The following is a 57,671-nucleotide window of genomic DNA, read 5'->3' as shown; positions in this document are numbered from 1 at the left end:
ACCTATTTTCCACTAGTTCACCCTTCACCACGAAATCAAATCTGGATGGCCAAAAATCCTTGGTTTGAGACAGAAGTGGTGCCAGACTTGAAAAAAAGAATTAAAACCATTTTATAGTCAATGAAAATCAAAGAGCAAACTAGGAAGCTAGCCGCAGGCTGCTCAAAGTACAGCTTTGAGGTTATGGATAGAACTGACGAAGTCAGCTCAAAGCACTGCTTTGAGGTTGCAGATAAAACTGACGAAGTCAGTTACATATACGCACGGTAAGGCGACGCTGACGTGGTTTGAAGAGATTTTCGAAGAGTATTAGGAGAAAAAGAATGAAAGAAATTTCCTTTGACGCATTTTACCAGCTTTACCAAAACGACCAACTTTCTCTAGTGGATGTGAGAGAAGTAGATGAGTTTGAAGATCTTCATTTAGAAGGTGCCCACAACCTACCGCTTAGTCAATTGGCTGATAGCTATGTTCAGTTGGACAAGGACCAGTTGCATTATGTCATTTGTAAAGCTGGGGTTAGATCAGCGCATGCTTGTCAATTTCTAGCTGAACAAGGTTATGAGGTTATCAATGTTCAGGGTGGCATGTTGGCCTTTGAAGAACTGTAAACGTAAGAATTTTCTCCTACTTGGTTTTGTCTAGGTAGGAGAGTTTTATTTTTAGATAATTCATACTTTTTAGAATCTTAAAAACATTTAACATTTTACTTCGTGATGCTTTTTTCAGACTCCTAATCATGGTATACTAAGTCAGTATTTTATAAATATGAAGGAGATTTTCATGGCTAAAAAAGGTGCCCTAACAGGTTTGCTCCTGTTTGGAATATTTTTTGGTGCGGGGAACTTGATTTTTCCGCCTTCTCTAGGTGCTCTATCTGGAGAACATTTTCTTCCTGCCATTGCAGGTTTTGTCTTTTCAGGTGTCGGTATCGCCGTCTTGACTCTTATTATTGGAACGCTCAATCCTAAAGGATATATTTACGAGATTTCAACAAAGATAGCGCCTTGGTTTGCGACTCTTTACCTCTCAGTTCTTTACTTGTCAATCGGCCCATTCTTTGCCATCCCACGTACAGCTACAACAGCTTACGAGGTAGGGATTAGCCCCCTTCTGTCGGATGCGAATAAAGGTCTAGGTTTGATTGTCTTCACTCTTCTTTACTTTGCGGCAGCCTATTTAATTTCGCTTAATCCATCAAAAATTTTGGACCGTATCGGCCGTGTTTTAACACCAGTTTTTGCGATTTTGATTGTTATCTTGGTTGTTCTAGGAGCTATCAAATATGGTGGAACAAGTCCTCAAGCTGCGTCAGCTGCTTATCAAGCTTCTGCCTTTGGTACAGGTTTCCTTGAAGGTTACAATACCTTGGATGCTCTTGCTTCTGTTGCCTTTAGTGTAATCGCAGTTCAAACCTTGAAACAACTTGGATTTTCAAGTAAGAAAGAATACATTTCGACTATTTGGGTTGTTGGTATCGTTGTTGCCCTTGCCTTCAGCGCTCTTTACATCGGTTTAGGTTTCCTTGGAAATCATTTCCCAGTACCAGCTGAAGCGATGAAGGGTGGAACGCCAGGTGTTTACATCTTGTCACAAGCCACTCAAGAAATTTTTGGCTCAACAGCTCAACTCTTCCTTGCAGCTATGGTTACCGTAACCTGCTTCACAACAACTGTTGGTTTGATTGTGTCAACAGCTGAGTTCTTTAACGGACGTTTCCCACAAATCAGCTACAAGGTTTATGCAACAGTCTTTACCTTGATTGGATTTGCCATTGCAAATCTTGGTTTGAGTGCAATTATCAAGTACTCCATTCCAGTACTGGTTATCTTGTACCCAATCACGATTGCTATCGTTATGATTGTCATTGTCAACAAATTTGTTGCCCTTTCAAAACCAGGTATGCAGTTGACAATTGCTGTGGTTACAGCTATTGCCATTGCAAGCGTACTAGGAAGCTCATTTAAGGTTGAGTTTCTTGCAAACCTTGTTAACGCTCTTCCTTTTGCTAAGGCATCTCTTCCATGGTTGGTGCCAGCTATTGTCGGAATCTTGCTCTCATTAGTTTTACCAAACAAGCAAGAAAGCGATGTTTTTGAAATGGATTAATCACTGAAATCACTTTTGTAGCTAAGTCTACAGGAGTGATTTTCTTTTTTTATCCGATGATAAATGTGTTATAATAGGTAGCAAAAGAGGTGAAGAAATGAATCAAACAGTAGAATATATCAAAGAACTGACAGCCATTGCGTCGCCAACGGGTTTTACTCGTGAGATTTCGGACTATTTAGTCAAAACTTTAGAAGGTTTTGGTTACCAGTCGATTCGCACAGCAAAGGGCGGTGTCAATGTAACCATTAAAGGTCAAAATGATGAGCAACAACGCTATGTGACTGCCCATGTGGATACGCTTGGTGCCATTGTCCGTGCTGTCAAACCAGACGGTCGTCTCAAAATGGATCGTATTGGTGGTTTTCCTTGGAACATGATTGAAGGAGAAAACTGTACCGTTCACGTAGCTAGCACAGGTCAAAAGATATCAGGAACCATCCTTATCCACCAAACTTCTTGCCATGTCTACAAGGATGCAGGAACTGCAGAACGCACGCAGGACAATATGGAAGTGCGTTTGGACGCCAAAGTAACAAATGGAAAAGCAACTCGTGCCTTGGGGATCGAGGTCGGTGATTTTATCAGCTTTGACCCACGAACTGTCGTGACAGAGACAGGTTTTATCAAGTCTCGTCATTTGGACGATAAGGTCAGTGCAGCGATTTTGCTTAACCTGCTTCGTATCTATAAGGAAGAGAAGATTGAATTGCCTGTAACAACCCATTTTGCTTTTTCAGTCTTCGAAGAAGTGGGACACGGTGCAAACTCTAATATCCCTGCTCAGGTAGTAGAATATCTGGCTGTGGATATGGGAGCCATGGGCGATGACCAGCAGACAGACGAATACACAGTGTCTATCTGTGTCAAGGATGCTTCAGGGCCTTATCACTATGACTTCCGTCAACATTTGGTCGCTTTGGCGAAAGCACAAGATATTCCATTTAAGCTGGATATCTATCCATTTTATGGTTCGGACGCTTCAGCAGCCATGTCTGCAGGGGCAGAGGTTAAACATGCCCTTCTTGGTGCTGGTATCGAGTCTAGCCATTCTTATGAGCGTACCCATATTGACTCGGTGGTTGCAACGGAGCGTATGGTTGATGCCTATCTTAAAAGCGCATTGGTAGACTAATATGTGCCTAATTTGCCAGAGAATTGACCTCATCAAAGCTGGGGAAAATCCTTACTTTGTAAGAGAGTTGGAAACAGGCTATGTGGTCATTGGAGATCACCAGTATTTTGCAGGCTATAGCCTCTTTTTAGCCAAAGAACATGTCACCGAGTTGCACCATTTAGAAAAGGAAATGAAACTTCGTTTTCTAGAAGAAATGAGTGTGCTTCAAGAGGCAGTTGCTAAGGCCTTTGCTGCTGAGAAAATGAATATCGAACTGCTAGGAAATGGTGATGCCCATCTTCATTGGCATTTGTTTCCTAGACGAAGAGGTGATATGAATGGTCACGGTCTCAAGGGACGTGGACCAGTCTGGTGGGTTCCCTTTGAAGAAATGACAGCAGAAACCTGCCAAACAAAACCGGATGAGATTAAAAGATTAGTCAAACGTTTATCATCAGAACTAGATAAACTATTAGAAATAAAGGAGTAGAAATGAAAAAAAGATACCTTGTCTTGACAGCCTTGCTAGCCTTGAGTCTAGCAGCTTGTTCACAAGAAAAAGCAAAAAATGAAGATGGAGTAGCTAAGACAGAACAAACAGCCAAAACTGATGAAACAGTCGGAAGTAAGTCTCAAGGAGCTGCCCAGAAAAAAGCAGAAGTGGTCAACAAAGGGGACTACTACAGTATACAAGGGAAATACGATGAAATCATCGTAGCCAATAAGCACTATCCTTTGTCAAAAGACTACAATCCAGGGGAAAACCCAACAGCCAAGGCAGAGTTGCTCAAACTCATCAAAGCTATGCAAGAGGCAGGATTCCCAATCAGTGACCATTATAGTGGTTTTAGAAGTTATGAAACTCAGACCAAGCTCTATCAAGATTATGTCAATCAAGATGGGAAGGCTGCAGCTGACCGATACTCTGCCCGTCCTGGCTATAGCGAACACCAAACAGGTTTGGCCTTTGATGTGATTAGCACAAATGGAGAATTGGTGACAGAAGAAAAAGCAGCCCAATGGCTCTTGGATCATGCTGCTGATTATGGCTTTGTTGTCCGTTATCTCAAAGGTAAGGAAAAGGAAACAGGCTATATGGCTGAGGAATGGCACCTTCGTTATGTCGGAAAAGAAGCCAAAGAAATTGCTGAGAGTGGTCTCAGTTTGGAAGAATACTATGGATTTGAAGGCGGAGATTACGTCGATTAATACTCTTCGAAAATCTCTTCAAACCACGTCAGCGTCGCCTTACCGTAGGTATGGTTACTGACTTCGTCAGTTCTATCCACAACCTCAAAACAGTGTTTTGAGCTGACTACGTCAGTTCCATCTACAACCTCAAAACTGTATTTTGAGCAACCTGCGGCTTGTTTCCTAGTTTGCTCTTTGATTTTCATTGAGTATAAAAAATAAACTTTTCTCTTGCAATTATAGATAAATAGTGTATAATAGATGAGTATGTGTAAAGCATACTTGTGGGAGGTAAAAATCTTTAATTACCGCCAAAACCACAAAGGAGGATTTAAAAATGGCTAAAAAAGTCGAAAAACTTGTAAAATTGCAAATCCCTGCTGGTAAAGCTACACCAGCTCCACCGGTTGGACCTGCTCTTGGTCAAGCTGGTATCAACATCATGGGATTCACAAAAGAGTTCAACGCTCGTACAGCTGACCAAGCTGGTATGATCATTCCAGTTGTTATCTCAGTTTACGAAGATAAATCATTTACTTTCATCACTAAAACACCACCAGCTGCTGTTCTTTTGAAAAAAGCTGCAGGTGTTGAAAAAGGATCAGGTACACCTAACAAAACTAAAGTTGCTACAGTTACTCGTGCACAAGTACAAGAAATTGCAGAAACTAAGATGCCAGATTTGAACGCAGCAAACGTAGAGTCTGCAATGCGTATGATCGAAGGTACTGCTCGTTCTATGGGATTCACTGTTGTTGACTAATTAATAACACAGTAGAAAATCTCACAGCAGTCTATTAGTTGCTTTTCATACTAGGCAAGTGACTGATGCTTGTACTTGGGTACAGCAAGGGAACTTAACGACGTAGGAAAAGAATCTAATAGACTGAAAACCCGCAAGACTTCATCATTTCGAGGAGTGACGTGGGAGATGAAAATCGATTGAACCACTTACAAGGAGAATAGAAAATGGCTAAAAAAAGCAAACAACTTCGTGCTGCTCTTGAGAAAATCGACAGCACAAAAGCATACAGCGTAGAAGAAGCTGTAGCACTTGCAAAAGAAACTAACTTTGCAAAATTTGACGCAACTGTAGAAGTTGCTTACAACTTGAACATCGATGTTAAAAAAGCTGACCAACAAATCCGTGGAGCAATGGTATTGCCAAACGGTACTGGTAAAACTTCACGCGTTCTTGTTTTCGCACGTGGTGCAAAAGCTGAAGAAGCAAAAGCTGCTGGTGCAGACTTTGTTGGTGAAGATGACCTTGTTGCTAAAATCAACGATGGTTGGTTGGACTTCGACGTAGTTATCGCCACACCTGACATGATGGCTCTTGTTGGACGTCTTGGACGTGTCCTTGGACCACGTAACTTGATGCCAAACCCTAAAACTGGTACTGTAACAATGGATGTTGCTAAAGCAGTTGAAGAGTCTAAAGGTGGTAAAATCACTTACCGTGCTGACCGTGCAGGTAACGTTCAAGCAATCATCGGTAAAGTATCATTTGAAGCTGAAAAATTGGTTGAAAACTTCAAAGCTTTCAACGAAACAATCCAAAAAGCAAAACCAGCTACAGCTAAAGGAACTTACGTAACAAACTTGACTATCACAACTACTCAAGGTGTTGGTATCAAAGTTGACGTAAACTCACTTTAATCAGTAGTTTATACAGAGAAAACGAGTACGAAAGTGCTCGTTTTTTAGGTACACGTCCATTCCGTTCATCTGAGGTACAACTCCTCTTTGGGGCCATCTATTAGTGAACCTGTTAGCGATTCTCAAGTCTGACGCTGGAAATAAGAATCGGCAGAGGAAGGGATAGCGAAATCGTGCCTCTACGAATAGGAAGGTGAAGGTTCATACAGCGGATGAAGATGAGGGCAATTCCAAAGTACAAAAAATAGTCGTAATCCATACGTGTAAATGATGGGAGGAGTTGAATTTGAACTAGAGAGGTGATTAATAGATTTATGCTCCAGTCATGGCAGCTTGTGTGCTTTTGATTCTAGTTTATCAAATAATAGATTAGAATTGTCAGATAATATCATTTTATGTTATAATGAAGAAAAAAACAGAGGTGTTCAAATGTCAGAAGCAGGTCATAAGTTTTTAGCAAAATTGGGGAAAAAACGCTTACGTCCAGGTGGAAAACGTGCTACAGATTGGTTAATTGCGGAAGGAGGATTTTCAAAAGAAAAGAGAATACTAGAGGTTGCGTGTAATAGGGGAACTACAGCAATTGAGTTGGCACAGCGTTTTGGTTGTAAGATAACTGCTGTTGATATGGATGGACAAGCTTTAGAAGTGGCTAAAAAATCTGCTGCAACGGCAGGTGTTGGTCATTTGATCAGGTTTGAAAGAGCAAATGCAATGAAACTTCCTTATGAAGATGCTAGTTTTGATATTGTTATAAATGAAGCTATGCTGACTATGCAAGCCGATCAAGCTAAGAAAAAATGTGTAATGGAGTATCTAAGGGTTTTAAAACCTGGAGGTCTTCTCTTGACACATGATGTGCTTCTTAAGGAAGCTAGAGAGTCTGTCAGACAGGAATTGTCACAAGCAATTCATGTAAATGTAGGTCCTTTAACTCAAGATGGTTGGGAACAGGTGATGATAGAATCAGGTTATCGTGATGTGAAAGTATTGACTGGTGAAATGACCTTAATGAAATTATCAGGTATGATTTATGACGAAGGTTGGCTAGGAACTTTGAGAATTTGTATAAATGCTTGTAAAAAGGAGAATAGAAAGCAGTTTTTAACGATGTATAAAATGTTTGCTAAGAATAAACAGAAACTGGGCTTTATTGCCATGGCTAGTTATAAATCATCAAATCGTTAGATAATTATTGAAGTTAACTTTTCCTTTTTTCTTTCTTAAAAAATATGCTATAATAGAGAGTAAAAAACTTTGAAAGAAAGAAAAAGATGAATTTAAAAGATTACATTGCAACAATTGAAAATTATCCAAAGGAAGGGATTACCTTCCGTGATATCAGTCCTTTGATGGCTGATGGGAATGCTTATAGCTACGCTGTTCGTGAAATCGTTCAATATGCTACTGACAAGAAAATCGATATGATTGTAGGACCTGAGGCTCGTGGCTTTATTGTGGGCTGTCCAGTCGCTTTTGAGTTGGGAATTGGTTTTGCGCCTGTTCGTAAGCCAGGTAAATTGCCACGCGAAGTTATTTCTGCGGACTATGAAAAAGAGTACGGTGTTGATACCTTGACAATGCACGCAGATGCCATCAAGCCAGGTCAACGTGTTCTTATCGTAGATGACCTCTTGGCAACAGGTGGAACTGTTAAGGCAACTATTGAGATGATTGAAAAACTTGGTGGTGTTGTAGCAGGTTGTGCCTTCCTTGTTGAATTGGATGAATTGAACGGCCGTGAAAAAATCGGTGACTACGATTACAAAGTTCTCATGCATTATTAATGAAAAACAGTCCCTAGGGCTGTTTTCTCTACATTAGGATATAAAAATAGACTATAGCTAGTTAGAGAAAAACTATAATTGAAAACTATATCTTCTTACAGTATAATAAAGGGAACAAGTGTTTGAGTTTTAGTTTCAAACACAAGTAATTATTCCTGAAAGAGTACAGTTAGGAGAGGGTTATGCCGATTCGAATTGATAAAAAATTACCAGCTGTTGAGATTTTACGGACAGAGAATATCTTTGTCATGGATGATCAACGTGCGGCCCACCAAGATATCCGTCCCTTGAAGATTTTAATCTTAAATCTTATGCCACAGAAAATGGTGACAGAGACTCAGTTATTGCGCCATTTGGCCAATACACCCCTACAACTGGACATTGATTTTCTCTATATGGAGAGCCATCGTTCTAAAACAACTCGTTCAGAACACATGGAGACATTTTATAAAACCTTCCCAGAAGTCAAGGATGAGTATTTTGATGGGATGATCATCACGGGTGCTCCAGTTGAGCATTTACCATTTGAGGAAGTGGACTATTGGGAGGAATTCAGTCGGGTGCTTGAGTGGTCTAAGAACCATGTCTATTCGACTCTTCATATCTGTTGGGGTGCTCAGGCGGGGCTTTATCTGCGCTATGGAGTGGAAAAATACCAGATGGACAGTAAGTTATCGGGTATCTATCCTCAGGACACCTTAAAGGAAGGTCATCTTCTTTTTAGAGGCTTTGACGATAGCTATGTATCCCCTCATTCACGGCACACGGAGATTTCTAAGGATGAGATCTTAAACAAAACCAATCTCGAGATTTTATCAGAAGGTCCTCAGGTTGGGGTTTCGATTTTGGCCAGTCGTGATTTACGAGAAATTTATAGTTTTGGGCATTTGGAGTATGACCGTGATACCTTGGCAAAAGAGTATTTTAGGGATCGTGATGCAGGTTTAGACCCACATATTCCAGAAAATTACTTTAAGGATGATGATGTCAATCAGACACCTTGTCTTTGTTGGTCTTCATCAGCAGCCCTCTTTTTCAGTAACTGGGTAAACTATGCAGTCTATCAGGAAACCCCTTTTGACTGGAGAAAAATTCAAGATGATGCATCTGCTTTTGGGTATTTATAAGAGGAATTATGACATATTTAGACGCTTTTAAATCAGGGAACTTGGTTTTACCGAGTGCCCTGCTCTTGCATTTTAAGGAACTCTTTCCTTCTAGCGACGATTTTCTGGTCTGGCAATTTTTCTATTTGCAAAATACGACAGGTTTGGATGAAATGTCGCCAAGCCAGATTGCTGAAAGGATTGGCAAGGAAATTTCGGATGTCAATCAGGCCATTTCCAATCTGACGGAGAGAGGACTCCTTCAGTATCGAACGATCGAATTGAATGGCGAAATTGAATTGCTTTTTGATGCTAGTCTAGCCTTGGAACGTTTGGATGACTTGCTTGGAGTTGCTCATTCAAGTTCAGTCCAGCTGACACCTCAAAACCAGCTTAAGGATTTGGTGGAAACTTTCCAGCAGGAGTTGGGGCGCTTATTGACTCCTTTTGAAATTGAGGATTTGACCAAGACACTAAAGGAAGATGGAACCAGTGCTGACTTGATTAAGGAAGCTCTTCGTGAAGCTGTTTTGAATGGGAAACCAAACTGGAAGTACATTCAGGCTATTTTGAGAAACTGGCGCCATGAAGGTATCAAAGGTGTGGCTCAAATCGAGGCTAAGCGAGCAGAGAGAGAAGCAAGCAATCCTCAGTCGACACAAGTATCTGCAGATTTCAGAAATGCCATGGATCTTTGGAAGGATTAAGGTAAATTCCCAAACTAAGTTCCACCGCTAATCCAAGTGGAAGTTAGTCTGATAAAAATTCTAAAAACCAGTGGAAATCCGTGTCAGGGTAAGTTCCACTGGTTTTAATCATGCTTGATTTTATTGCTTTTGTAACCAAACTGAATCGAAAAAAAGAGCGCACAAAATCCTCTCATCTGAAAGCGTTTCAGATTAAGTTCCGCTATGGTGGAAGTTAGTGTGAGACGTTTGAATGGGGTTGAAGATTAGTTTTTAGATTTTATGTTGGAGTAATTTTGAAGACTGACAGACGTCTTCTGCAGGTATTTTAGAAATGCCGAGAAGCTTAGGAATCTCTTCTCCATAAGTAAAGGCAAAGAGTTCATAGGCTGACTTTCCATTCAAAGCAGCCCGTTTGACGCTGTTGACATGAGAGCAGACGAGATTGATGTCCTCTTGAGTTAAGTTGTCAAAAGAAGTTCCCTTAGGTAGAATGTCACGAATCAGCGTGTGATTTTTCTCAATTCTCCCTTTCTGGTCAGAGCGATTAGGGTCACAAAAGAAGAGTTTACTCTCTCCTCGCACATCCATTTCGATATCATCAACCCTGGCAAACTCTCCACCATTATCGGTAAGAATGACAGGAAAGAGTTGGAAGAAATCTTTGTCAGCTTGGTGAAGAGTGTTCTTGATGGCATAGAGGTGTTTGGTAACCTCAAGGGCAGTTTTATTATCCAGAAGCCTAGCGAAGATAAAGTTACAGAAAGACAGGTTGAAGGTAAGTAGGACTTTACCTCCCATCCTGCCCAGAACTGTGTCCATTTCCAGCCAAGAGTCTAGTTGATTAAGGACTAAATAGTTTTGGAAATCCTCATAGGAACGGCCTTTTTTAGCTTCTTTAGGGATGGAAGGTAGTTTACTTTTCCGTCTTTCTTTGAATTTAACGGCTCTGGCAAGATCAATCGGAGCGATAGATAGGTATCCTTTTCGGATATGTCGATAGACAGTTGAGGAGCTGACATCAAGATTGTGAGTTTTGAGGATATGATAGATGTGTTGTCCCTTTTTAACACCATCAGAAATGACTTTGTCCATGTCCCAGAAGGTCTTAGAATTAAGGGGAGTGCCTTCACGAGCCTCAACAAGAGTTTGTTCGTATTGTTTTTGAGCTTGTTTAGCAAGGTAGAAAATTTTTTTAAATCCACAATTTTGTCTTCTTTTAGGACATCCATTACAGACAAAGGGAGCCTTATCGAGTAAAGGGCAGGGAAGGTTATCACACGTAGACTCTCGGACTTGTCTGTTTCGTTTGACTTCTTTGGAGACAGTGGTCGGGTCTTTTAGAATGGATTGTCCAATAGCTTTGAAGGTTTCACCGCGCTCTAAGCCTAATTGGATATCATTACGGTCTGAAAGGGTAAGGTGTTTATGTTTTGTCATAGTGAGCCTCATTTCTAACTCAAACGTCTCACACTTAATTCCACCATAAAAATCCGTTTTAGACTAATTTCCACTTCGGCAAGTCAAGTGGAAGTTACTTTGAGAAGTTACGTTGGAAGGATTAATACATGTCAGCAGGCTTGAAATTCTAGTAAGATTTGCAAGCTGTGTATAATTGTGATAAAATAAATAGAAAATAAATTGAAAAAAGAGGTATGTGAAATGTCACGTAAACCATTTATCGCTGGTAACTGGAAAATGAACAAAAATCCAGAAGAAGCTAAAGCATTTGTTGAAGCAGTTGCATCAAAACTTCCTTCATCAGATCTTGTTGAAGCAGGCATCGCAGCTCCAGCTCTTGATTTGACAACTGTTCTTGTAGCTGCAAAAGGCTCAAACCTTAAAGTTGCTGCTCAAAACTGCTACTTTGAAAATGCAGGTGCTTTCACTGGTGAAACAAGCCCACAAGTTTTGAAAGAAATCGGTACTGACTACGTTGTTATCGGTCACTCAGAACGCCGTGACTACTTCCATGAAACTGACGAAGATATCAACAAAAAAGCAAAAGCAATCTTTGCAAACGGTATGCTTCCAATCATCTGTTGTGGTGAGTCACTTGAAACTTACGAAGCTGGTAAAGCAGCTGAATTTGTAGGTGCTCAAGTATCTGCTGCATTGGCTGGTTTGACAGCTGAACAAGTTGCTGCATCAGTTATCGCTTATGAGCCAATCTGGGCTATCGGTACTGGTAAATCAGCTTCACAAGACGACGCACAAAAAATGTGTAAAGTTGTTCGTGACGTTGTAGCTGCTGACTTTGGTCAAGAAGTTGCGGACAAAGTTCGTGTTCAATACGGTGGTTCTGTTAAACCTGAAAACGTTGCTTCATACATGGCTTGCCCAGACGTTGACGGTGCCCTTGTAGGTGGTGCGTCACTTGAAGCAGAAAGCTTCTTGGCTTTGCTTGACTTTGTAAAATAATCAGTAGCAAAAGCTAGGTGGAACAGCATTCGAATGCTTGTTCCATTTTTTATAGGAGAGGAAAGATTGAAAACAAAGATTGGAAAAATTGGATTAGCAAGTATCTGTTTACTCGGCTTGTCAATTAATCATGTCGCTGCAAATGAAACTGAAGCTTCAAAAACTTCGCAGGATACAAGGACAGTTTCAAGTAGTTCAGAGCAAAATCAGTCTTCTAATAAAACTCAAACGAGCGAAGGAGTAAAGACCAATGCTTCTGCCCACTGGGATGGGGATTATTATGTAAAGGCTGATGGTTCCAAAGCCAAGAGTGAGTGGATTTTTGATAACTACTATAAGGCTTGGTTTTATATTAAGTCAGACGGACGTTATGCTCAAAACGAGTGGCAGGGCAATTACTACCTGAAATCAGGTGGTTATATGGTCAAAAATGAATGGGTTTATGATAATGCCTACAAGAATTGGTTTTACCTGAAGTCTGATGGCTCTTATGCTAATCAAGAATGGCACTCTGTTGGAGGTAAATGGTACTATTTTAAGAAATGGGGCTATATGGCTAAAAGCCAATGGCAGGGAAGTTATTTCCTAAATGCTCAAGGTGCCATGATGCAAAATGAATGGCTCTATGATCCAGCCTATTCGTCTTACTTCTATCTCAAGTCTGATGGCTCTTATGCTAATCAAGAGTGGCAAAAGGTAGACGGAAAGTGGTACTATTTCAAGAAGTGGGGTTACATGGCTAAAGATGAGTGGCAGGGTAACTACTATTTGACAGAAAGTGGTGCTATGGCGACTGGTGAATTAGTCATGAATGATGCTCGCTATATTTTTTCTGACTCAGGTGAGTTAAAAGAAAAGAAAGACCTGAATGTTGGCTGGGTTCACCGAAATGGCAGACGTTATTTCTTTAACCATCGTGAAGAACAAGTTGGGACTGATCAAGTAAAAAAAGTTATTGATGTCAGTGAGCACAATGGTCGTATCAGTGACTGGAAAAAAGTCATTGATGATAATGGAGTAGATGGAGTCATTGTTCGTTTGGGTTATAGTGGAACTGAGGATAAGGAATTGGCTTATAATATCAAGGAGTTAAACCGTCTTGGAATTCCTTATGGGGTTTACCTCTATACTTATGCTGAAAATGAAACTGATGCTGAGAATGATGCCAATCAGACTATTGAACTCTTGAAAAAATACAATATGAACTTGTCATATCCTATCTACTATGATGTTGAGAACTGGGAATATGTCAATAAAACAAAGAGAGCTCCAAGTGATACTGGAACCTGGGTCAAGATTATCAATAAGTATATGGCAACAATGAAGCAGGCTGGTTATCAAAATGTGAAAGTTTATAGCTATCGTCAACTCTTGCAAACTCGTTTGAATCATCCAGATATTTTACAACATGTCAACTGGGTTGCAGCCTATACAGATGCGCTTGATTGGAATAATCCTCATTATTCGGGAGAAAAAGGATGGCAATATACTTCATCTGAATACTTAAAAGGAATTCGTGGTCGTGTCGACGTCAGCGTTTGGTATTAAGATATAAAGTTGAGAAAGGAGTGTGCAAGAAATTTGCATCCTCTTTTTCTTTGTTTTACTGAAGCGAAGGGGTATGAAATTTAATCAAAAAATCTCTAAATAATTCTTAAATTATCAGTCTATTGCAACTTTTCTCATGTGAGTCTTTTGGCTTGCTATTGGTTTTTTTAGTAGTATACTAAGGTAGTAATCATTAAGCAGTGGTTACAAAAAATAATGAATGAGGTAAAAACAATGGTAGAATTGAAAAAAGAAGCAGTAAAAGACGTAACATCATTAACAAAAGCAGCACCAGTAGCATTGGCAAAAACAAAGGAAGTCTTGAACCAAGCTGTTGCTGATTTGTATGTAGCTCACGTTGCCTTGCACCAAGTGCACTGGTACATGCGTGGTCGTGGTTTCCTTGTATGGCATCCAAAAATGGATGAGTACATGGATGCTCTTGATGGTCAATTGGATGAAATCAGCGAACGTTTGATTACACTTGGTGGAAGCCCATTCTCTACATTGACAGAGTTCCTTCAAAACAGTGAAATCGAAGAAGAAGCTGGTGAATACCGAAATGTTGAAGAAAGCTTGGAACGTGTTCTTGTTATCTACCGTTACTTGTCAGAACTTTTCCAAAAAGGTTTGGATGTTACTGATGAAGAAGGTGACGATGTGACGAACGGTATCTTTGCAGATGCTAAAACTGAAACGGACAAAACAATCTGGATGCTTGCAGCAGAACTTGGACAAGCACCTGGTTTGTAAGAAATAATATCAACATATATAAATCTGTAGGAATTTTCTTACAGATTTTTTCTATCTTGTAAGCTATCCCAAACCAGTCTTTTTTTGAGTTTTTTGATAAAATAGTACTATCAGTAAAAAGGATGGAAGCATGACTAAGAAAATCGTAGCTATTTGGGCCCAGGATGAAGAGGGTGTGATTGGTAAGGACAATCGTCTGCCTTGGCATTTACCAGCAGAATTGCAACACTTTAAAGAAACAACTCTGAATCATGCTATCTTGATGGGGCGTGTGACCTTTGATGGAATGGGACGTCGTCTGCTTCCAAAACGGGAGACCTTGATTTTGACACGTAATTCGGAAGAAAAGCTAGACGGAGTTGCTACTTTTCATGATGTCCAGTCTGTCTTGGACTGGTATCAGGGTCAAGACAAGAATCTCTATATTATTGGTGGGAAGCAGATTTTTCAGGCTTTTGAACCCTATTTGGATGAAGTAATTGTCACTCAAATCCATGCTCGGGTGGAGGGAGATACCTATTTCCCTGAAGAGTTTGACTTGTCCCTTTTTGAGACAGTTTCAAGCAAATCCTATACTAAAGATGAGAAAAATCCTTATGATTTTACCATCCAATACCGCAAGAGAAAGGAAGTCTAATGGAGCGTAGTATATTTGGTTTTTTCACAGCCATGCTGTGTTTGGTCTGCTTGCTTGCAGGAGCACAGGCCTTTCGTAAAAAGCGTTATGGACTTTCTGTCCTGCTCTTGTTAAATGCCTTTACCAATTTGGTCAATAGTATCCATGCTTTTTACATGACCTTATTTTAGATAGAATGATAGTATAGAATAGAACGGAAGGAAATCATGCCTACAACTAGGAATAATGATATGATGGTTTATTGCTCATTTTGTGGCAAAAGCCAAGAAGAAGTACAAAAAATAATCGCTGGCAATAACGCTTTTATCTGTAATGAATGCGTGGAGTTAGCCCAGGAAATCATTCGGGAAGAGTTGGCGGAAGAAGTCTTGGCAGACTTGTCTGAAGTTCCAAAACCAATTGAACTCCTCCATATCTTGAACCACTATGTTATCGGTCAAGATCGTGCCAAACGTGCCTTGGCAGTAGCAGTATATAACCATTACAAACGCATCAATTTCCACGATACGCGTGAAGAGTCAGAAGATGTGGATTTGCAGAAGTCAAACATCTTGATGATTGGCCCAACTGGTTCAGGGAAAACTTTCCTTGCTCAGACCTTGGCTAAGAGCTTGAATGTACCTTTTGCGATTGCGGATGCAACAGCTCTTACTGAGGCTGGTTATGTAGGTGAGGATGTGGAAAATATTCTCCTCAAACTCTTGCAGGCTGCTGACTTTAACATCGAACGTGCAGAGCGCGGGATTATCTACGTGGATGAAATTGACAAGATTGCTAAGAAAAGCGAGAATGTATCTATCACACGTGACGTTTCTGGTGAAGGGGTGCAACAAGCCCTTCTCAAGATTATCGAGGGAACTGTTGCCAGCGTACCGCCTCAAGGTGGACGTAAACATCCACAACAAGAGATGATTCAAGTGGATACCAAAAATATCCTCTTCATCGTGGGTGGTGCCTTTGATGGTATTGAAGAAATCGTCAAACAACGTCTGGGTGAAAAGGTTATCGGCTTTGGTCAAAACAACAAGGCGATTGACGAAAATAGCTCCTACATGCAAGAAATCATCGCAGAAGATATTCAAAAATTTGGTATTATCCCAGAGTTGATTGGACGCTTGCCTGTTTTTGCTGCTCTTGAACAGTTGACAGTAGATGATTTGGTTCGCATCTTGAAAGAGCCAAGAAATGCTTTGGTGAAACAATATCAAACCTTACTTTCTTATGATGATGTCGAGTTGGAATTTGACGACGAAGCCCTTCAAGAGATTGCCAATAAAGCCATCGAACGCAAAACTGGTGCGCGTGGTCTTCGCTCTATCATCGAAGAAACCATGTTAGATGTTATGTTTGAAGTACCGAGTCAGGAAAATGTGAAATTGGTCCGCATCACTAAAGAAGCTGTCGATGGAACGGATAAACCAATCCTAGAGACAGCCTAGAGGTGACTATGGAACTTAATACACACAATGCTGAAATCTTGCTCAGTGCGGCCAATAAATCCCACTATCCGCAGGATGAACTACCAGAGATTGCCTTAGCAGGGCGTTCAAATGTTGGTAAGTCCAGCTTTATCAACACCATGCTCAATCGCAAGAATCTCGCTCGTACATCAGGAAAACCTGGTAAAACCCAGCTTCTCAACTTCTTTAATATCGATGACAAGATGCGCTTTGTGGATGTGCCTGGTTATGGCTATGCCCGTGTTTCTAAAAAGGAACGTGAAAAGTGGGGGCGCATGATTGAGGAGTACCTAACGACTCGGGAAAATCTTCGTGCGGTAGTCAGTCTAGTTGACCTTCGTCATGACCCGTCAGTAGATGATGTGCAGATGTACGAATTTCTCAAGTATTACGAGATTCCGGTTATCATCGTTGCGACCAAGGCGGACAAGATTCCTCGTGGTAAATGGAACAAGCACGAATCAGCAATCAAAAAGAAATTAAACTTTGACCCAAGTGATGACTTCATCCTCTTTTCATCTGTCAGCAAGGCAGGGATGGATGAGGCTTGGGATGCAATCTTAGAAAAATTGTGAGGAAAAGAAAATGGCAAAAACAATTCATACTGATAAGGCTCCAAAGGCTATCGGACCATATGTTCAAGGAAAAATCGTAGGCAACCTTTTGTTTGCTAGTGGTCAAGTTCCTCTCTCTCCTGAAACTGGGGAAATCGTTGGAGAAACGATCCAAGAACAGACAGAACAAGTCTTGAAAAATATTGGTGCTATTTTGGCAGAAGCAGGAACAGACTTTGACCATGTTGTCAAAACAACTTGCTTCTTGAGCGATATGAACGACTTTGTTCCTTTTAACGAGGTTTACCAAACGGCCTTTAAAGAGGAATTTCCAGCTCGTTCAGCAGTAGAGGTAGCTCGTCTTCCTCGTGATGTCAAAGTCGAAATCGAAGTCATCGCAGAGATTGGATAAGCTAGTTGAAGTTTGGTTCTGCCAAACTTCTTTTGATATAAGGAGAAAAAGATGACAAAGAAACAACTTCACTTGGTGATTGTGACAGGGATGAGTGGTGCAGGGAAAACCGTGGCCATTCAGTCTTTTGAGGATCTAGGTTATTTCACTATTGATAATATGCCTCCAGCTCTCTTGCCTAAGTTTTTGCAGTTGGTGGAAACAAAGGAAGATGACCATAAGTTGGCCTTGGTGGTGGATATGCGTAGTCGTTCTTTCTTTTCAGAGATTCAAGCTGTTTTGGATGAGTTGGAGAACAAGGAAGAACTGGACTTTAAAATCCTCTTTTTGGATGCAGCTGATAAGGAATTGGTCGCTCGTTACAAGGAAACCAGACGGAGTCACCCACTAGCAGCAGACGGACGGATTTTAGACGGAATCAAGCTAGAGCGCGAGCTCTTGGCACCTTTAAAAAATATGAGCCAAAATGTGGTGGATACGACTGAACTCACTCCGCGTGAGCTGCGTAAAAGCATTGCAGAGCAGTTTTCAGATCAAGAGCAAGCCCAGTCTTTCCGTATCGAAGTCATGTCTTTTGGCTTTAAATATGGAATCCCGATTGATGCGGACCTAGTCTTTGATGTGCGCTTTTTGCCAAATCCATATTACCTTCCAGAATTGAGAAACCAAACGGGTGTGGATGAACCTGTTTATGATTATGTCATGAACCATCCTGAGTCAGAAGAATTTTATCAACATTTGTTGGCCTTAATTGAGCCTATTCTGCCAAGTTACCAAAAGGAAGGTAAGTCAGTTTTAACCATTGCCATGGGTTGTACGGGTGGGCAACACCGTAGTGTGGCCTTTGCTAAACGCTTGGCGCAGGACTTATCCAAGACTTGGCCTGTCAATGAAGGACATCGTGACAAAGACCGAAGAAAGGAAACGGTAAACCGTTCATGAGAAAACCAAAGATAACGGTGATTGGTGGAGGGACTGGGATCCCCGTCATTCTAAAAAGCCTGCGTGAAAAAGATGTGGAAATCGCTGCTATCGTAACGGTGGCAGATGATGGTGGTTCATCAGGTGAACTCCGAAAAAATATGCAGCAGTTGACACCACCAGGCGATCTCCGCAATGTCCTTGTAGCTATGTCGGATATGCCTAAGTTTTATGAGAAAGTCTTTCAGTATCGCTTTTCTGAAGATGCAGGAGCCTTTGCTGGCCATCCATTGGGCAATCTCATCATTGCTGGTCTGTCAGAAATGCAGGGTTCGACCTATAATGCCATGCAGTTACTGAGTAAATTTTTCCATACAACAGGGAAAATTTATCCTTCCAGCGACCATCCTTTGACCCTGCATGCAGTCTTTCAGGATGGGACAGAAGTGGCTGGAGAGAGCCATATTGCAGACCATCCAGGCATGATTGACCATGTTTATGTGACCAATACTCTCAACGATGATACGCCTCTGGCTAGCCGTCGAGTGGTGCAGACCATTCTTGAAAGTGACATGATTGTCCTTGGACCTGGTTCACTCTTTACCTCGATTTTACCTAATATCGTGATTAAAGAAATCGGGCAGGCGCTTTTGGAAACCAAGGCAGAAATTGCCTATGTCTGCAATATTATGACCCAACGTGGGGAGACAGAACACTTTACAGATAGTGATCACGTGGAAGTCTTGCATCGTCATCTTGGCCGACCTTTTATCGATACTGTCTTGGTGAATATTGAAAAAGTACCTCAGGAATACATGAATTCCAACCGGTTTGATGAATACTTGGTGCAGGTGGAACATGATTTTGCTGGTCTTTGTAAGCAAGTTCCGCGCGTGATTTCATCCAACTTCCTCCGTCTGGAAAATGGTGGTGCCTTCCACGATGGGGATTTGCTCGTGGATGAGTTGATGCGGATTATACAGGTGAGAAAATGAGTTTCACAGTAGCAGTAAAAGAAGAAATTCTAGGTCAGCACCATCTAAGCCGGCATGAATTATCTGCCATTATCAAGATGTCTGGTAGCATCGGTCTCTCGACTTCGGGCTTGACCTTGTCCGTCGTGACAGAAAATGCCAAGCTGGCTCGTCACCTCTATGAGTCCTTTCTTCATTTCTATGAAATCAAATCAGAAATTCGCCACCACCAACGGAGCAATCTTCGCAAGAATCGGGTCTATACTGTCTTTACTGATGAAAAGGTGCAGGATTTATTGAGTGATTTGCACTTGGCCGACTCCTTCTTTGGTCTGGAAACAGGTATTGATGGGGCGATTTTATCAGACGAGGAAGCAGGCCGTGCCTATCTCTGTGGTGCTTTCTTGGCAAATGGCAGCATTCGTGACCCTGAATCAGGTAAGTACCAGTTGGAAATCAGTTCTGTTTATCTGGATCACGCGCAAGGGCTTGCCTCTCTTCTTCAGCAGTTTTTACTGGATGCCAAGGTGCTTGAGCGCAAGAAGGGAGCTGTTACCTATCTCCAGCGTGCCGAAGATATTATGGACTTCTTGATAGTCATCGGAGCTATGCAGGCGCGTGATGATTTTGAGCGAGTAAAGATTTTGCGAGAAACTCGTAATGACCTCAATCGGGCCAATAATGCCGAGACAGCTAATATCGCTCGGACAGTTTCTGCCAGCATGAAGACCATCAACAATATCAGTAAAATCAAAGATATCATGGGTTTAGAAAATCTGCCAATGGATTTGCAGGAGGTAGCGCAGTTGCGGATTCAGCATCCAGACTACTCTATCCAGCAGTTAGCAGATAGTCTCAGCACACCTCTGACCAAAAGTGGTGTCAACCACAGACTCAGAAAGATAAATAAATTAGCCGATGAACTATAAAGATATTCTCCCTTGAATTATCAGTGTGATTGGTTTATTCTATTTTTCTGATGGCTTGATATCGCTAACTTATAAAATATCAACCTGTTTCTTGACAATTGAATAGAGTATGTGAGATAATAAAGGGGAATTGAGAAGTTCTAGCATTTTAGTGCTAACAGAAATCCCCTCGGTACTGCAATACCGAGGGGATTTTTTCTGGGTTAGATAGCACTAACCAGGAAGGTTACTTGTCGAAGTGATCGTCTAACCAACGAGTCACCAGCCATGAGATGATACTCTCGATGACTGCGATAAGCACTATTTTGAGAAGTTCTAGCATCTGTAATACCTCCTTTTCCAAGGCGTATTGTTAGTGCCGTTCTTATTATATCACATGTTTTATCAGTTTGATAGGCATTTTTATTTTTGCTAAAAAAGGGAAAGATATGAGCTAACAAGATTGTAGATGAACTATAAAACCACGAATCCTATGTGACTCGTGGTTCTTTTTTATAAACTAGTAGAGTGTTTTGGTTGTACTTTTTGCTCAGGGTCGATATAGTTGATGGCGTTGTTAACAGCGGTTGGTGCTTCTCCAAGTCCTGTCGCAATCAAGTCAATTTTTCCGTCATAGTAGCAACAGTCACCGATAGCGTAGATTCCAGCTTGGCTAGATTCTTGTTTGCTGTTGACGATAATCTTGTGGCGGTTGAGGTCAAGGCCCCAGTTTTTAAGGTTACCGACAGAAGATTTGAAGCCATAGTTGACAAAGAGGTGATCTAAGTCAATCGTTTCGGTTTCATCAGATTTGACTTTTGTGATTTCAAGTTTATCGAGCGTTTTTCCATCTCCAAGGAGTTGGCTAGGGACGAATGGTGTCTTGATAGTTACAGATGATTCTTGCAAAGCTTGGACACTGTGTTCCAAGGCACGGAAATTATCTCTGCGGTGAACAAGGGTAGTTGGTGCGATTTTTTCAAAAGCCAAAGCCCAATCCACAGCTGAGTCTCCTCCACCAAGAATCGTTACTTTCTTACCAGCGTATTGCTGAATGTTGGAAACGTGGTAGTGGATATTTTCATAGCCCTCAACCCCTTCAAGTTCCAGCGGACGTGGTTTGAAGGCACCTCCACCCATAGCAATGATAACTGTTTTAGTCAGGTGACTTCCTTTAGAAGTTGTGATGACAAAGCCTTGATCTTGTTTTTCAATTTCAAGAACTGTTTCATTGAGATGAATAGGGGTATCAAAGCTGTTTAGCTGTTCAATCAAGCGCTTAGTCAACTCTTCTCCAGTCAGGTTTGGGAAACCTGGGACGTCTAGGATTTCCTTTTCAGGATAGAGAATAGCAGGTTGTCCACCTAGCTGGGGAAGAGAGTCGATGATTTGGACCTTGGCTTGACGTAGGTGGGCATAAAAGGCCGCAAAAAGCCCGACTGGACCACCACCTACAATGGTAATATCATAGAGTTGAGACATGGTTTCTCCTTTGTTTTTTCTAGTCATACTCTTTGAAAATCTCTTCAAACCACGTCAGCTATATCTGGAACCTCAAAACAGTGTTTTGAGCAACCTGCGGCTAGCTTCCTAGTTTGCTCTTTGATTTTCATTGAGTATCAGTTTATTTTATCATATTTTTTCTTTAATTTAAAATGAAGTAGGATAGGGGAAAAAATGTCAGAAAAAATGGTATAATAGAAAGGAACGTGTTTGGACAGAGAGGAGACAGCAGATGAACTTTCAACAATTATCCAATCTGCAATATTGGACTAGCTTGTTTTCTAGTCCTTGGAGTATTGCCATCAATTTGTTTGATATTTTGATTGTGGCCTATGTTTTATATCGTTTTACAAAAGCGATAGCTGGTACTAAGATTATGATTTTGGTGCGTGGGGTCGTGATTTTTGTATTAGCCCAGGTTGTAGCCAATATCCTTGGTTTAACAACGATTTCTTGGTTGATTAATCAGATTATCACCTATGGGGTTATTGCTGCGGTTGTTATCTTCTCTCCAGAGATTCGGACTGGTTTGGAACGTTTGGGAAGGGCGACAGATTTCTTTTCTACTAGTCAAATTAGTGCAGAAGAGCAAATGATTCGTGCCTTTGTCAAGTCAGTTGAATATATGAGCCCTCGTAAGATTGGTGCCCTGGTTGCCATCCAACGAGTTCGCACCTTGCAAGAATACATTGCGACAGGAATTCCCTTGGATGCCAAAATTTCGGCAGAACTCCTCATCAATATTTTTATTCCTAACACTCCCCTACATGATGGTGCTGTAATTATCAGAGAAAATCGGATTGCGGTGACTTCTGCCTATCTGCCTTTAACAGAAAGGACAGGGATTTCCAAGGAATTTGGGACCAGACACCGGGCTGCTATTGGTTTATCAGAAGTGTCGGATGCCTTGACCTTCATCGTTTCAGAGGAAACAGGTGGTATTTCTATTACCTACAATGGGGTTTTCAAGCATGATTTGACGATTGAAGAATTTGAAGCAGAGCTACGAACAATTCTTTTGCCAGCTGTTGAGGAAAAAGTCAGTTTCAAGGACCGTTTGCTAGGAGGTTGGAAAAATGAGAAAAAATAGTCTATATATTATTTCATCTCTCTTTTTTGCTTGTGTCTTATTTATCTATGCAACATCGACCAATTTTCAAAATAATAATACTGTAAGGCAGGTCAAATCGGAAACCTACACCAATACGGTAGCAAATGTTCCTATAGACATTCATTATGATAATAGTCAATACTTTATTAGTGGTTTTGCTTCAGAAGTTTCAGTTGTGCTGACAGGTGCCAATCGTGTGACTTTGGCGAGCGAAATGCAGGAAAGTACTCGTAAGTTTAAGGTTACAGCGGATTTGACAGATGCTAGTGTTGGAACGATTGAAGTTCCCTTGAACATTGAAAATCTTCCAAGTGGATTGACCGCTGTGGCAACGCCTCAAAAGATTACAGTGAAAGTTGGGAAGAAGGTTAAGAGAGATGGGATGCTTGTTGTGCCACAAGTTGACCAAAGCCAGATTGATCCCAAGCTACAAATTGATAGTGTAACCGTGTCAAATGAACGCGTTTCGGTCACAACTGACCAGGAAACATTAGCGAAGATTGACAAAGTTATTGCGCTTTTACCAACCAGCGAACGGATTACAGGTAACTATAGTGGTTCGGTACCTTTGCAGGCAATCGACCGCAATGGGGTTGTCTTACCAGTAGTGATTACTCCATTTGACACAACAATGAAGGTCACTACAAAACCAGTAGCACCAAGTTCAAGCACAAGCAGCTCGTCGGAGACATCTTCGTCAACGAAAGCAACTAGTTCAAAAACGAATTAAAAATAGAAAAAGGATTTTATAAAAATGGGTAAATATTTTGGGACTGATGGAGTCCGTGGAGAAGCTAACGTAGAATTAACGCCAGAATTGGCTTTTAAACTAGGACGTTTTGGAGGTTATGTTCTCAGTCAACATGAAACGGGAGCACCGAAAGTCTTTGTAGGACGTGATACACGTATTTCAGGAGAAATGCTAGAATCTGCCTTGGTAGCTGGTCTTCTTTCAGTTGGTATTCACGTATATAAACTAGGCGTTCTGGCAACACCAGCAGTAGCTTACTTGGTCAAAACTGAAGGAGCAAGTGCAGGTGTCATGATTTCTGCTAGCCATAACCCAGCCCTTGATAATGGAATTAAGTTCTTTGGCGGTGATGGCTTCAAACTAGACGACGAAAAAGAAGCAGAAATTGAAGTCTTGCTAGATGCTGCGGAAGATACTCTTCCTCGTCCAAGTGCTGAAGGCTTGGGAACCTTGGTAGATTATCCAGAAGGCTTGCGTAAGTATGAAAGCTATCTGGTTTCAACTGGAACTCCTCTTGAAGGAATGAAGGTTGCCTTGGACACAGCCAATGGTGCAGCGTCTACAAGTGCCCGTCAGATTTTTGCAGACCTTGGAGCTCAGTTGACGGTTATCGGGGAAACACCAGACGGTCTTAACATCAACTATAATGTTGGTTCTACACACCCAGAAGCCCTTCAAGAAGTGGTTAAAGAAAGCGGGTCAGCAATTGGTTTGGCCTTTGATGGAGACAGTGACCGTTTGATTGCTGTTGATGAAAATGGCGACATCGTTGATGGTGACAAGATTATGTACATCATCGGAAAATATCTTTCTGAAAAAGGACAATTGGCTCAAAATACAATTGTGACGACTGTGATGTCTAACCTTGGTTTCCACAAGGCCTTGGACCGCGAAGGTATTAACAAGGCAGTCACTGCAGTTGGTGACCGCTACGTTGTTGAAGAAATGAGAAAATCAGGCTACAACCTTGGTGGTGAACAGTCTGGTCACGTCATCTTGATGGATTACAATACCACAGGTGATGGTCAATTGTCTGCCGTCCAATTGACTAAAATCATGAAGGAAACTGGTAAGAGCTTGTCAGAGTTGGCAGCAGAAGTAACCATCTATCCACAAAAATTAGTCAATATCCGAGTGGAAAATGCCATGAAGGAAAAGGCTATGGAAGTGCCAGCTATCAAGGCTATTATCGAGAAGATGGAAGAAGAAATGGCAGGCAATGGCCGTATCCTTGTTCGTCCAAGTGGAACAGAGCCCCTCTTGCGTGTTATGGCAGAAGCGCCTACAACAGAAGAAGTGGACTACTATGTTGATACCATCGCAGATGTGGTTCGAGCTAAAATCGGGATTGACTAAATCCGAGAAAACTAGATGAAAATAAAAAATTATGGTACAATAGCTTATAATATTGTAGCCGAGGGAGAAAGACATGAATCTTAAACGTGAACAAGAATTTGTTAGTCAGTATCATTTTGATGCGCGTAATTTTGAATGGGAAAATGAAAATGGAGCTCCTGAAACCAAGGTGGATGTGAACTTCCAATTGATTCAACATGATCAAGAAAATCAAGTGACTTCTTTGATTGTCGTCTTGAGTTTTATGATTGTATTTGATAAATTTGTCATCAGTGGAACCATTTCACAGGTAAACCACATCGATGGCCGTATTGTCAATGAACCAAGTGAATTGAGCCAAGAAGAAGTGGAAACTTTGGCTCGTCCATGTTTGAACATGCTCAACCGTTTGACTTACGAAGTAACTGAAATTGCATTAGACTTACCAGGAATCAATTTGGAGTTCTAATATGAAATTAGCTGTTATCACAGATTCCTCTGCCTATCTCAGTGCAGAGACCTTACAAAGAGAAGATTTGTTTGTCTTGGATATTCCTGTCAATATTGATGGTGAGGAGTATGTCGAAGGTATCAATCTGACTGCTGAGGAATTTTATCAAAAAATGGCTCAGGCTTCTGAATTGCCTAAGACCAGTCAACCAAGTATTGCCAAGTTAGATGAGATTCTAACTTCGCTCAAAGAACAAGGCTATACACATGCCTTGGGGCTTTTCCTATCTTCTGGAATTTCTGGTTTTTATCAAAATATCCAGTATATGGTGGATGACTATGAAGGTTTAACCATTGCTTTTCCAGATACTTTGATTACAAGTGCTCCTCTGGGTATCATGGTTGAAAGCGTCTTTAACTGGCGAGAACAGGGTGATGATTTTGCTATCATTCAGGATAAGCTAGCTATTCAAATTAGCCGTACGTCAGCTTTTATCATGGTAGATGACCTGGATCATTTGGTGAAAGGTGGACGCCTTTCAAATGGGGCTGCGATTTTGGGTAATCTGCTAAGCATTAAGCCAATTCTTTATTTCAATGACCAAGGTGTGATTGAAGTTTACGAAAAAGTTCGTACTGAGAAGAAAGCAACCAAGCGTTTAATTGAAATCATTAAGGAAACAACGGCTTCAGGCCAATATCGGGTCATTGTCATTCATGGAAATGCTCCTGAAAAGGCTGAGGAATTGCGTCAGAACTTGATTGAATCTGGACTAGGTACGGATATTTCACTTGCTACATTTGGTAGTGTCATTGGGACACACCTAGGGTCAGGAAGTATTGCTCTGGGTTATATTCCAGTGATTTAGTTAGCACTTCAAGACTAGTCAAGAAGGATTTGTATCTTAGAAATTGAACACGGACTACCTGCCTCTTGAAAAAAGATGTCTGTCTTGCCTTTCATGGAAAGTCAGCGCCATCCCCTATTTTTCATGGGCAGCTAAGGTCCTTTGTATCTTGATAATTGAACACGCCTGTTACCCTGTGTGAAACAGATAGTTCTTCCAAGGAGTAAATACTCCTTGATTAGAGCTCCTATTTTCACTTTGTCTTCTTACAGGCTTTGTATATTAAATAGGAGTAGAGATGAGTATTCGAGTAATTATTGCTGGTTTTAAGGGAAAGATGGGCCAGGCTGCTTGTCAAATGGTCTTGGCTGATCCAGATTTGGACTTGGTAGCAGTTTTGGATCCTTTTGAGTCTGAGTCAGAATGGCAGGGAATTCCTGTTTTCAAGGATAAGGCTGATTTAGCCGGTTTTGAAGCGGATGTCTGGGTAGACTTTACTACACCAGCTGTTGCCTATGAAAATACACGATTTGCTCTTGAAAATGGCTTCGCTCCAGTAGTTGGAACAACAGGTTTCACAAGTGAAGAAATTGCAGAGCTAAAAGAATTTTCTCGTGCCCAAGACTTGGGTGGCTTGATTGCCCCTAACTTTGCCTTGGGTGCTGTCTTGCTTATGCAATTTGCAAAGCAGGCTGCTAAATATTTCCCAAATGTGGAGATTATCGAGCTTCATCATGACAAGAAAAAGGATGCTCCGAGTGGAACAGCTATTAAAACAGCTGAATTGATAGCAGAAGTTCGAGAGTCCATTCAGCAAGGTGCGCCTGATGAGGAAGAATTGATTGCAGGTGCTCGTGGTGCTGACTTTGATGGCATGAGGATTCACTCAGTTCGTTTGCCAGGCTTGGTAGCTCATCAGGAAGTCATCTTTGGCAATCAGGGAGAAGGATTGACCCTCCGTCATGACTCCTATGATCGCAGCTCCTTCATGACAGGGGTGAATTTGGGAATTAAAGAAGTTGTCAAGCGTCATGAGCTTGTCTATGGATTAGAACACTTATTATGAGATTAACGCAAATGCCTTCTGAATTTCAGAAGGCTTTACCAGTATTAGAAAAAATTAAAGAAGCAGGTTTTGAGGCTTATTTTGTTGGAGGTTCTGTTCGAGATGCCCTTCTCAATCGCCCTATCCATGATGTGGATATCGCAACGTCTTCTTATCCAGAAGAGACCAAGCAGATTTTTCCGCGAACAGCCGATATCGGAATCGAGCATGGAACCGTCTTGGTCTTAGATGGGGATGAGGAGTATGAGGTAACCACCTTTCGGACGGAGGATGTCTATGTGGACTATCGCAGACCCAGTGCGGTTTCCTTTGTTCGCTCGTTAGAAGAAGACCTCAAGCGCCGTGATTTTACAGTCAATGCCTTTGCCTTGGACGAGACAGGAGAAATCATTGACTTGTTTCATGGTTTAGAAGATTTGGAAAAGCAAGTCTTGCGGGCGGTTGGAGTAGCTAGTGAGCGCTTCAACGAAGATGCTTTGCGGATTATGCGTGGTTTTCGTTTTCAGGCCAGTCTTGGCTTTGAGCTTGAGTCAGAAACATTTAAAGCTATGAAGACCTTGACGCCTCTTTTGGAGAAAATTTCTGTAGAGCGTACCTTTGTCGAGTTTGATAAACTCTTGCTGGCTCCCTTTTGGAGAAGGGGCTTGGCTTCCATGATTGAGAGTCAAGCTTCTGACTATCTCCCTGATATGGCAGCTAGCCAGAACAAGCTTAACAGATTGTTTGAGTTAGAGAACGATTTTACCTTTGAATCCTCTGAACAAGCTTGGACGGCTCTACTGTGGGCTTTGGAGATTGAAAATGCGCAGCCATTTTTGAAGGCTTGGAAGACATCACGCCAGTTTGCCAAGCAAGTTCAGGATTTACTGACTATTTTATCCTTGCGTGAAAAGGGAGAATTGAGCAAGCGCGATTGTTACCGCTTTGACTTGGACTTACTTTTACAGGCTGAAAATCTTCGTCAGGCTCAAGGAAAAGAAGTCAACCCACAAGCCGTCACAGTAACCTATCAGAGTTTGACCATTCATGACAAGAAAGAAATTCAGATTAATGGTGGTATTTTGATCAAGGAATATGGTTATCAGCCAGGGCCAGACTTGGGAGAGATTTTAACAGAGATTGAGTATGCCATTGTCGATGGAGAATTGCAAAATGACCGTCAAGCTATCCATGCTTATCTGAGGGAGAAAAAATGAGTGATTTTATCGTTGAAAAACTAAGTAAATCCGTCGGTGATAAGACCGTTTTTAAGGATATTTCCTTTATCATCCATGATCTAGACAGAATTGGTTTGATTGGTGTCAATGGAACAGGGAAGACCACCCTTTTAGATGTTCTTTCTGGTGTTTCTGGCTTTGATGGGGATGTTAGTCCTTTTTCAGCTAAGAATGATTACCAGATTGGTTACTTGACTCAAGATCCTGATTTTGATGATAGCAAGACGGTCTTGGATACGGTCCTATCCAGCGACCTCAAGGAAATCCAGCTCATTCGTGAGTATGAGTTGATCATGCTCAACTACAGTGAGGACAAGCAGGCTCGTTTGGAACGGGTCATGGCTGAAATGGACTCTCTCCAAGCTTGGGAAATTGAGAGTCAGGTAAAGACTGTCCTTAGCAAGCTGGGGATTCAGGACTTATCTACTCTTGTTGGGGATTTGTCAGGTGGTCTAAGAAGACGGGTCCAGTTGGCGCAAGTCTTACTTGGCAACCACGACCTCTTGCTTTTGGATGAGCCGACCAACCATCTGGATATTGCGACTATTGAGTGGCTGACCCTCTTTTTGAAAAATTCTAAGAAGACCGTCCTTTTTATTACCCACGACCGTTATTTCCTAGACGCTTTGTCAACTCGGATTTTCGAGTTGGATCGCGCAGGCTTGACCGAGTACCAGGGAAATTATCAGGACTATGTTCGCCTTAAGGCTGAACAAGACGAGCGAGATGCAGCTTTACTCCACAAAAAAGAGCAACTCTATAAGCAAGAATTGACTTGGATGCGTAGACAACCGCAGGCGCGTGCGACCAAGCAGCAGGCTCGTATCAATCGATTCCATGACTTGAAGAAAGAAGTTTCAGGCAGTAGTGCTGAGACAGACTTGACCATGAATTTTGAGACTAGTCGGATTGGGAAAAAAGTCATCGAGTTTCAGGATGTTTCCTTCGCCTATGAAAATAAGCCCATTTTGCAAGATTTTAACCTTTTGGTGCAGGCTAAAGATCGTATTGGAATCGTTGGAGACAACGGTGTTGGAAAATCAACCCTACTCAACTTGATTGCAGGAAGTCTTGAGCCGACAGCAGGACAAGTTGTGATTGGGGAAACTGTTCGCATCGCCTATTTCTCTCAGCAAATTGAGGGCTTGGATGAAAGTAAGCGAGTGATCAATTACTTGCAGGAAGTGGCAGAAGAGGTCAAGACCAGCGCTGGTTCTAGTACTTCGATTGCAGAGTTGCTGGAGCAGTTCCTTTTCCCACGTTCGACGCATGGAACCTTGATTGAGAAATTGTCTGGAGGAGAGAAAAAACGTCTTTATCTCCTCAAATTGCTCTTGGAAAAACCAAATGTTCTTCTCTTGGACGAACCGACAAATGACCTAGATATTGCAACCTTGACAGTCTTGGAGAATTTCTTGCAAGGCTTTGCTGGTCCAGTTTTGACTGTTAGTCACGACCGCTATTTCTTGGATAAGGTGGCTACTAAGATTCTCGCTTTTGAGGATGGCAAGATTCGTCCATTCTTTGGTCATTACACCGACTATCTTGATGAAAAAGCCTTTGAAACAGAGATGGCCAATCAAGTGCAAAAGGCCGAAAAGGAGAAAGTGGTTAAGGTCCGTGAAGATAAGAAACGCATGACCTACCAAGAAAAGCAGGAGTGGGCAAATATTGAAGGCGATATTGAAGCCTTGGAAAGCCGTATCGCTGCTATTGAAGAGGAAATGCAGGCTAACGGCTCTGACTTTGATAAGCTGACTACTCTTCAAAAAGAGCTAGATGAAAAAAACGAAGCACTCCTTGAAAAATACGAACGCTATGAATACCTAAGTGAATTTGATAGTTAAAAGAATAGAAAAATCCCGTCTCATGACAGGATTTCTCTATTCTTTTTTGGTTTCTTGATGAAAGACATTTTGCCAAGTTTCGTGGCGACGCCAGATACTGGTATGGATAATGCCATCTAATTCATAACGCATTAACTTGGTTTTTTGGCTGATGGAAGTAACTTCAATATCCTTGATAGCAGAGTTCAATTCTTTTTCGGCTTTATAGGCCTCTTTATTCATCTGTTCTCCATCTTGACGAATATAGACAAAATCGTCAGCTAGGAGTTCTTCTAATTGATTTCCTTGGTCAATCAATTGCTCGCGCATAAGGAGTTTTTTATAGACATTATCCATAATTTCATCTTCAGGAATGGGAGCAGGTTCGATGTGGATATCAGTATCAAAAATACCAAATCGTTCTTCTAGCATAGACTCGACTTGATCCGCGATTTCATGACTCTCAAAAACAGACAAGTCAGGATTCATTTCTAGCGTAATATCCAGGTAAATATTGCTGCCGTAGGTACGGCCTCTTTGTGATTTAACCTTGCTAATCTTTGGAATTTCCATGATAGCCTTTTGGTAGTCCTCAAGCAGACGGTCGTCAAAGCCATCTGAAAGACTAAAGGAAGACTCAATGAAGATATCATAGGCAGTTTTCAAGATAAAGAAAGTGATGATAATGGCAACCAGTTTATCCACAATGGGATAATTGAAACTGCTAGCTAGGATGGCAATAGTAGTACCAAGTGAGGTAACAGCATCAGAAAGATTGTCCTTTGCTGCGGCCTTCAGTGCCTTGGAGTTGGATTTCTTACTGAGGCGAGTGTTGTAGAGATAAACCATAAACATAATCGCTGCAGAAATGATTCCTAGAGTTGCACCAAGAGGATCAATGACCGTTTCTTCATGACTGAGAATTTTTTGAATGGTATCCTGAAGTACATCGAAACCGACATAAAACATGATGATGGAAGTGATTAAGCTTGCCAAATCCTCAATCTTCCAGTGACCAAAACGGTGGTCACGGTCTGCAGGCTGGCGCGCCATCCGAATCCCTATCAAGAGGGCAACATTTCCAATGATGTCCGAGACGTTGTTAAAACCATCGGCCACCAAACTGGATGAATGAAGAAGATGACCAGTTGCCAATTTGGCCGCAGACAAGAGCAGGTAGGTCGAAATACTGATAATGGCCCCACGCTCAGCTAACTTGAGATTTGAAATAGATTGCTTCATCCAACTTCCTTTCTAGTCACATAGCATTCTACCATTATACTGGTTTTCAAGGGAAAATTCAAATAGGACGGATAAACGTAAGAAAATACAAAGCAGAAAATACTTTTTTTTTTAGGAAATATGATAGACTGATAAAGTGAAAAGTTGAGGTGAATATAATTGAAAAAAATGAGTATTTTAGTGATGAGTATTTCTTTGCTCTTTACTGTTTTAGTCTGGTTCTCGATGGTAACAAATGTCAAACAAGGAATACCGTTTTCAGATGCTAGTATTTTTGAATATTTTGGGTATGCAATGAATAGAGGAGAATTGATGTATGCAGACCTATTTGATCATAAGGGGCCAGTTGTTTTTTTACTGAACTACCTAGGATATCTTATTGGTGGTGCTTTAGGAATTAAATTTTTATACCTATTTTGCACATTTCTTTTCTTTGTAGCTAGCTATAAGATTTCAAGGTTATTTACTGGAAATAAGCAAACAATTTTAACTTTAGCAATTATCTTTATAATTTATGAGTATTTTTTTGATGGCGGTTGGAGTTTAGAAGGTTTTATTTTACCTTTTTTGGCTTATTCATTATACATTTTTTTAAAACTGTTTATACAAAGCGATTTCAGCAAAAATGACATCGTAGTATCAGGTGCATTTTTCGCTATTGTATTTTTTACGAAAGCAAATATGATAGGGATTTGGCTAGTATTTTGTATTTATATATTGATTGATTTTATACTAAAGAAAGCATATAGGGAATTGTTTTCTTTGATTGGATTATTTTTCCTTGGAGTATTAATACCAACTATCCCTTTGTGCCTATATCTGTTATCAAAGGGCATCTTTATTGAAATGGTATACCAGTCGATTGGAATTAATTTTATTTATACTACAGAGTCAAATAACGTTTCGATGTATGAGATTATCAGATGGTACATTTCCCAAACAAATCTCTTAAGTCTTAATTTATTGATGTTATTTTCCTTGATACCACTGTGGAAGAAATTTGGAATAAAATCAATTTTCTATCATTTTGTTTTTATTATTTGTCTACTTCTGGCTCTTATCTCGAAAAGAAGCTATGGCCATTACATTTTAGTGATGCTTCCGATTTTGATTCCATATATTTCCTATGTATTTCATAGCATATCAAAGAAAATGTCTTTTCAAGTATTTCTTATCTTGTTCTTAGGATTAAGTATTGTATACCAGAATGATGTGAAATACATCATGAAGAATATGAATACTAGATATCTCAATAATTCTGAAAAACAGCAACGTGTAGCTAGCTATATAGAGAAAAATACATCGATGGATGACCGAATTTATACACACCGTCAAAATGGAACAATTTATTTGTACAGTGAACGGCTAGCTAGTACAAAATTTTTCTTTATCCCTGCGGTGACAGATGATCGAGTTATTATTGATGAGTTTAAAAAATCTATACAAGAAAATCCTCCTATCTATATTGTATTTGATACTGAATGGGATTATGGTAAGAGAACTGATTCTTTTATCAAGGATTATATTAAAATCAATTATCACTTAGAAAAACAGATTGATACGGCTATGATTTATAGAAAAGGAGGAGAATAGTATGAGTAGGGAAAAGCCGATTTTATACATAGTTATTCCATGTTACAACGAAGAGCAAGTCCTACCACATACTAATCCAATGTTTGTTGAAAAAATTGAACAATTAGTGAAGAAAGAAGAAATCCATCCTCTTAGTAAAATCATGTATATCAATGATGGTAGTAAGGATCGAACTTGGGAATTGATAAAAAGTTATGCTAATTCCATTTCTTCTGTGGTTGGTGTATCACAAAGTCGTAATAGGGGACATCAAAGTAGTGTTCTTGCAGGTATGTATGAAGCTATTCAGTTTGCTGATATTGTCATTACCATTGATGCCGATGGACAAGATGATATTAACTGCATGGATAAGATGATTTCTGAGTATAAAAGTGGTTCTGAAATTGTATACGGTGTACGTGATAACCGTGATACGGACTCTGCTTTTAAACGAATTACAGCCGAAGGTTTTTATAAAGTGCTACGCCTATTTGGAGCAGAAGTTGTTTTCAATCATGCCGACTATCGCTTGGTTTCTAAAAGATTCTTGAAGGAATTAGAAAAATTCACTGAAGTGAATCTATTTCTTCGTGGTTTAATGCCTTTAGTTGGTTTTAAATATTCTTACGTTTCATATAAGCGCCATGAACGAATTGCTGGTGAGAGTCATTATCCACTATCTAAAATGCTTGGTTTGGCTATGGATGGTATTACCAGTTTATCAATCAAACCGATTCGGTTGATTACAAGCCTTGGTGTTTTGACGTCACTCTTTAGTTTTCTATTAATTATTTGGGTTATATTGAGTAAGTTTGCTGGTACGGTTGTGGCTGGTTGGGCAAGCACCTATGCAATAGTTAGTTTACTTGGTGGAGTACAATTGATTAGTTTAGGAGTAATTGGTGAGTATATTGGAAAGATTTACCTAGAAACGAAACGTCGTCCTAGATATATTATCAGTGAACGTACTTTTGATAAGGATAGAATTTTATAGAATCTTTACTCTTTGAAAACTTTTCAAAATTTGGTATAATAGTACTACTCAAGGGAGTAGCTGGCAGAAACCTGTGATAGTGTCGTCATTCCGAATTTTGTACTGAAAAGTATGCTTTCCGGCACTATCTTAAACAGCGAGACTTGTTATGATTAACAGGTCTCTTTTTGTTTGTCGTGAAAAGATACGATGGGGAAAAGAGAGTCTGTTTTGCACACAATGTCAAGGAGGAGACACATGTCAAAAGAACAAAAACGCCAAGCGTTTTATACTCAGAGTCCTGAAGAGGTCTTACAGGCTGTGGATGCGACCGAGCAAGGTTTGTCATCAAGTGAGGCGGAAAAGCGCCTTGCAGAATTTGGCCACAATGAACTCGAAGAAGGTGAGAAACGATCAATCCTGGTCAAATTTATCGAGCAATTTAAGGATTTGATGATTATCATCCTAGTTGCGGCAGCAATCTTGTCAGTTGTGACTTCTGGTGGGGAAGATATCGCAGATGCTATTATCATCTTAGCCGTGGTAATCATCAATGCTGCCTTTGGTGTTTACCAAGAAGGAAAAGCAGAGGAAGCTATCGAAGCCCTCAAATCCATGTCTAGTCCAGCTGCCCGTGTTCTTCGTGATGGGCACATGGCTGAGATTGACTCTAAAGAATTGGTTCCAGGAGATATTGTTGCCCTTGAAGCTGGTGATGTAGTACCTGCAGACCTACGTTTGCTTGAAGCCAATTCTCTTAAAATTGAAGAAGCTGCCTTGACAGGTGAGTCTGTGCCAGTCGAAAAAGACTTGACAGTTGAACTTGCTGCAGATGCTGGTATTGGTGACCGTGTCAATATGGCCTTCCAAAACTCAAATGTGACTTATGGTCGTGGTCTTGGTGTTGTTGTCAATACAGGTATGTACACGGAAGTTGGTCATATCGCTGGCATGCTTCAAGATGCGGATGAGACGGATACACCACTCAAACAAAACTTGAACAACCTTTCTAAGGTATTGACCTATGCTATCTTGGTCATTGCCCTTGTTACTTTTGTAGTGGGTGTCTTCATTCAAGGGAAAAATCCACTTGGTGAGTTGATGACCTCTGTTGCGCTTGCCGTTGCAGCCATTCCAGAAGGGCTCCCAGCTATCGTAACTATCGTTCTTGCCCTTGGTACTCAAGTTTTGGCTAAACGAAACTCTATCGTTCGTAAGTTGCCAGCAGTTGAAACACTTGGTTCAACGGAAATTATCGCTTCTGATAAGACTGGTACGCTGACCATGAACAAGATGACAGTCGAAAAAGTCTTCTACGATGCGGTCCTACATGACTCAGCTGATGACATTGAACTGGGTCTTGAAATGCCGCTTCTACGTTCAGTAGTCTTAGCTAACGATACTAAGATTGATGTGGAAGGCAATCTAATTGGTGATCCAACCGAAACAGCCTTTATCCAGTATGCCTTGGACAAGGGCTACGATGTCAAAGGATTTTTAGAGAAATATCCTCGTGTGGCTGAGTTACCATTTGATTCTGAACGTAAGCTGATGTCAACGGTTCACCCATTGCCAGATGGTCGTTTCCTTGTAGCAGTCAAGGGTGCGCCAGACCAACTTTTGAAACGTTGTGTTCTTCGTGATAAGGCTGGGGATATTGCTCCGATTGATGAGAAGGTTACAAACCTCATTCATACAAACAACTCTGAAATGGCTCATCAAGCCTTGCGTGTCCTTGCAGGTGCTTATAAGATTATCGATAGCATTCCAGAAAATCTCACTTCTGAAGAGCTTGAAAATGATTTAATCTTTACTGGTTTGATTGGAATGATTGACCCGGAACGTCCTGAAGCCGCTGAGGCTGTTCGTGTAGCTAAGGAAGCTGGAATCCGTCCAATCATGATTACGGGTGACCATCAAGACACTGCAGAAGCCATTGCCAAACGTTTGGGAATTATTGACGCAAACGATACAGAAGGCCACGTTTTAACTGGTGCTGAACTCAACGAACTATCTGATGAAGAATTTGAAAAAGTTGTTGGTCAATACTCTGTTTATGCACGTGTATCTCCAGAACATAAGGTTCGTATCGTTAAGGCCTGGCAAAAACAAGGTAAAGTCGTTGCCATGACAGGTGACGGTGTTAATGATGCTCCAGCTCTGAAAACAGCCGATATCGGTATCGGTATGGGAATCACTGGTACAGAGGTTTCTAAGGGGGCTTCTGACATGATTCTTGCAGATGATAACTTTGCGACTATCATCGTCGCAGTGGAAGAAGGACGTAAGGTCTTCTCAAATATTCAAAAGACTATTCAGTACCTACTTTCTGCCAATACTGCTGAAGTATTAACCATCTTCCTATCAACCCTCTTTGGTTGGGACGTCTTGCAGCCAGTTCATCTTTTGTGGATTAACTTGGTAACAGATACCTTCCCAGCTATCGCTCTTGGTGTTGAACCTGCTGAGCCTGGTGTCATGAATCATAAACCACGTGGACGCAAGGCAAGCTTCTTCTCAGGTGGTGTTTTCAGTTCTATCATCTATCAAGGTGTACTCCAAGCAGCCCTTGTTATGAGTGTTTATGGCCTTGCCCTTGCTTACCCAGTTCATGTGGGTGACAATCATGCGATTCATGCAGATGCCCTAACTATGGCCTTTGCAACCCTTGGCTTGATTCAGCTCTTCCATGCCTACAATGTCAAGTCTGTTTACCAGTCCATCTTGACAGTTGGCCCATTCAAGTCTAAGACCTTTAACTGGTCTATCTTGGTATCCTTTATCCTTCTCATGGCAACAATCGTTGTAGAACCACTTGAAGGAATCTTCCACGTAACCAAACTAGACTTATCACAATGGGGAATTGTTATGGCTGGAAGTTTCTCAATGATTATCATCGTCGAAATTGTTAAGTTTGTTCAACGCAAACTTGGTTTTGACAAGAATGCGATATAAAAAGAAAAAGTCATCTTCGGATGGCTTTTTTCTACAGTTGAGGGTAAGGGGTTACAGTTGTCGGCTTTTGTGCTATAATTGCTATAATATAGTAAAAAGCAAGAGGAGTGTGAGGAAGTGGAGAAGAAAATTGTAAAGGATATTTTGTTTTTATATCAGGTGTCTCAGCCGGCAAGTCAGGAAGACCTGTATCTTGCTAGAGACTTACAAGATACACTTTTAGCGAATCGTGAGACTTGTGTCGGTCTGGCTGCCAATATGATTGGGGTGCAGAAGCGCGTGATTATCTTTAATCTTGGCTTGGTTCCTGTGGTCATGTTTAACCCAGTGCTCCTGTCTTTTGAAGGACCTTATGAGACAGAAGAAGGTTGTTTGTCCTTGGTAGGTGTGAGACCTACTAAGCGTTATGAAACCATAAGGATTGCCTATCGTGACAGCAAGTGGCAGGAACAGACCATTACCTTGACAGGCTTCCCAGCCCAGGTTTGCCAGCATGAACTGGATCACTTGGACGGACGAATCATTTAGGAGGAAAGCAAATGAAACGAATAGTCTTTGAACTTATTTTTATCGCAACGACCTGGTATATCTTTTTACCGCCCCTTAACCTGACCAGCTGGGAATTTCTCTTTTTCCTCTGCGGGCATTTGCTTCTTGTGGCAATTTTATTTGGCTTTGGCAGGGGAATAAATCTGGTTAAAACAGTCCATGTGCGTCATGGCAAGGCGGAAGCTGCCTTAAATTTTGAGGGTTTCAAAATCAATCGATTAGGTAAAGTTCTTTTAGCTTCTATTGGAGGAATTCTTCTCTTGGCTGGTTTAGTTTCCTTGGTGACCTCCAGCATTTTTCAGGCTAAAAATTATGCTAATGTAGTCACAGTTACGGAAAAAGACTTTACTGAATTTCCTAAGACTGATACCAGTAAGGTTCCTATTCTAGACAGAAGTACTGCTGAAAAAATTGGCGACCGCTACTTGGGTTCTCTGACGGATAAGGTTTCGCAGTATGTGGCAGCAGACACCTATACTCAACTAACGATTGATGGGAAGCCCTATCGAGTTACGCCACTAGAATACGCAGATCCTATCAAATGGTTTAACAATCAAGCCAAGGGAATCGGTGAGTATATCAAGGTGGATATGGTAACTGGAAATGCCAACTTGGTGGAGTTGAAGATACCAATCAAGTATTCTGATTCAGAGTATTTTAACCGCGACGTCAAACGTCACCTGCGCTTGAAGTACCCAACCAAAATCTTCAAGACTCCATCTTTCGAGGTGGACGATGAGGGCAATCCTTTCTATGTAGCAACGGTTTACCAAAAGCAATTTGGACTTGCGGTTCCTCGTCCTGTTTCAGTCATTATCTTGGATGCTACAAATGGAGAAACCAAGGAATACAGCTTATCAGATGTTCCAGAATGGGTGGACAGGGTTTATCCAGCTGAGGAAACCATTGAACAAATCAACTATAACGGCAAGTACAAGGACGGTTTCTGGAATGCCATGATTTCCAAGAAAAACGTGACCCAGACTACCAAGGGCTATAATTACTTGTCTATCGGGAATGACATCTACCTCTACACAGGTGTGACGTCGGCTAATGCGGATGAAAGTAATCTTGGTTTCATCCTTGAAAATATGCGAACAGGAGAAATCACCAAGTACAGCTTGGCTTCAGCGACTGAAGAATCGGCCCGTGAATCAGCCGAAGGTGCTGTCCAAGAGAAATCATACAAGGCAACCTTCCCAATCCTCATCAACCTCAATGACAAGCCTTTGTACATCATGGGTTTGAAGGACAATGCTGGCTTGGTCAAAGAGTACGCCCTGGTAGACGCAGTCGAGTACCAAAATGTTATCGTAGCTACGACAGTGGAAGAACTGCTCAGCAAGTATGCCAATAAAAATGATCTTGAGATTGATAATGCAACAACAGAAAGCATCAAGGGTGTGGTAGCAGACCTCAAATCAGCTGTTATCAAGGGAGATACCGTCTACTTCTTTAAAGTTGATGGCAAGATATACAAGGTCAAGGCTTCTGTATCTGATGAACTTCCTTACCTAGAAAATGGTAAAAACTTTGAAGGTCAAGTAGGAAAAGACAATTATCTCAAGACCTTTAAGGTACAGTAAGAGAAGGGGTTGGAGAAAAATCTCAATTTCAGGAAAAAATGAAGTAAATCTTTCCATAATAAACGCATAGTATCAAGTTTTCAACACCTGTTATTATGCGTTTTTTCTGAGGTTTAAGACTTTTCCCAGTCTCTTTTCAGATGAATTTCTTGGTAGTAGCTAAAAAATATGCTACACTATCAATATGAAAATTTTAATCCCAACAGCAAAAGAAATGAACACAGACTTGCCAAGTATCGAAGCTGCTCCTTTAAAACCAGAAAGTCAGGCTGTGCTGGATGCCTTGGCCCTCTATTCTGCTAGTCAATTGGAGAGTTTTTACAAGGTATCAGCCGAGAAGGCTACGGAAGAATTTCAAAATATCCAAGCTTTAACAAGCCAAACTGCTCAACACTACCCAGCCTTGAAACTTTTTGATGGGCTTATGTACCGTCATATCAAGAGAGACAACTTGACCGAGGCCGAACAAGCCTATCTTGAAAATCATGTCTTTATTACCTCGGCTTTGTACGGTGTCGTTCCAGCCTTGTCACCTATGGCACCTCACCGTTTGGACTTTTTGATGAAGTTAAAAGTCGCTGGTAAGACTTTGAAGAGCCACTGGAAGGCATCCTATGGTGGAGCTGTGGAGAAAGAAGAAGTGATTTTCTCCCTCTTGTCATCAGAGTTTGAAACTGTATTTTCTAAGGAAATCAGAGAAAAGATGGTGACCTTTAAATTCATGGAGGACAAGGGTGGTCAGCTGAAGATTCACTCAACCATTTCCAAGAAAGCACGTGGTGCTTTCCTAACAGCCCTAATAGAAAATCAAGTGCAGACGGTGGAGGAAGTTCGTCGCTTAAGCTTTGCAGAATTTGTCTACAGAGAAGACCTGTCCCAGCCACAGGAATTGGTTTTTGTTAAGGAAGTATGAAAAGAGAAAAATTCAAATTGAGGCTCAACTTCTTCGTTTTTGAAACGCATGAGGTTGGATAAAAAGTCTTTAAAATCAGGGAAATGCATATTATCAGATGTTGAAAAAACTTGATGATGTGCGTTTTATTTTTCTACAGTAGGATGGAGATTTTATACTTCAATTGTACTTCGCATTTGGTGAGGATTGAAAGAAAAAATTAGTCATTTCCTATCTTTTCTATTGCTTTATTTCGTATCATTTGTTATATTAAAAGTGTAATTATTTTTTATTTAATGACGTAAGTGTTACACTTTTTAGACAGAAAGGAGTATTTTTTTAAATAGCGGATGTAAACGCTTACGTATATAGTGAAAGGATTTAGGACTTAATGGATAAAGGATTGTTTGAAAAACGTTGTAAATATAGTATTCGAAAATTTTCATTAGGGGTTGCTTCTGTCATGATTGGTGCAGCTTTCTTTGGAACTAGTACTGTCCTAGCAGATTCTGCACAAACAGGTTCAACAGCAAATATCCCGGCTGATTTGGCTGCAGCTCTTGCCAATGCTAAAGAGGACGGAGGGCATGATTTTGAAGCACCAAAAGCTGGTGAAGACCAAGGTTCTCCTGAAGTAACTGAAGGACCAAAGACTGAAGAAGAATTACTGGCAAAAGAAAAAGAAACTGCAATAAGCTCATCAACTTCAGATACTCTTCCTGATGAACTACGTGGAAAACTTGATAAGGCTGAAGAAAATGGTCATGCTGCATCAAAAGAAGACTTAGAAAAAGAAGATAAAAGTTTAGTTCCAGAAGATGTCGCTAAAACAAAAAATGGAGAATTAAACTATGGTGCGACTGTTGAAATTAAAAGCGCTGCGGGGATTGGCAGTGGTATCGTTATTGGGGAAAATCTAGTTTTATCTGTTTCTCATAACTTTATCAAAGATGTTCCAGATGGAAATAATCGTAAGGTAGCTGATAATGTTGAGAGTGATGGAGATGTCTATACAGTTTCTTACAAAGGAGCACCAGATGTCAAATTTAGTAAGAATGATGTAAAACACTGGGACCGTGAAGGCTTCCTCAAAGGATATAAAAATGACCTGGCAATCGTTAAGCTTCGTACACCTCTTGCAAATGCACCTGTTGAAGTGACTGACAAGCCTGCAACAACTAAGGTAGGAGATAAGGTTCATGTATTTGGATATCCAAAAGGAGAGCTTGATCCAATTTTGAATACTACCGTTGAGGACATTAACAATCACGGAGAAGGTGTTCGTGGGATTAGCTATCAAGGAAGTGAACCAGGTGCTAGTGGTGGCGGAATCTTCGATGAAAATGGGAAATTGATTGGTATCCACCAAAATGGTGTCTCTGGTAAACGTAGTGGAGGTATTCTCTTCTCACCTGCTCAGCTAGAATGGATTCAAAACTATATCAAGGGTATTGAAACAACGAAACCAGCTGGTCTAGATGCTCTCGATAAACAAGTGGAAAACAAGGAAGAAAAACCAAAAGAGGACAAACCAAAAGAGGATAAACCAAAAGAAGAAAAACCAGCTGACAATAAGCCGGCAGAAAACAAACCAGCAGAAAATAAACCTGCTGAAAACAAGCCAGCTGAAACTAAACCGAGTGAATCAAAAGAAGTCACTCCAGAATGGAAAACAGTTGAAAAGAAAAAACAACAGGGAACAGTAATTGTCCGTGAAGAAAAAGGAGTTCGTTACAACCAACTAGCTTCAACTGCTCAAAATGACAATGGGAAAAAATCAGCCTTGTTTGAAAAAGATGGTTTGACAGTAGATGCTAATGGGAATGCTACAGTTGATTTGACCTTTAAAGAAGAATCCGAAACAGGTAGGTCTCGCTTTGGTGTCTTCATGAAATTCAAAGACACTGATAATAACGTTTTTGTAGGATATGACCAAGGTGGATGGTTCTGGGAATATAAGTCAAATGGAAGTGGACTTTGGTACCAAGGTAATCGTGTTGCAGCTCCTGTTAATGGTTCAACCAACCACTTGACGATCAGTCTCAAATCAGATGGACAGCTCAATGCAACTAATAATGATGTGAAACTTTTTGACACAGTGACCTTGCCATCTGCAGTAAATAACAAACTAAAAGATGAGAAGAAAATCGTTCTTAAAGCTGGAACCTATAATAGTAGTGAAAGAACAATTGTCAATGTCAAAACTGACAACCAAGAAGGAGTTAAAACAGATCAAGAATCCACTAAAAAAGAAAAGGGCTATACAGTAGATGATAGCAATGTAAAATACGACACTATTCAATCTACAGTATTGAAAGCAGTTATCGACCAAGCCTTCCCACGTGTTAAAGAATATGTTCTAAATGGAAACAAGCTCCCAGGACAAGTGCAACCAATTAATAAAGTTGTGATCAACAAGCACGCTGTGACTCCTGAAGTTACCTATAAAAAGGTCAATGCAACGACTGCTGAATATGAGATGAAACTCCGTGATGAGCCTAATCTGATCAATGCGGATATGACTGTTCGTTTGCAAGTAGTGGATAACCAACTTCACTTTGATGTGACTAAGATTGTAAACCATAACCAAGTTACGCCAGGACAAAAGATCGATGATGAAAGAAAGCTACTCTCATCTATTAATTTCTTAGGAAATTCACTTGTTTCGGTTTCAAGCGACCAAACTGGGGCTAAGTTTGATGGGGCAACTATGTCAAATAACACGCATGTCAGTGGAGATGACCATATTGCTGTAACCAATCCAATGAAGGACTTGGCTAAGGGCTATATGTATGGATTTGTTTCTACGGATAAACTTGCTGCAGGTGTTTGGAGCAATTCTCAAAACAGCTACGGTGGTGGTTCGAATGACTGGACTCGTTTGACAGCATTCAAACAAACTGTTGGAAATACAAACTATGTAGGAATCCAAAGTTCCGAGTGGCAATGGGAAAAAGCTTATAAGGGCATTGTCTTCCCAGAATATACGAAGGAACTTCCAAGTGCCAAGGTTGTTATCACAGAAGATGCCAATGCTGATAATAAAGTAGACTGGCAGGATGGAGCCATTGCTTATCGTAGCATCATGAACAACCCTCAAGGTTGGGAAAAAGTTAAAGACATTACAGCTTACCGTATCGCTATGAACTTTGGTTCACAAGCGCAAAACCCATTCCTCATGACCTTGGATGGAATCAAGAAGATTAACCTTCATACAGATGGTCTTGGTCAAGGTATACTTCTTAAGGGATACGGAAGTGAAGGACATGACTCTGGACACTTGAACTATGCAGACATCGGTAAACGTATTGGTGGTGTTGAAGACTTCAAGGCTTTGATTGAGAAAGCGAAGAAATATGGTGCCCACCTCGGTATCCACGTCAACGCTTCAGAAACCTATCCTGAGTCTAAATATTTTAATGAAGATATTCTTCGTAAGAATCCAGATGGTAGTTACAGCTATGGATGGAACTGGTTAGATCAAGGAGTTAATATTGATGCTGCTTATGACTTGGCGCATGGACGCTTAGCTCGCTGGGAAGAGTTGAAGAACAAACTTGGTGAAGGTCTCGACTTTATCTATGTGGACGTTTGGGGAAATGGTCAATCAGGAGATAATGGTGCCTGGGCTACCCACGTTCTTGCTAAAGAAATCAACAAACAAGGTTGGCGCTTTGCGATTGAGTGGGGTCATGGTGGTGAATACGACTCTACCTTCCAACACTGGGCAGCTGACTTGACCTACGGTGGCTATACAAATAAAGGTATTAACAGTGCCATTACTCGCTTTATCCGTAACCACCAAAAAGATTCTTGGGTTGGGGATTACAGAAGTTATGGTGGTGCAGCTGACTACCCACTTCTAGGCGGTTATAGCATGAAGGACTTCGAAGGATGGCAAGGACGTAGTGATTATAACGGTTATGTAACAAACTTGTTTGCTCATGACGTCATGACTAAGTACTTCCAACACTTCACAGTCAGCAAATGGGAAGATGGCAAATCAGTAACCATGACTGATAATGGTAGTACCTATAAATGGACTCCAGAAATGAAAGTCGAGTTGGTCGATGCTGCAAATAACAAGGTTGTGGTAACTCGTAAATCCAATGATGTCCACAGTCCACAATACCGTGAACGTACAGTAACGCTCAACGGACGTGTTATCCAAGATGGTTCAGCTTACTTGACTCCATGGAACTGGGATGCAAATGGTAAGAAACTTGCTAGTGACAAGGAAAAAATGTACTACTTCAATACTGAAGCAGGTGCAACAACTTGGACACTTCCTAGCGACTGGGCAAATGGCAAGATTTACCTTTATAAACTAACTGACCAAGGTAAGACTGAGGAAAAAGAAGTTGCCGTGAAAGACGGTAAGATTACTCTTGATCTAACTGCAAATCAGCCATATGTTCTCTATCGTTCTAAACAAACAAATCCTGAAATGTCATGGAGTGAGGGTATGCATATCTATGACCAAGGATTTAACAGTGGAACTTTGAAACACTGGACTATTTCTGGTGATGCTTCTAAGGCAGAAATTGTCAAATCACAAGGCGCAAATGAAATGCTTCGTATCCAAGGCAACAAGAGCACAGTCAGCCTTACTCAGAAACTGACTGGTTTGCAACCAAATACTAAGTATGCTGTTTATGTCGGTGTTGATAACCGTAGTAATGCTAAGGCAAGTATCACAGTGAATACTGGTGAAAAAGAAGTGACTAGCTATACCAATAAGTCACTAGCTCTTAACTATGTTAAGGCATATGCCCATAATACTCGTCGTGACAATGCTACAGTTGACGATACAAGTTACTTCCAAAACATGTATGCCTTCTTTACAACAGGTTCAGATGTATCAAATGTCACTCTTACTTTGAGTCGTGAAGCTGGTGATGAAGCAACTTACTTTGATGAAATTCGTACCTTTGAAAACAATTCAAGTATGTACGGAGATAATCATGATACAGCTAAAGGAACATTTAAACAAGACTTTGAAAATGTCGCTCAAGGTATTTTCCCATTTGTAATTGGTGGTATCGAAGGAGTTGAGGATAATCGTACTCACTTATCTGAAAAACATGATCCATATACACAACGTGATTGGAATGGTAAGAAAGTCGATGATGTTATCGAAGGAAATTGGTCATTGAAGACAAATGGGCTAGTTAGCCGTCGTAACTTGGTTTACCAAACAATTCCTCAAAACTTCCGTTTTGAAGCTGGTAAGACTTATCGTGTAACCTTTGAATACGAAGCAGGATCTGACAATACCTACGCCTTTGTAGTCGGTAAGGGTGAATTCCAGTCAGGTCGTCGCGGTAATCAAGCAAGCAATTTGGAAATGCATGAATTGCCAAATACTTGGACAGATTCTAAGAAAGCTAAGAAGGTAACCTTCCTCGTAACAGGTGCAGAAACAGGCGATACATGGGTAGGTATCTACTCTACAGGCAATGCAAGCAACACACGTGGAGACTCTGGTGGTAATGCGAACTTCCGTGGCTACAATGACTTCATTATGGACAGACTTCAAATTGAAGAAATTGTTTTGACAGGTAAGATGATGGCAGAAAATGCTGTTAAGAACTACCTTCCGACTGTTTCGATGGAGAACTATACTAAAGAAACAATGGATGCTTTGAAAGAGGCTGTCTTTAACCTTAGTCAAGCAGACGATGATATTAGTGTAGAAGAAGCTAAAGCAGAAATCGCTAAGGTCAATGCTCTTAAAGATGCTTTAGTGATGAAGAAAACAGCTCTTGTGACAGATGACTTTGCAAGCCTAAGCGCTCCTGCTCAGGCTGGTGAAGGTCTTGCAAATGCCTTTGATGGAAACTTATCTAGTTTATGGCATACATCATGGGGCGGAGGAGATGTTGGTAAACCAGCTACAATGATCTTGAAAGAACCGACTGAAATTACTGGTCTCCATTATGTTCCACGTGGTTCTGGTTCAAATGGTAATTTGAGAGATGTGACTCTTGTAGTAACTGATGAAACAGGTAAGGAACATACCTTCAATGCAACAAATTGGGCTGACAATAACAAACCTAAAGATATCAACTTTGGCAAGACGATCAAAGCTAAGAAGATTGTTCTAACAGGAACACGCACTTACGGAGATGGTGGTAATCAATATCAATCAGCTGCAGAATTGGTCTTCACTCGTCCACAAGTGACTGAAGCAACTCTTGATACATCGGCATATGAAGCGGCCTTAGCTAAAGCTCAAAAATTGACCAGCAAAGAAAATCAAGAGGAAGTAGCAAGTGTTGTTTCCAGCATGAGATTTGCAACAGATAACCATCTCTTAACAAATAGAATGATTAAATACTTTGCAGATTATCTCGACCAATTGAAAGATGAAACACCTACTTCAACTCCAGAACCGAAACCTGAAACTCCAACATCAAGCAAAGATGAGGAGACAGCACCAATTCTCGAAGTGCCTGAGTATAAAGGGCCGATTGGAACAGCTGGTGAAGAAGCTGCTCCAACACTAGCAGTTCAGCCAGAATTTAATGGTGGCGTCAATGCGGCAGAATCAGCTGTCTATGAAGTTCCAGAATATACAGGTGCAATGGGAACAGCAGGTGACCAAGCAGCACCTACGGTAGACAAGCCAACTGAAGAGGTTCGTGTCTTATCAGATAAATCAACAGGAGTTGTAGTTGCAGGACTAGCAAGAGATTTTACACCAGACATGCATCTTCAAGTTCAAAAAGTAACAGATCAAAGCCTACAAGGTATGGAATTTGATGATTATGCTCTTCAGTTGGTAGATAAGGATAATCATAAGGTTCAGCCGAAAGGTGCAGTCCTTGTTAGAGTACCAGTTTCTGGTGAAGTGGCTGGGGTGTACTATACTGCATCAGGTGAGTCAGTAAACTTTACAAATGGTCAAGGAACAATTGAATTCACAACTAGTCAACTAGGACATTATGCAGTAGTTTATAAACCAGTTTCTAAACAACAGAGCCCATTAGCTGATGAGCCTAGAGGAAATGCACAAACTCCATCTACTGAGGAAGCAGGAGGAAATGCACAGACTCCATCTACTGAGGAAGCAGGAGGAAATGCACAGACTCCATCTACTGGGGAAGTAGGAGGTAAGACACAGACTCCATCCAATGAGGAAGTTGGAGGTAAGTCACAAATTCCATCAACAGATCAATTCAATCAGAAGCAGCAGAGTTCAGCAGCACAATCAGTTGATAGGTCTAAACCAAGAATGAAGATAGAAGAAGCAAAAGAAGAAATGAAGGCTAAACTTCCAGACACTGGAACTAGCAAGTCAGATCATCTTTTCTTCCTTGCCAGCATCAGTCTAGTATTGTCTGCTCTATTTCTTGCAAAGAGAAAAGAAGATTAGAATATACAGGAGTTTTCATTAAAAGGGAGCTCAAACTCTCTGCTTGTTCTAGTGGAGAAAAAAGAATACCCAGAGAGGACCTCTAGGTTCTCTCTTTTTCTAAAGGGAAATGAGAACGTTTACGATTGTGAGCGTATGAAAGGAAATAAGAAAAAATGGGAAAACATTTTTTTGAGAAACGGTGTCATTATAGTATTCGTAAATTTACGATTGGTGCAGCTTCTGTTATGATTGGTGCTAGTATCTTTGGTGCTGGCATGGTTCAAGCAGCTGAAACAGAAGGACCTGCTGAGACAGAAGGAACAATAACACAGGCTCAGCCTCTGGATAAGCTGCCAGCAGATATAGTAGCAGCTATTGAAAAAGCAGAAACTACCACTACGACAGGGGATAGTGAAACTCAACCAAGTGAGACAGAAAGTCAGCCTGAAAATACGGGGACAGTTACTCCTGTAGCAAAACCAGCTGAAACTGTCACTCCTAAGGAAGAAGTGACTCCGAAACCAGCAGTTACACCTAAAGAAGAGGTGGCTCCAGCTGTAAAACCGTCAGAAACTCCAGTGGCAAAAGATTTGGTTGCAACTCCTGATGTCAATCATTTAGAAAATGCGACTGTTACAGCTTCAAACCAAGAAGCTCAGACACAAAATACTGTAGACAAAGCAATCGATGGCAAACCAGAAACTCACTGGGCAACTGACCGAGATGTTGTGAATCCAACAATCGAATTTAAATTTGAAAAGCCAACCTTGATTAAACATGTTGAGATTGATTGGGATCGCCGTGCTCGTGGTGAACGAAATGATCCAAACATCAAATCTTGGAATCTCTATTATGCAGGTCAAGAAAATGTGAATGGTTCGGGAGTTAAAGAATGGAAGTTAGCCTATCAAAGAACAGGAACTCCACTTCTTGATGAAAAAGTTGACTTGAAAGAAGCTATTCAAGCCAAGTACCTCAAACTTGAAATTACAGATTACCAAGCTGGTACTATGAACTGGAAAAATGTTGGTATCCAAGAAATCCGTGCCTACTCAAATATTCCAGATACCAGCAAACCAACAGACATTCGTCAGGTGACAGAACTAGCAGTTGCTAAAGATGGAAAATCACTTGTATTGCCTAAATTGCCTGGTCAAGTTAGTTTGATTGGAAGTAACAAGCAAGGAGTTGTCGACCTTAATAATAAAATCTATAAACCTTTAACAGATCAAACTGTTAAGGTCATGGTCCAACAAGTCAATGGAAATCATACCTTCAAAAAAGAGTTTGAAGTAGTGATTAAAGGTTTGCATGCAGATGAAGGCGTTGGAACCAAACCAGCAGTTGCACCAGCAGTTCAACAATGGTATGGAACTGAAGGAAAAACGTCAATAACATCAGATACAGTGATTTCAGTTGGCGATTCTGGATTTGGTCAAGAAGCTAAATTCTATCAGACTGACCTTGAAAGTCGTGGCTTAGAAATTGCAACAGGTAATCAGACATCTCAAAAACGAATTGAATTTAAAAAGGTTGAAGACAAAGGCTATGGCAAGGAAGGCTATGGTATTAGCATTAAAGACGGAGTCATCACAGTAGAAGCTGCGACAAATGCAGGTGCCTTTTACGCAACTCGTACCCTTCTACAAATGGGCGAAAATAATTTGCAAAATGGAGAAATCCGTGACTTCCCAAGCTTCAGTCACCGTGGCTTTATGCTAGATACAGGTCGTAAGTTTATCCCTTATGATACGATTGTAGACATCATGCTAAACATGGCCTACTACAAGATGAATGACTTGCAGTTGCACCTAAATGATAACTATATCTTCTTAAAAGAGCACTTGGCAGGTAAGAACTTAAGTTCAGAAGAAGAACTGAAGTATGTTTTAGAGCATGCTAAAACAGGTTTCCGTGTCGAGACAGATATTGTCGGTAAGAATGGTCAAAAATTAACATCAGATGAGCACTATACTAAAGAAGAGATGCAAAATCTGATTAAACTTGCTAAGGCCTTGCATATCAATCTAGTACCTGAAATTGATACACCAGGTCATGCTCTGTCATTTGTCAAAGTTCGTCCTGACCTCATGTATCAAGGTAGTCTGAGCGATTACAGAGGTAAACATAACGTAGAGCGCGTAGCCATGCTCGATCTAGATAATAAATACGATGAAACGCTGGCTTTTGTCAAATCAGTTTATGACAAACTCCTAGATGGACCAGATGCACCGCTTCATGGCGTATCTACCGTTCATATTGGTACGGACGAATATTATGGTAGTAGAGAAAGCTATCGTCGTTATGTCAATGACCTTATTAAATACATTAAAGGAAAAGGATATACACCTCGTATTTGGGGATCGCTCAGTGCGAAACGAGGTAAAACAGCGGTTGATTGGAAAGATGTAGAAGTTGATATCTGGAGTATTGGCTGGCAGCAACCAAAAGAAGCTATTGCTCAGGGAGCTAAGATTATTAATATTACAGATATCCCAACATATAGTGTCCCAAGTGGTAGCAATAGCCAAACTGCTTATGGTGATTATGCCAATTATGAAATTCAATACAATCGTTGGACACCAAATGACTTCTCAACAGGTGGTGGCCCACGTCTAGAAGCTTCTAATCCAAATATCCTTGGTGGTGGTCATGCGGTTTGGAATGATAACATTGACCTCCATGAAACTGGACTTACTTCTTACGATATCTTTAAACGTTTCTTTAAGAGTATGCAGTCCACTGCAGAACGCACTTGGGGTTCAGATCGTGCAGCTAAGACCTATGCAGACCGTATTCAACCAGCAAGTGTCTATGCACCACAATCTAATCCAGAGAAGACCGTAACTGAAGAAGATTTGTTTAAGATCAATCCTGATACTGTCAAAGATTACCTTGCTAAGAAAGTGAAGACAAGTGAAAAAGGATTGAATTTCGATAAAGACAGTACGATAGAAGGTCTAGTTGGTGACGCAGGACCAAGTCATGTCTTGAAATTGGATGTTACTGTAACTGGTGATGGCGAACAAACCTTCTCAACAAGTGGCAATAATCAACTTTATCTTGCAGATAAAGATGGCTACCTTGCCTATACTTTTGAACAATTCCATATTCAATTCAACAAGAAACTTGAAAAGAACAAACGTTATCAAATTTCTGTTGTAACGAAGCCACAATCGACAGAAGTGTATGTAGATGGTGAAAAGGTTGAACGTATTGCAAATCCAGCTAATCCTCGTTTTGCTCATAATAGCCTGGTTCTACCACTTGAAACGATCGGTGGTTTCAAAGGAATCTTGCATAGTGCTGAGTTGTCAAATGAACCATTTGTCAATCCACGTTTGATTCCAAATGATCATTTTACAGTTTCTGCAACTAGTCAAGAATTACCAGGTACCAATGCAGAAGGTCCAGTAGAAAAAGCATTTGACAATAATCCAAATACCTTCTGGCATACTAAATGGACTGGTGATACTGCTCCGTACACTCTTTCCATGACCTTGAAAGAAGCAGAAAAAGTCAATGGTTTGACTTATCTTCCACGTCCAGGTGGTGGTAATGGTGTCGTGACATCTTATGAAATCTATGCTCAAAAAGATGGTCAAATGGTTAAAGTTGCTTCAGGAACTTGGGAAAATAATGCCAAAGAGAAAACAGTGAACTTTGATGCAATTGAAACGGATAAGGTAGAATTAAAAGTTCTAGCAGGTGTTGCAGGATTTGGTAGTGCTGCAGAAATTCAACTTCTGAAACCAGTTTCTACTACCAATGCAGAAGAGCCAGCTACTCCAAAAACACCTAAAGTTGAAGAAATGGGTGATGGTACAACTGAACTTGCTGATAACTTTGTAGCTAGCAAGCCAACAAGTGATGAAACAGTTGCTGCAGCAGCGAAAAGTCAAGATTACCTTAAGAAAGAGTACAAGGTCTTCCCAACGCCACAAAAAGTAACTTACGATGAAGGTGTTACAAAACTCTATAAACAAGTCAATCTTGTCATGGGAGATAATTTGGATATCTATACTCGTAACCGCTTGAAGAGTGTTTTACAAGATCATCAAATCTCATACACAAGCAGTCAGTCAGCAGTGGCAGGTGCTACCAACATCTACCTTGGTGTTCATGGTCAACATTCACAGGCTGAAAAAGAAGTGTCTGGAATTTCTCAAGGACTCTTTGATAAGATTGATGCCTATGCCTTGTCAATCAAGAACAATACAATCTCAATTGTCGGTAAAGATACAGATGCTGTCTTCTACGGTTTGACGACTCTCAAACACATGCTTAATGAAAGTCAAGTTCCAGTATTGCGTAATGTAACAATTGAAGACTACGCTGAAATTAAGAACCGTGGCTTTATCGAAGGTTACTATGGAAATCCTTGGAGCAATGCTGATCGTGCTGAGTTGATGCGTTATGGTGGTGACTTGAAGTTGACCCAATACTTCTTTGCACCAAAAGACGATCCATATCACAACAAGAAATGGCGTGAACTTTATCCAGAAGAAAAACTAGCTGAAATTCGTGAATTGGCGCGTGTCGGAAACCAAAACAAGACTCGTTATGTGTGGACCATCCATCCATTCATGAATAACCGTATCCGTTTTGGCAACGATGCTGACTACCAAAAAGACCTTGAAACTATTAAAGCTAAATTCACTCAATTGATGGATGTCGGTGTTCGTGAGTTCGGTATTTTGGCCGATGATGCCCCAAGTCCAGTTGGTGGCTACAATAGCTACAACCGCTTGATGAAGGACATGACAGACTGGTTGACTGAAAAACAAGCAACTTATGGTGGCCTTCGTAAGGAAATGATCTTTGTCCCAGGTCAATATTGGGGGAATGGCCGTGAAGATGAGTTGAAAGCACTCAATGAAAATCTTCCAACTTCAACCTCTATGACCCTTACTGGTGGTAAGATCTGGGGTGAAGTATCCGAAAGCTTCCTCTCTAACCTTAAGAACAACCTGACTGCAGGTGGTAAGACCTATCGTCCAGTTTCTCTATGGGTCAATTGGCCTGTTACAGATAACTCTAAACAACACTTAATCTTAGGTGGTGGTGAGAAATTCCTTCATCCAAATGTTGATCCTAGTCTTCTTTCAGGGATTATGTTGAATCCAATGCAACAATCTGAGCCATCGAAGATTGCCCTCTTCTCAGCAGCCCAATATGCATGGAAACAATGGAAGTCAGAAGAAGAAGCCAAGAAAGTCAACGATATAGCCTTCAACTTTGTTGAAAACGGTAAGTTTACAGATAGTGAAGCATCTATTGCCTTCCGTGAGCTTGGTAAACATATGATCAACCAAAACATGGATGGTCGTGTTGTGAAATTGGAAGAGTCTGTTGAACTTGCTCCGAAATTGGCAACATTTATGTCTAAGTTGAAAGCAGGTCAAGATGTCAGCGCAGAGCGTGAGGGATTGCGTGCAGAATTTGCGAAACTAAAAGCTGCAGCTCAACTTTATAAAGCATCTGGTGATGAAAAGATGCGTGCTCAAATCCATTATTGGTTGGACAATACCATTGACCAAATGGATGCCTTGAGTGCTCTCCTTGATGGTACAGAAGCTATTGCTACAAATGACTCTGCAAAACTTTGGGATAGCTACTATAAAGGATTGAAACTATATGAACAGTCTCAAACTCATACTTTCCATTATGTAGACCATGACGAAAAAGCTGAGTTAGGTGTTCAACATATCCGTCCATTCTTGCTTGGACTACGTGAAATCTTGGCAACAGAAGTTCAAAAAGCCTTGCATCCTGACCAAGTGATTAGTACCTTTATCACGAACCGTACAGGTGTAGAAGGCGGACTTGCTGAGGTGACTGATGGAGATTTGGGAACTCATGCATTAATCAAATCACCAAACAGTATCAAGACTGGTGATTACATTGGCTTGAAATTTAACAAAGCTGTTCCACTCCAAAACTTGACCTTTGCAATGGGAACTCAAGCAAATCCTCGTGATACCTTTAACAATGCTAAGGTTGAGTATCTCAATGAAAATGATGAGTGGGTAACACTTTCAGAACCAAGCTACACTGGAAATGAATCTCTTATTAAATATGAAAAACTCAATATTCGTGCCAAGGCTGTTCGAATGATTGCGACTTCAGATCGTGATAATACTTGGTTTGCTGTAAGAGAAATTGCTGTTAACCGCCCTGTGGAAGTTACTCGTGCTAAACAGGCAGCTACTGTGACGATTAGTCCAAATCTTATGTACAAGTACAATACGACAGTTGGTCAGATTACAGACGGTCGTGACAATACTGAAGCCATGCTTGCGAATGCTGATCGAACTGATACAACTCCAGTAAATAGTTGGGTACAACTAGACTTAGGCGAAGTCAAACCTGTGACTAAGGTTCGTCTCCATCAAGGTTCAGGAGATAAATTAGCAGAAGGTGTTCTTGAATATTCTGCAGATGGTAACTCATGGCAAGAATTGGATCGCTTGACTGGTGAACAAACCAAAGAAATCGAAACTCCAATTTCAGCTCGTTATGTCCGTATTCGCAACACTAAGAATACCAACCTATGGTGGCGTATAGCTGACTTTTCGGTTGAAACACGTGCAGGCAATAGCAAATTGACTGATACAAACGTTGAAAACTTGAAGTCAATTCCAGTTGATGATAGCCTAGGCCGTTATAATATGCAAATTCCGAGCGGAACAAAACTTTCAGCTAAGAGTTATTTGGGTATGAAACTTGATCGTCTTCACCAAGCTGAGCTTATTCAAGCAGTTGGTACAGAAAATCCATCCCTCAATTTGGAATATTCTCCAAATGCCCAAGAATGGTATCCAGCTGATCAAGTGACAGATAAGTCCTTGGTACGTTATGTTCGTTTGGTCAACAAGACTGCCCAAGAACAAGCAGTGACAGCAACCTCTCTACTTGTTCATACAAAAGAAGTTCAACCAACTACACTTGATTCGACATCAATGGGAATCCATCCAACATATGGTCGCAATGACGTTCGTAAGATTAAGAACTTGGATCAATTGTTTGATGGAGTTTACAATAACTTTGTAGAATTCTCAGACTATGCTCGTAAAGACGGTCATATCACTTTGAAACTTGGTAGCGAACGTGACATTAAGAAAATTAGAGCTTATATTCAAGATGGAACTCAAAATTATCTGCGTGATGGTAAGATTCAAGTCAGTCAAGATGGCAAGACTTGGACAGATCTTGTGACAGTTGGTGACGGTGTTACTAATGAGACACGTGATGATTCCTTGACAGATGGTTGGACACATGATTCTAAGATGCCAGGAAACCGCTACATCGAGGGTGAACTTGCAAGTCCAGTTAAAGCCAATTATCTCCGTGTTCTATTTACAGCTAACTATGATGCTCGTTTTGTAGGCTTCACTGAGTTGGTTATCAATGATGGCGAATTCGTGAAACCAATTAATGACCCAACTGTTCAAGGAAACAGTGGTGAAAGCCAAGGTAATCTCTACACCAACCTTGTAGATGGTAAGGTATTGACTAGCTATAAGGCTGAGAAAGAACAAGGTGAGCTTGTTTACCACTTGTCAGAACCGACAGATGTGAACCATATCCGACTTGTTTCAAGTCTTCCGCAAGGAGTGAAGACTCGAGTATTGGCTCGAACTCTTAAATCAGATAAAAGAGATTCTTGGTCAGAAATAGGTGAGATTACCTCAAGCTTCCAAACATTTGCTGTCCGAGATAAATCTCCATTATTGGATGTGAAACTTGTTTGGGAAGGAGGTAAACCAGAGTTCTACGAAATGACGACATTCCACCAAGAACTTCCAGAAGAACCAGCCAAACCGGCTCCAAATACAAGTAAGGGCGATGAACCAGCTTCAGTAGTAGAAGTCCCAGAATATACTGGTGGCGTAAATGGTGTCGAAGTAGCTGTTCATGAAGTTCCAGAATACACTCAAGCTATTGGTACAGCAGGTGATGGCGTAACTCCAGTAGTAGAAGCACTAGAATTTAAAGGTGGTGTTAATGCAGTTGAGGCAGTTACCCATGAAGTTCCCGAGTATACTGAAGCTATTGAAAAAGCAGACAAGCTTCCAGCACCAGTAGTAGAAGTCCCAGACTTCAAGGGTGGCGTAAATGGCACTGAAGCAGCTGTCCATGAAGTATCAAAATATGAAGGAACAGCAAGTCATCAAGCCACTCCAAAAGAGGAAAACTTGAAAGATTCTGTTGATAAAGTCGATGGAGATAAGATGAGCAGTGGCAATAGTGATGTTGAAACTACTGTTGAAAAGTCCGATGAATTTGCAAGTGCATCAGTGAAAACGGATCAAGTCCAAAAACAAGAACAACTACAATCATCAATTTCTAAAGTTAAAGATCAACTTCCAGCAACAGGTGGAAAAGAATCAGCTGCTTTAGCCTTGTTAGGTGGTCTTGGATTAGTTCTATCTGCTGCTTTTGTCAAAAAAGGGAAAAAGGATTAATACTCTTCGAAAATCTTTTCAAACCGCGTCAATGTTGCCTTACCGTAGATATGTATTTCTGACTTTGTCAGTCTTATCTACAACCTCAAAACAGTGTTTTGAGCAACCTGCGGCTAGTTTCCTAGTTTGCTCTTTGATTTTTATTGAGTATAAGAATTCGAAAAAGAGTTATTCAATGATCCCGGATAAACATTAATGTCACAATAAAACCACACAGTGATTTCAGTATTGAGCATCATCAAGCTGAAAGCAACACTGTGTGGTTTTTGAATAGTTGATAGTTTCGGGCTAGATTCTTTACCCATTGTTAAGCTTCTCGTTATAGGATGCTATCCCACTCCTTTTTGTTATATTAAACTCATAAAAAGATTGCAAATTTTTGTTCATTTTGATATATTCAATATATACAAAAAAACAAACTTGATGCTTAGTTGTGTATTCAGAAGGAGGTTATTTTTTAAAAAGTAAACGCTTACTTAGTGTCGAGAAAAAGAAATGAGGATTTTAATGAACAAAAGACTTTTCGATAAACGTTGCCATTATAGCATTCGTAAATTTGCTATAGGTGCGGCATCTGTGATGATTGGGGCTAGTATATTTGGTATTTCAGCTGTACAAGCTGAGGAGGTGGCTTCATCCAATATTCAAACAGAAGAAACAACAGTTCATCAACCTCAGCCTTTAGATAAGCTTCCCGATGATGTGGCAGCTGCTATCGCAAAGGCTGATGAGAATGGTGGACGTGAGTTTGTAAAGCCAAAAGCTGAGTCGACAGAAGACAAAGTGACTAAGGATACAGAACCTACTAAACCTGTTAATGAAGGTAACCATGAATTGGTTAGTCCTAAAGTTGAAACTCCAAATAAGGTAGGAGAAGAAAGCGAAGCTGAAGAGAAGCAAAAAGCTGAAGAGACAAATCCAAAGATTGTGGAAGATGGTCCGAAATCTACAGCAGCAGTTGAAACAGATGTAAAAGAGGATGCTAAGAAAACTTCAGAAAAGGATCAGGTAAAACCGACTGCAGATATCAAATCTTCTTCTGAAAAAACGCAAGCGCTTTCTAAAGAGTCAAGTAAAGCAGATGTTGAAAAAGAGAAGCAGCTATTATCAGATCGAAAACAAGACTTCAATAAAGATTGGTACTTTAAACTAAACGCCCAAGGAGATTTTTCAAAAAAAGATGTGGATGTTCATGATTGGTCTAAATTGAATCTTCCACACGATTGGAGTATTTATTTTGACTTCGATCACAAGTCTCCTGCTCGCAATGAAGGTGGTCAGTTAAATGGTGGAACAGCTTGGTATCGTAAGACTTTTACACTGAATGAAGTAGACAAGAACAAGGATGTTCGTATCAATTTTGATGGTGTTTACATGGATTCTAAGGTTTATGTAAATGGTAAATTTGTAGGACATTATCCAAGTGGTTACAATCATTTTTCTTATGATATTACAGAATTTTTGAACAAGGATGGCAGTGAAAATTCAATTACCGTTCAAGTAATCAATAAGCAACCAAGTAGTCGTTGGTATTCTGGAAGTGGGATTTATCGTGATGTAACCCTTAGTTATCGTGATAAAGTCCATGTTGCGGAAAATGGGAACCACATTACAACACCAAAATTAGCTGAACAAAAAAATAGCAATGTTGAAACACAAGTTCAAAGTAAGATTAAAAATACAGATAAAAAGGCTGCGAATGTCTTTGTGGAGCAACAGATTTT

At 40.7% G+C, this 57,671-nt stretch carries 44 protein-coding genes (2 of these 44 only partly in view); 40 read left to right on the top strand and 4 right to left on the bottom strand.

Annotated elements, in window-relative coordinates; all coding sequences use genetic code 11:
- The 6 genes from SK629_RS08015 to ldcB all read left to right on the top strand — a co-directional run.
- A protein-coding gene (locus SK629_RS08015) for a uracil-DNA glycosylase family protein (protein WP_042901370.1) crosses the window boundary here: on the top strand, nucleotides 1-117 show its end. The gene continues 462 nt to the left of window position 1, outside the view; the window shows 117 of its 579 coding nt (coding positions 463-579); its start codon lies beyond the left edge, outside the window; the stop codon is at nucleotides 115-117.
- Nucleotides 118-323: 206 nt separating this feature from the next.
- Nucleotides 324-611 (top strand): rhodanese-like domain-containing protein, encoded by a 288-nt coding sequence (locus SK629_RS08005; protein ID WP_042901369.1) that lies wholly within the window; start codon nucleotides 324-326, stop codon nucleotides 609-611.
- A 172-nt stretch (nucleotides 612-783) separates the two neighbouring features.
- The gene (brnQ, locus tag SK629_RS08000) at nucleotides 784-2,109 is read left to right on the top strand and encodes a branched-chain amino acid transport system II carrier protein (RefSeq protein ID WP_042901368.1); all 1,326 of its coding nucleotides are present in this window, start codon (nucleotides 784-786) and stop codon (nucleotides 2,107-2,109) included.
- Nucleotides 2,110-2,206: 97 nt separating this feature from the next.
- Nucleotides 2,207-3,244 carry a M42 family metallopeptidase gene (locus tag SK629_RS07995; RefSeq protein WP_042901367.1) on the top strand — a complete coding sequence of 346 codons (1,038 nt, stop codon included), beginning with the start codon at nucleotides 2,207-2,209 and terminating at the stop codon, nucleotides 3,242-3,244.
- 1 nt (nucleotide 3,245) lies between these two features.
- Nucleotides 3,246-3,716: an HIT family protein gene (locus SK629_RS07990; RefSeq protein WP_042901366.1), complete on the top strand. Its 471-nt coding sequence runs from the start codon at nucleotides 3,246-3,248 to the stop codon at nucleotides 3,714-3,716.
- Nucleotides 3,717-3,718: 2 nt separating this feature from the next.
- Nucleotides 3,719-4,435 carry an LD-carboxypeptidase LdcB/DacB gene (gene ldcB, locus SK629_RS07985; RefSeq protein ID WP_042901365.1) on the top strand — a complete coding sequence of 239 codons (717 nt, stop codon included), beginning with the start codon at nucleotides 3,719-3,721 and terminating at the stop codon, nucleotides 4,433-4,435.
- Here the strand turns inward: ldcB and SK629_RS12685 are convergent.
- Entirely contained in the window at nucleotides 4,432-4,623 is a 192-nt protein-coding gene (locus SK629_RS12685; RefSeq protein ID WP_042901364.1) for a hypothetical protein, read from the bottom strand. The genes ldcB and SK629_RS12685 overlap by 4 nt on opposite strands.
- A 131-nt stretch (nucleotides 4,624-4,754) precedes the next feature.
- Between SK629_RS12685 and rplK the strand changes: the two genes are divergently transcribed.
- The 6 genes from rplK (at nucleotide 4,755) to SK629_RS07950 (ending at nucleotide 9,676) form a co-directional block, all read left to right on the top strand.
- Nucleotides 4,755-5,180, top strand: a complete 426-nt coding sequence (gene rplK, locus SK629_RS07975; protein WP_001085807.1) for a 50S ribosomal protein L11 — start codon at nucleotides 4,755-4,757, stop codon at nucleotides 5,178-5,180.
- A gap of 206 nt (nucleotides 5,181-5,386) precedes the next feature.
- Nucleotides 5,387-6,076, top strand: a complete 690-nt coding sequence (gene rplA, locus SK629_RS07970; protein ID WP_001085675.1) for a 50S ribosomal protein L1 — start codon at nucleotides 5,387-5,389, stop codon at nucleotides 6,074-6,076.
- A gap of 429 nt (nucleotides 6,077-6,505) precedes the next feature.
- Nucleotides 6,506-7,264, top strand: a complete 759-nt coding sequence (locus SK629_RS07965) for a class I SAM-dependent methyltransferase (RefSeq protein WP_042901363.1) — start codon at nucleotides 6,506-6,508, stop codon at nucleotides 7,262-7,264.
- Between the two features lie 86 nt (nucleotides 7,265-7,350).
- Nucleotides 7,351-7,863, top strand: coding sequence for an adenine phosphoribosyltransferase (locus SK629_RS07960; RefSeq protein ID WP_001049318.1), 513 nt, complete (start codon nucleotides 7,351-7,353; stop codon nucleotides 7,861-7,863).
- A gap of 182 nt (nucleotides 7,864-8,045) precedes the next feature.
- Nucleotides 8,046-8,990 (top strand): homoserine O-acetyltransferase MetA, encoded by a 945-nt coding sequence (gene metA, locus SK629_RS07955; protein WP_042901362.1) that lies wholly within the window; start codon nucleotides 8,046-8,048, stop codon nucleotides 8,988-8,990.
- A gap of 8 nt (nucleotides 8,991-8,998) precedes the next feature.
- On the top strand, nucleotides 8,999-9,676 hold the full coding sequence (locus tag SK629_RS07950) for a DnaD domain-containing protein (RefSeq protein WP_042901361.1): 678 nt from the start codon (nucleotides 8,999-9,001) through the stop codon (nucleotides 9,674-9,676).
- A gap of 252 nt (nucleotides 9,677-9,928) precedes the next feature.
- Here SK629_RS07950 and SK629_RS07945 read toward each other — a convergent pair whose 3' ends face one another.
- Nucleotides 9,929-11,095 carry an IS30 family transposase gene (locus tag SK629_RS07945; protein WP_042901360.1) on the bottom strand — a complete coding sequence of 389 codons (1,167 nt, stop codon included), beginning with the start codon at nucleotides 11,093-11,095 and terminating at the stop codon, nucleotides 9,929-9,931.
- Nucleotides 11,096-11,317: 222 nt separating this feature from the next.
- Between SK629_RS07945 and tpiA the strand changes: the two genes are divergently transcribed.
- From tpiA to whiA, 11 genes are all read left to right on the top strand, one after another.
- Complete coding sequence (gene tpiA / locus SK629_RS07940) at nucleotides 11,318-12,076, top strand: triose-phosphate isomerase (RefSeq protein WP_042901359.1); 759 nt, start codon at nucleotides 11,318-11,320, stop codon at nucleotides 12,074-12,076.
- 33 nt (nucleotides 12,077-12,109) lie between these two features.
- Entirely contained in the window at nucleotides 12,110-13,624 is a 1,515-nt protein-coding gene (gene lytC / locus SK629_RS07935; protein WP_080710261.1) for a choline binding-anchored murein hydrolase LytC, read from the top strand.
- Nucleotides 13,625-13,858: 234 nt separating this feature from the next.
- Entirely contained in the window at nucleotides 13,859-14,377 is a 519-nt protein-coding gene (locus SK629_RS07930) for a Dps family protein (protein ID WP_042901358.1), read from the top strand.
- 130 nt (nucleotides 14,378-14,507) lie between these two features.
- Nucleotides 14,508-15,014, top strand: coding sequence for a dihydrofolate reductase (locus tag SK629_RS07925; RefSeq protein ID WP_042901357.1), 507 nt, complete (start codon nucleotides 14,508-14,510; stop codon nucleotides 15,012-15,014).
- Entirely contained in the window at nucleotides 15,014-15,184 is a 171-nt protein-coding gene (locus tag SK629_RS07920; protein ID WP_042901356.1) for a hypothetical protein, read from the top strand. The genes SK629_RS07925 and SK629_RS07920 overlap by 1 nt, the downstream gene beginning before the upstream one ends.
- 36 nt (nucleotides 15,185-15,220) lie before the next feature.
- Nucleotides 15,221-16,453 carry an ATP-dependent Clp protease ATP-binding subunit ClpX gene (gene clpX, locus SK629_RS07915; RefSeq protein ID WP_025169664.1) on the top strand — a complete coding sequence of 411 codons (1,233 nt, stop codon included), beginning with the start codon at nucleotides 15,221-15,223 and terminating at the stop codon, nucleotides 16,451-16,453.
- Nucleotides 16,454-16,461: 8 nt separating this feature from the next.
- Entirely contained in the window at nucleotides 16,462-17,049 is a 588-nt protein-coding gene (gene yihA, locus SK629_RS07910) for a ribosome biogenesis GTP-binding protein YihA/YsxC (RefSeq protein WP_042901355.1), read from the top strand.
- 10 nt (nucleotides 17,050-17,059) lie between these two features.
- Nucleotides 17,060-17,440, top strand: a complete 381-nt coding sequence (locus SK629_RS07905; protein ID WP_001140420.1) for a RidA family protein — start codon at nucleotides 17,060-17,062, stop codon at nucleotides 17,438-17,440.
- Between the two features lie 51 nt (nucleotides 17,441-17,491).
- Entirely contained in the window at nucleotides 17,492-18,382 is an 891-nt protein-coding gene (gene rapZ, locus SK629_RS07900) for an RNase adapter RapZ (protein ID WP_042901354.1), read from the top strand.
- Complete coding sequence (locus SK629_RS07895) at nucleotides 18,379-19,356, top strand: YvcK family protein (RefSeq protein ID WP_042901353.1); 978 nt, start codon at nucleotides 18,379-18,381, stop codon at nucleotides 19,354-19,356. The genes rapZ and SK629_RS07895 overlap by 4 nt, the downstream gene beginning before the upstream one ends.
- Entirely contained in the window at nucleotides 19,353-20,264 is a 912-nt protein-coding gene (gene whiA / locus SK629_RS07890) for a DNA-binding protein WhiA (RefSeq protein ID WP_042901352.1), read from the top strand. Before SK629_RS07895 ends, whiA begins: the two co-directional genes overlap by 4 nt.
- Before the next feature lie 492 nt (nucleotides 20,265-20,756).
- On the opposite strand, the gene SK629_RS07885 is transcribed toward whiA, so the two are convergent.
- Nucleotides 20,757-21,725 (bottom strand): NAD(P)/FAD-dependent oxidoreductase, encoded by a 969-nt coding sequence (locus tag SK629_RS07885; protein WP_042901351.1) that lies wholly within the window; start codon nucleotides 21,723-21,725, stop codon nucleotides 20,757-20,759.
- 253 nt (nucleotides 21,726-21,978) lie between these two features.
- On the opposite strand from SK629_RS07885, the gene cdaA reads away from it, so the two are divergent.
- The 8 genes from cdaA (at nucleotide 21,979) to SK629_RS07840 (ending at nucleotide 30,371) form a co-directional block, all read left to right on the top strand.
- Complete coding sequence (gene cdaA / locus SK629_RS07875) at nucleotides 21,979-22,836, top strand: diadenylate cyclase CdaA (protein ID WP_042901349.1); 858 nt, start codon at nucleotides 21,979-21,981, stop codon at nucleotides 22,834-22,836.
- Nucleotides 22,823-23,587, top strand: a complete 765-nt coding sequence (locus SK629_RS07870) for a YbbR-like domain-containing protein (protein WP_042901348.1) — start codon at nucleotides 22,823-22,825, stop codon at nucleotides 23,585-23,587. The genes cdaA and SK629_RS07870 overlap by 14 nt, the downstream gene beginning before the upstream one ends.
- Before the next feature lie 24 nt (nucleotides 23,588-23,611).
- Nucleotides 23,612-24,964, top strand: coding sequence for a phosphoglucosamine mutase (gene glmM / locus SK629_RS07865; RefSeq protein ID WP_042901347.1), 1,353 nt, complete (start codon nucleotides 23,612-23,614; stop codon nucleotides 24,962-24,964).
- A 73-nt stretch (nucleotides 24,965-25,037) separates the two neighbouring features.
- Entirely contained in the window at nucleotides 25,038-25,412 is a 375-nt protein-coding gene (locus SK629_RS07860; RefSeq protein WP_020901717.1) for a DUF1149 family protein, read from the top strand.
- A gap of 1 nt (nucleotide 25,413) precedes the next feature.
- On the top strand, nucleotides 25,414-26,262 hold the full coding sequence (locus tag SK629_RS07855; protein ID WP_042901346.1) for a DegV family protein: 849 nt from the start codon (nucleotides 25,414-25,416) through the stop codon (nucleotides 26,260-26,262).
- 277 nt (nucleotides 26,263-26,539) lie between these two features.
- Nucleotides 26,540-27,307 (top strand): 4-hydroxy-tetrahydrodipicolinate reductase, encoded by a 768-nt coding sequence (gene dapB, locus SK629_RS07850; RefSeq protein ID WP_042901345.1) that lies wholly within the window; start codon nucleotides 26,540-26,542, stop codon nucleotides 27,305-27,307.
- On the top strand, nucleotides 27,304-28,503 hold the full coding sequence (locus SK629_RS07845) for a CCA tRNA nucleotidyltransferase (protein WP_080710258.1): 1,200 nt from the start codon (nucleotides 27,304-27,306) through the stop codon (nucleotides 28,501-28,503). The genes dapB and SK629_RS07845 overlap by 4 nt, the downstream gene beginning before the upstream one ends.
- Complete coding sequence (locus tag SK629_RS07840) at nucleotides 28,500-30,371, top strand: ABC-F family ATP-binding cassette domain-containing protein (protein ID WP_042901343.1); 1,872 nt, start codon at nucleotides 28,500-28,502, stop codon at nucleotides 30,369-30,371. Before SK629_RS07845 ends, SK629_RS07840 begins: the two co-directional genes overlap by 4 nt.
- A gap of 36 nt (nucleotides 30,372-30,407) precedes the next feature.
- Here SK629_RS07840 and mntE read toward each other — a convergent pair whose 3' ends face one another.
- Nucleotides 30,408-31,592 (bottom strand): CDF family manganese efflux transporter MntE, encoded by a 1,185-nt coding sequence (gene mntE, locus SK629_RS07835; protein ID WP_042901342.1) that lies wholly within the window; start codon nucleotides 31,590-31,592, stop codon nucleotides 30,408-30,410.
- A gap of 159 nt (nucleotides 31,593-31,751) precedes the next feature.
- Here mntE and SK629_RS12680 point away from each other — a divergent pair, with 159 nt between their 5' ends.
- The 9 genes from SK629_RS12680 to SK629_RS07790 form a co-directional block, all read left to right on the top strand.
- Nucleotides 31,752-33,185 carry an ArnT family glycosyltransferase gene (locus SK629_RS12680; protein ID WP_235219618.1) on the top strand — a complete coding sequence of 478 codons (1,434 nt, stop codon included), beginning with the start codon at nucleotides 31,752-31,754 and terminating at the stop codon, nucleotides 33,183-33,185.
- A gap of 1 nt (nucleotide 33,186) precedes the next feature.
- A complete protein-coding gene (locus tag SK629_RS07825) occupies nucleotides 33,187-34,158 on the top strand; it encodes a glycosyltransferase family 2 protein (protein WP_042901341.1) in 972 nt (323 codons plus the stop codon).
- A gap of 237 nt (nucleotides 34,159-34,395) precedes the next feature.
- The gene (locus tag SK629_RS07820; protein WP_042901340.1) at nucleotides 34,396-37,092 is read left to right on the top strand and encodes a cation-translocating P-type ATPase; all 2,697 of its coding nucleotides are present in this window, start codon (nucleotides 34,396-34,398) and stop codon (nucleotides 37,090-37,092) included.
- 117 nt (nucleotides 37,093-37,209) lie between these two features.
- Nucleotides 37,210-37,620 (top strand): peptide deformylase, encoded by a 411-nt coding sequence (locus tag SK629_RS07815; protein ID WP_042901339.1) that lies wholly within the window; start codon nucleotides 37,210-37,212, stop codon nucleotides 37,618-37,620.
- An 11-nt stretch (nucleotides 37,621-37,631) separates the two neighbouring features.
- On the top strand, nucleotides 37,632-39,227 hold the full coding sequence (locus SK629_RS07810) for a hypothetical protein (protein ID WP_042901338.1): 1,596 nt from the start codon (nucleotides 37,632-37,634) through the stop codon (nucleotides 39,225-39,227).
- Between the two features lie 184 nt (nucleotides 39,228-39,411).
- Complete coding sequence (gene yaaA, locus SK629_RS07805) at nucleotides 39,412-40,140, top strand: peroxide stress protein YaaA (protein WP_042901337.1); 729 nt, start codon at nucleotides 39,412-39,414, stop codon at nucleotides 40,138-40,140.
- A 370-nt stretch (nucleotides 40,141-40,510) separates the two neighbouring features.
- Entirely contained in the window at nucleotides 40,511-47,497 is a 6,987-nt protein-coding gene (locus tag SK629_RS07800) for a SpGH101 family endo-alpha-N-acetylgalactosaminidase (RefSeq protein WP_080710257.1), read from the top strand.
- Between the two features lie 155 nt (nucleotides 47,498-47,652).
- Entirely contained in the window at nucleotides 47,653-55,947 is an 8,295-nt protein-coding gene (locus tag SK629_RS07795) for an SIALI-17 repeat-containing surface protein (protein WP_042901336.1), read from the top strand.
- A gap of 507 nt (nucleotides 55,948-56,454) precedes the next feature.
- Nucleotides 56,455-57,671 carry the 5' end (the start) of an SIALI-17 repeat-containing surface protein gene (locus SK629_RS07790; RefSeq protein WP_042901335.1) on the top strand. The gene runs 5,908 nt beyond the window's last position, so 1,217 of the gene's 7,125 nt are visible here — the first part of the coding sequence; the start codon lies at nucleotides 56,455-56,457; its stop codon lies off the right edge, out of view.

The organism is Streptococcus mitis, assembly GCF_000722695.1.
Classification (GTDB): domain Bacteria; phylum Bacillota; class Bacilli; order Lactobacillales; family Streptococcaceae; genus Streptococcus; species Streptococcus mitis_O.
This window is presented reverse-complemented; position numbering and strand designations above follow the sequence as displayed.

Bases quoted from the DNA above. Each gene is read 5' to 3' on its own strand.
- SK629_RS08005 (WP_042901369.1), top strand. From the start codon at position 324: ATGAAAGAAATTTCCTTTGACGCATTTTACCAGCTTTACCAAAACGAC.
- brnQ (WP_042901368.1), top strand. From the start codon at position 784: ATGGCTAAAAAAGGTGCCCTAACAGGTTTGCTCCTGTTTGGAATATTT.
- SK629_RS07995 (WP_042901367.1), top strand. From the start codon at position 2,207: ATGAATCAAACAGTAGAATATATCAAAGAACTGACAGCCATTGCGTCG.
- SK629_RS07990 (WP_042901366.1), top strand. From the start codon at position 3,246: ATGTGCCTAATTTGCCAGAGAATTGACCTCATCAAAGCTGGGGAAAAT.
- ldcB (WP_042901365.1), top strand. From the start codon at position 3,719: ATGAAAAAAAGATACCTTGTCTTGACAGCCTTGCTAGCCTTGAGTCTA.
- SK629_RS12685 (WP_042901364.1), bottom strand. From the start codon at position 4,623: ATGAAAATCAAAGAGCAAACTAGGAAACAAGCCGCAGGTTGCTCAAAA.
- rplK (WP_001085807.1), top strand. From the start codon at position 4,755: ATGGCTAAAAAAGTCGAAAAACTTGTAAAATTGCAAATCCCTGCTGGT.
- rplA (WP_001085675.1), top strand. From the start codon at position 5,387: ATGGCTAAAAAAAGCAAACAACTTCGTGCTGCTCTTGAGAAAATCGAC.
- SK629_RS07965 (WP_042901363.1), top strand. From the start codon at position 6,506: ATGTCAGAAGCAGGTCATAAGTTTTTAGCAAAATTGGGGAAAAAACGC.
- SK629_RS07960 (WP_001049318.1), top strand. From the start codon at position 7,351: ATGAATTTAAAAGATTACATTGCAACAATTGAAAATTATCCAAAGGAA.
- metA (WP_042901362.1), top strand. From the start codon at position 8,046: ATGCCGATTCGAATTGATAAAAAATTACCAGCTGTTGAGATTTTACGG.
- SK629_RS07950 (WP_042901361.1), top strand. From the start codon at position 8,999: ATGACATATTTAGACGCTTTTAAATCAGGGAACTTGGTTTTACCGAGT.
- SK629_RS07945 (WP_042901360.1), bottom strand. From the start codon at position 11,095: ATGACAAAACATAAACACCTTACCCTTTCAGACCGTAATGATATCCAA.
- tpiA (WP_042901359.1), top strand. From the start codon at position 11,318: ATGTCACGTAAACCATTTATCGCTGGTAACTGGAAAATGAACAAAAAT.
- lytC (WP_080710261.1), top strand. From the start codon at position 12,110: ATGCTTGTTCCATTTTTTATAGGAGAGGAAAGATTGAAAACAAAGATT.
- SK629_RS07930 (WP_042901358.1), top strand. From the start codon at position 13,859: ATGGTAGAATTGAAAAAAGAAGCAGTAAAAGACGTAACATCATTAACA.
- SK629_RS07925 (WP_042901357.1), top strand. From the start codon at position 14,508: ATGACTAAGAAAATCGTAGCTATTTGGGCCCAGGATGAAGAGGGTGTG.
- SK629_RS07920 (WP_042901356.1), top strand. From the start codon at position 15,014: ATGGAGCGTAGTATATTTGGTTTTTTCACAGCCATGCTGTGTTTGGTC.
- clpX (WP_025169664.1), top strand. From the start codon at position 15,221: ATGCCTACAACTAGGAATAATGATATGATGGTTTATTGCTCATTTTGT.
- yihA (WP_042901355.1), top strand. From the start codon at position 16,462: ATGGAACTTAATACACACAATGCTGAAATCTTGCTCAGTGCGGCCAAT.
- SK629_RS07905 (WP_001140420.1), top strand. From the start codon at position 17,060: ATGGCAAAAACAATTCATACTGATAAGGCTCCAAAGGCTATCGGACCA.
- rapZ (WP_042901354.1), top strand. From the start codon at position 17,492: ATGACAAAGAAACAACTTCACTTGGTGATTGTGACAGGGATGAGTGGT.
- SK629_RS07895 (WP_042901353.1), top strand. From the start codon at position 18,379: ATGAGAAAACCAAAGATAACGGTGATTGGTGGAGGGACTGGGATCCCC.
- whiA (WP_042901352.1), top strand. From the start codon at position 19,353: ATGAGTTTCACAGTAGCAGTAAAAGAAGAAATTCTAGGTCAGCACCAT.
- SK629_RS07885 (WP_042901351.1), bottom strand. From the start codon at position 21,725: ATGTCTCAACTCTATGATATTACCATTGTAGGTGGTGGTCCAGTCGGG.
- cdaA (WP_042901349.1), top strand. From the start codon at position 21,979: ATGAACTTTCAACAATTATCCAATCTGCAATATTGGACTAGCTTGTTT.
- SK629_RS07870 (WP_042901348.1), top strand. From the start codon at position 22,823: ATGAGAAAAAATAGTCTATATATTATTTCATCTCTCTTTTTTGCTTGT.
- glmM (WP_042901347.1), top strand. From the start codon at position 23,612: ATGGGTAAATATTTTGGGACTGATGGAGTCCGTGGAGAAGCTAACGTA.
- SK629_RS07860 (WP_020901717.1), top strand. From the start codon at position 25,038: ATGAATCTTAAACGTGAACAAGAATTTGTTAGTCAGTATCATTTTGAT.
- SK629_RS07855 (WP_042901346.1), top strand. From the start codon at position 25,414: ATGAAATTAGCTGTTATCACAGATTCCTCTGCCTATCTCAGTGCAGAG.
- dapB (WP_042901345.1), top strand. From the start codon at position 26,540: ATGAGTATTCGAGTAATTATTGCTGGTTTTAAGGGAAAGATGGGCCAG.
- SK629_RS07845 (WP_080710258.1), top strand. From the start codon at position 27,304: ATGAGATTAACGCAAATGCCTTCTGAATTTCAGAAGGCTTTACCAGTA.
- SK629_RS07840 (WP_042901343.1), top strand. From the start codon at position 28,500: ATGAGTGATTTTATCGTTGAAAAACTAAGTAAATCCGTCGGTGATAAG.
- mntE (WP_042901342.1), bottom strand. From the start codon at position 31,592: ATGAAGCAATCTATTTCAAATCTCAAGTTAGCTGAGCGTGGGGCCATT.
- SK629_RS07825 (WP_042901341.1), top strand. From the start codon at position 33,187: ATGAGTAGGGAAAAGCCGATTTTATACATAGTTATTCCATGTTACAAC.
- SK629_RS07820 (WP_042901340.1), top strand. From the start codon at position 34,396: ATGTCAAAAGAACAAAAACGCCAAGCGTTTTATACTCAGAGTCCTGAA.
- SK629_RS07810 (WP_042901338.1), top strand. From the start codon at position 37,632: ATGAAACGAATAGTCTTTGAACTTATTTTTATCGCAACGACCTGGTAT.
- yaaA (WP_042901337.1), top strand. From the start codon at position 39,412: ATGAAAATTTTAATCCCAACAGCAAAAGAAATGAACACAGACTTGCCA.
- SK629_RS07800 (WP_080710257.1), top strand. From the start codon at position 40,511: ATGGATAAAGGATTGTTTGAAAAACGTTGTAAATATAGTATTCGAAAA.
- SK629_RS07795 (WP_042901336.1), top strand. From the start codon at position 47,653: ATGGGAAAACATTTTTTTGAGAAACGGTGTCATTATAGTATTCGTAAA.